General features: G+C 30.9%; 64 protein-coding genes and 1 pseudogene (1 of these 65 only partly in view). 49 read left to right on the forward strand and 16 right to left on the reverse strand.

The genetic code is table 11. From position 1 onward, the window contains the following. Positions 1–186 precede the first annotated feature (186 nt). The 6 genes from OB7_RS04280 (at position 187) to OB7_RS04305 (ending at position 5,990) form a co-directional block, all read left to right on the forward strand. On the forward strand, positions 187–1,827 hold the full coding sequence (locus OB7_RS04280; protein WP_282956779.1) for a phosphoenolpyruvate carboxykinase (ATP): 1,641 nt from the start codon (positions 187–189) through the stop codon (positions 1,825–1,827). A 63-nt stretch (positions 1,828–1,890) separates the two neighbouring features. Then, entirely contained in the window at positions 1,891–2,649 is a 759-nt protein-coding gene (locus OB7_RS04285) for a protease complex subunit PrcB family protein (protein ID WP_114702613.1), read from the forward strand. Between the two features lie 13 nt (positions 2,650–2,662). Continuing rightward, a complete protein-coding gene (locus OB7_RS04290; RefSeq protein WP_114702614.1) occupies positions 2,663–3,544 on the forward strand; it encodes a pseudouridine-5'-phosphate glycosidase in 882 nt (293 codons plus the stop codon). A gap of 100 nt (positions 3,545–3,644) precedes the next feature. Then, a complete protein-coding gene (gene yfcE / locus OB7_RS04295; RefSeq protein WP_114702615.1) occupies positions 3,645–4,199 on the forward strand; it encodes a phosphodiesterase in 555 nt (184 codons plus the stop codon). Beyond that, positions 4,196–4,798, forward strand: coding sequence for an IMPACT family protein (locus OB7_RS04300; protein ID WP_114702616.1), 603 nt, complete (start codon positions 4,196–4,198; stop codon positions 4,796–4,798). The genes yfcE and OB7_RS04300 overlap by 4 nt, the downstream gene beginning before the upstream one ends. A 1-nt stretch (position 4,799) precedes the next feature. Next, positions 4,800–5,990, forward strand: a complete 1,191-nt coding sequence (locus OB7_RS04305; RefSeq protein ID WP_012580241.1) for a pyridoxal phosphate-dependent aminotransferase — start codon at positions 4,800–4,802, stop codon at positions 5,988–5,990. A gap of 38 nt (positions 5,991–6,028) precedes the next feature. On the opposite strand, the gene rny is transcribed toward OB7_RS04305, so the two are convergent. The 10 genes from rny to OB7_RS04355 are packed head-to-tail and all read right to left on the reverse strand — an operon-like array spanning position 6,029 to position 15,496. After that, entirely contained in the window at positions 6,029–7,561 is a 1,533-nt protein-coding gene (gene rny, locus OB7_RS04310; protein WP_114702617.1) for a ribonuclease Y, read from the reverse strand. Position 7,562: 1 nt separating this feature from the next. After that, on the reverse strand, positions 7,563–7,955 hold the full coding sequence (locus OB7_RS04315) for a regulatory protein RecX (protein WP_114702618.1): 393 nt from the start codon (positions 7,953–7,955) through the stop codon (positions 7,563–7,565). After that, on the reverse strand, positions 7,930–8,991 hold the full coding sequence (gene recA, locus OB7_RS04320; protein ID WP_004101931.1) for a recombinase RecA: 1,062 nt from the start codon (positions 8,989–8,991) through the stop codon (positions 7,930–7,932). Before recA ends, OB7_RS04315 begins: the two co-directional genes overlap by 26 nt. Then, positions 8,981–9,553, reverse strand: a complete 573-nt coding sequence (thpR, locus tag OB7_RS04325) for an RNA 2',3'-cyclic phosphodiesterase (RefSeq protein ID WP_004101929.1) — start codon at positions 9,551–9,553, stop codon at positions 8,981–8,983. Before thpR ends, recA begins: the two co-directional genes overlap by 11 nt. A 7-nt stretch (positions 9,554–9,560) precedes the next feature. Beyond that, on the reverse strand, positions 9,561–10,085 hold the full coding sequence (gene pgsA / locus OB7_RS04330; RefSeq protein ID WP_004101927.1) for a CDP-diacylglycerol--glycerol-3-phosphate 3-phosphatidyltransferase: 525 nt from the start codon (positions 10,083–10,085) through the stop codon (positions 9,561–9,563). A 4-nt stretch (positions 10,086–10,089) separates the two neighbouring features. After that, on the reverse strand, positions 10,090–11,373 hold the full coding sequence (gene rimO, locus OB7_RS04335) for a 30S ribosomal protein S12 methylthiotransferase RimO (RefSeq protein WP_012580238.1): 1,284 nt from the start codon (positions 11,371–11,373) through the stop codon (positions 10,090–10,092). Positions 11,374–11,380: 7 nt separating this feature from the next. Next, on the reverse strand, positions 11,381–11,920 hold the full coding sequence (locus tag OB7_RS04340; RefSeq protein WP_012580237.1) for a DUF4416 family protein: 540 nt from the start codon (positions 11,918–11,920) through the stop codon (positions 11,381–11,383). Next, a complete protein-coding gene (locus tag OB7_RS04345) occupies positions 11,908–12,432 on the reverse strand; it encodes a hypothetical protein (protein ID WP_012580236.1) in 525 nt (174 codons plus the stop codon). The genes OB7_RS04340 and OB7_RS04345 overlap by 13 nt, the downstream gene beginning before the upstream one ends. An 11-nt stretch (positions 12,433–12,443) precedes the next feature. Further along, positions 12,444–14,555 (reverse strand): efflux RND transporter permease subunit, encoded by a 2,112-nt coding sequence (locus tag OB7_RS04350; protein WP_114702619.1) that lies wholly within the window; start codon positions 14,553–14,555, stop codon positions 12,444–12,446. 2 nt (positions 14,556–14,557) lie between these two features. After that, complete coding sequence (locus tag OB7_RS04355) at positions 14,558–15,496, reverse strand: DNA polymerase III subunit delta (protein WP_012580234.1); 939 nt, start codon at positions 15,494–15,496, stop codon at positions 14,558–14,560. Positions 15,497–15,564: 68 nt separating this feature from the next. On the opposite strand from OB7_RS04355, the gene OB7_RS04360 reads away from it, so the two are divergent. From OB7_RS04360 to OB7_RS04465, 22 genes and pseudogenes are all read left to right on the forward strand, one after another. Further along, positions 15,565–16,578, forward strand: coding sequence for a CheR family methyltransferase (locus OB7_RS04360; protein ID WP_012580233.1), 1,014 nt, complete (start codon positions 15,565–15,567; stop codon positions 16,576–16,578). Between the two features lie 14 nt (positions 16,579–16,592). After that, complete coding sequence (locus tag OB7_RS04365) at positions 16,593–17,276, forward strand: hypothetical protein (RefSeq protein WP_114702620.1); 684 nt, start codon at positions 16,593–16,595, stop codon at positions 17,274–17,276. Positions 17,277–17,281: 5 nt separating this feature from the next. Then, on the forward strand, positions 17,282–19,045 hold the full coding sequence (locus OB7_RS04370) for an ATP-binding response regulator (protein ID WP_114702621.1): 1,764 nt from the start codon (positions 17,282–17,284) through the stop codon (positions 19,043–19,045). A gap of 10 nt (positions 19,046–19,055) precedes the next feature. Further along, positions 19,056–19,607 carry a chemotaxis protein CheB gene (locus tag OB7_RS04375; protein ID WP_114702622.1) on the forward strand — a complete coding sequence of 184 codons (552 nt, stop codon included), beginning with the start codon at positions 19,056–19,058 and terminating at the stop codon, positions 19,605–19,607. 4 nt (positions 19,608–19,611) lie between these two features. Further along, complete coding sequence (locus tag OB7_RS04380) at positions 19,612–20,889, forward strand: response regulator (protein WP_114702666.1); 1,278 nt, start codon at positions 19,612–19,614, stop codon at positions 20,887–20,889. Then, positions 20,890–22,146 carry a methyl-accepting chemotaxis protein gene (locus tag OB7_RS04385; RefSeq protein WP_114702623.1) on the forward strand — a complete coding sequence of 419 codons (1,257 nt, stop codon included), beginning with the start codon at positions 20,890–20,892 and terminating at the stop codon, positions 22,144–22,146. It begins immediately after the preceding gene. Between the two features lie 10 nt (positions 22,147–22,156). Further along, entirely contained in the window at positions 22,157–23,020 is an 864-nt protein-coding gene (locus OB7_RS04390) for a radical SAM protein (RefSeq protein ID WP_114702624.1), read from the forward strand. Next, on the forward strand, positions 23,014–23,754 hold the full coding sequence (locus OB7_RS04395) for a radical SAM protein (protein ID WP_114702625.1): 741 nt from the start codon (positions 23,014–23,016) through the stop codon (positions 23,752–23,754). The genes OB7_RS04390 and OB7_RS04395 overlap by 7 nt, the downstream gene beginning before the upstream one ends. A 23-nt stretch (positions 23,755–23,777) precedes the next feature. Then, a complete protein-coding gene (locus OB7_RS04400) occupies positions 23,778–24,710 on the forward strand; it encodes an ROK family protein (protein WP_114702626.1) in 933 nt (310 codons plus the stop codon). Continuing rightward, positions 24,688–25,512, forward strand: coding sequence for a carbohydrate kinase family protein (locus tag OB7_RS04405; protein WP_114702627.1), 825 nt, complete (start codon positions 24,688–24,690; stop codon positions 25,510–25,512). Before OB7_RS04400 ends, OB7_RS04405 begins: the two co-directional genes overlap by 23 nt. Before the next feature lie 11 nt (positions 25,513–25,523). Continuing rightward, the gene (locus OB7_RS04410) at positions 25,524–26,360 is read left to right on the forward strand and encodes a sulfide/dihydroorotate dehydrogenase-like FAD/NAD-binding protein (protein WP_114702628.1); all 837 of its coding nucleotides are present in this window, start codon (positions 25,524–25,526) and stop codon (positions 26,358–26,360) included. Beyond that, positions 26,351–27,725 (forward strand): annotated as a pseudogene (gene gltA / locus OB7_RS04415) (NADPH-dependent glutamate synthase). Before OB7_RS04410 ends, gltA begins: the two are co-directional and overlap by 10 nt. Before the next feature lie 304 nt (positions 27,726–28,029). Beyond that, complete coding sequence (gene atoD / locus OB7_RS04420) at positions 28,030–28,680, forward strand: acetate CoA-transferase subunit alpha (RefSeq protein WP_004101873.1); 651 nt, start codon at positions 28,030–28,032, stop codon at positions 28,678–28,680. Further along, positions 28,677–29,321, forward strand: coding sequence for a 3-oxoacid CoA-transferase subunit B (locus tag OB7_RS04425; RefSeq protein WP_004101871.1), 645 nt, complete (start codon positions 28,677–28,679; stop codon positions 29,319–29,321). Before atoD ends, OB7_RS04425 begins: the two co-directional genes overlap by 4 nt. Before the next feature lie 23 nt (positions 29,322–29,344). Then, positions 29,345–30,547, forward strand: coding sequence for an acetyl-CoA C-acetyltransferase (locus OB7_RS04430; RefSeq protein ID WP_114702629.1), 1,203 nt, complete (start codon positions 29,345–29,347; stop codon positions 30,545–30,547). A 108-nt stretch (positions 30,548–30,655) separates the two neighbouring features. Beyond that, positions 30,656–31,042, forward strand: coding sequence for a GntR family transcriptional regulator (locus OB7_RS04435; RefSeq protein WP_012580224.1), 387 nt, complete (start codon positions 30,656–30,658; stop codon positions 31,040–31,042). Further along, the gene (locus OB7_RS04440; RefSeq protein ID WP_114702630.1) at positions 31,017–31,799 is read left to right on the forward strand and encodes an ABC transporter ATP-binding protein; all 783 of its coding nucleotides are present in this window, start codon (positions 31,017–31,019) and stop codon (positions 31,797–31,799) included. Before OB7_RS04435 ends, OB7_RS04440 begins: the two co-directional genes overlap by 26 nt. After that, positions 31,796–32,539 carry an ABC transporter permease subunit gene (locus OB7_RS04445; RefSeq protein WP_004101868.1) on the forward strand — a complete coding sequence of 248 codons (744 nt, stop codon included), beginning with the start codon at positions 31,796–31,798 and terminating at the stop codon, positions 32,537–32,539. Before OB7_RS04440 ends, OB7_RS04445 begins: the two co-directional genes overlap by 4 nt. Before the next feature lie 2 nt (positions 32,540–32,541). Further along, on the forward strand, positions 32,542–33,795 hold the full coding sequence (gene estD, locus OB7_RS04450; RefSeq protein WP_004101862.1) for an esterase EstD: 1,254 nt from the start codon (positions 32,542–32,544) through the stop codon (positions 33,793–33,795). A gap of 1 nt (position 33,796) precedes the next feature. Then, on the forward strand, positions 33,797–34,123 hold the full coding sequence (locus OB7_RS04455; protein WP_004101860.1) for a YbjQ family protein: 327 nt from the start codon (positions 33,797–33,799) through the stop codon (positions 34,121–34,123). A 155-nt stretch (positions 34,124–34,278) separates the two neighbouring features. Beyond that, complete coding sequence (gene dnaK / locus OB7_RS04460; protein WP_004101858.1) at positions 34,279–36,075, forward strand: molecular chaperone DnaK; 1,797 nt, start codon at positions 34,279–34,281, stop codon at positions 36,073–36,075. A 26-nt stretch (positions 36,076–36,101) separates the two neighbouring features. Then, positions 36,102–36,530 carry an Hsp20/alpha crystallin family protein gene (locus tag OB7_RS04465; protein ID WP_114702631.1) on the forward strand — a complete coding sequence of 143 codons (429 nt, stop codon included), beginning with the start codon at positions 36,102–36,104 and terminating at the stop codon, positions 36,528–36,530. Between the two features lie 51 nt (positions 36,531–36,581). Here OB7_RS04465 and fliE read toward each other — a convergent pair whose 3' ends face one another. From fliE to OB7_RS04490, 5 genes are read right to left on the reverse strand one after another with little or no spacing between them, the layout of a single operon-like run. Continuing rightward, on the reverse strand, positions 36,582–36,869 hold the full coding sequence (gene fliE / locus OB7_RS04470; protein WP_004101854.1) for a flagellar hook-basal body complex protein FliE: 288 nt from the start codon (positions 36,867–36,869) through the stop codon (positions 36,582–36,584). A 5-nt stretch (positions 36,870–36,874) separates the two neighbouring features. Then, positions 36,875–37,288, reverse strand: a complete 414-nt coding sequence (gene flgC / locus OB7_RS04475) for a flagellar basal body rod protein FlgC (protein WP_004101852.1) — start codon at positions 37,286–37,288, stop codon at positions 36,875–36,877. An 11-nt stretch (positions 37,289–37,299) separates the two neighbouring features. Beyond that, positions 37,300–37,683 (reverse strand): flagellar basal body rod protein FlgB, encoded by a 384-nt coding sequence (flgB, locus tag OB7_RS04480; protein ID WP_004101850.1) that lies wholly within the window; start codon positions 37,681–37,683, stop codon positions 37,300–37,302. A gap of 21 nt (positions 37,684–37,704) precedes the next feature. Continuing rightward, on the reverse strand, positions 37,705–38,547 hold the full coding sequence (locus OB7_RS04485; protein ID WP_004101847.1) for a DMT family transporter: 843 nt from the start codon (positions 38,545–38,547) through the stop codon (positions 37,705–37,707). Beyond that, positions 38,544–39,305, reverse strand: a complete 762-nt coding sequence (locus OB7_RS04490; protein ID WP_004101845.1) for a metallophosphoesterase — start codon at positions 39,303–39,305, stop codon at positions 38,544–38,546. The genes OB7_RS04485 and OB7_RS04490 overlap by 4 nt, the downstream gene beginning before the upstream one ends. 61 nt (positions 39,306–39,366) lie before the next feature. On the opposite strand from OB7_RS04490, the gene OB7_RS04500 reads away from it, so the two are divergent. Genes OB7_RS04500 through OB7_RS04590 form a run of 19 tightly spaced genes read left to right on the forward strand, consistent with a single transcriptional unit; the run spans position 39,367 to position 55,400 of the window. Next, positions 39,367–40,308, forward strand: coding sequence for a ThiF family adenylyltransferase (locus OB7_RS04500; protein ID WP_249031015.1), 942 nt, complete (start codon positions 39,367–39,369; stop codon positions 40,306–40,308). Positions 40,309–40,348: 40 nt separating this feature from the next. Continuing rightward, a complete protein-coding gene (locus OB7_RS04505) occupies positions 40,349–41,398 on the forward strand; it encodes a YfbR-like 5'-deoxynucleotidase (RefSeq protein WP_114702632.1) in 1,050 nt (349 codons plus the stop codon). Between the two features lie 16 nt (positions 41,399–41,414). Next, positions 41,415–42,023: a septum site-determining protein MinC gene (gene minC / locus OB7_RS04510; RefSeq protein WP_114702633.1), complete on the forward strand. Its 609-nt coding sequence runs from the start codon at positions 41,415–41,417 to the stop codon at positions 42,021–42,023. Continuing rightward, a complete protein-coding gene (secA, locus tag OB7_RS04515; protein WP_114702634.1) occupies positions 42,020–44,590 on the forward strand; it encodes a preprotein translocase subunit SecA in 2,571 nt (856 codons plus the stop codon). The genes minC and secA overlap by 4 nt, the downstream gene beginning before the upstream one ends. A gap of 4 nt (positions 44,591–44,594) precedes the next feature. Next, positions 44,595–45,314, forward strand: coding sequence for a hypothetical protein (locus tag OB7_RS04520; RefSeq protein WP_114702635.1), 720 nt, complete (start codon positions 44,595–44,597; stop codon positions 45,312–45,314). Continuing rightward, on the forward strand, positions 45,301–45,618 hold the full coding sequence (locus OB7_RS04525) for a Crp/Fnr family transcriptional regulator (RefSeq protein WP_012580216.1): 318 nt from the start codon (positions 45,301–45,303) through the stop codon (positions 45,616–45,618). Before OB7_RS04520 ends, OB7_RS04525 begins: the two co-directional genes overlap by 14 nt. Before the next feature lie 58 nt (positions 45,619–45,676). Next, positions 45,677–46,090 carry a methylmalonyl-CoA epimerase gene (gene mce, locus OB7_RS04530; RefSeq protein ID WP_249031016.1) on the forward strand — a complete coding sequence of 138 codons (414 nt, stop codon included), beginning with the start codon at positions 45,677–45,679 and terminating at the stop codon, positions 46,088–46,090. Positions 46,091–46,104: 14 nt separating this feature from the next. Then, the gene (locus OB7_RS04535) at positions 46,105–47,646 is read left to right on the forward strand and encodes an acyl-CoA carboxylase subunit beta (RefSeq protein WP_114702637.1); all 1,542 of its coding nucleotides are present in this window, start codon (positions 46,105–46,107) and stop codon (positions 47,644–47,646) included. Positions 47,647–47,656: 10 nt separating this feature from the next. Beyond that, positions 47,657–48,004 carry an OadG family protein gene (locus tag OB7_RS04540; protein ID WP_114702638.1) on the forward strand — a complete coding sequence of 116 codons (348 nt, stop codon included), beginning with the start codon at positions 47,657–47,659 and terminating at the stop codon, positions 48,002–48,004. Continuing rightward, positions 47,977–48,384 carry a biotin/lipoyl-containing protein gene (locus OB7_RS04545; protein ID WP_114702639.1) on the forward strand — a complete coding sequence of 136 codons (408 nt, stop codon included), beginning with the start codon at positions 47,977–47,979 and terminating at the stop codon, positions 48,382–48,384. Before OB7_RS04540 ends, OB7_RS04545 begins: the two co-directional genes overlap by 28 nt. An 11-nt stretch (positions 48,385–48,395) precedes the next feature. After that, a complete protein-coding gene (locus tag OB7_RS04550) occupies positions 48,396–48,794 on the forward strand; it encodes a cobalamin B12-binding domain-containing protein (RefSeq protein WP_012580211.1) in 399 nt (132 codons plus the stop codon). Between the two features lie 2 nt (positions 48,795–48,796). Further along, positions 48,797–49,672 (forward strand): methylmalonyl Co-A mutase-associated GTPase MeaB, encoded by an 876-nt coding sequence (gene meaB, locus OB7_RS04555; protein WP_004101821.1) that lies wholly within the window; start codon positions 48,797–48,799, stop codon positions 49,670–49,672. Between the two features lie 32 nt (positions 49,673–49,704). Continuing rightward, positions 49,705–50,397, forward strand: coding sequence for a tetratricopeptide repeat protein (locus OB7_RS04560; protein ID WP_004101820.1), 693 nt, complete (start codon positions 49,705–49,707; stop codon positions 50,395–50,397). A 9-nt stretch (positions 50,398–50,406) separates the two neighbouring features. Then, positions 50,407–51,354 (forward strand): PhoH family protein, encoded by a 948-nt coding sequence (locus OB7_RS04565; protein ID WP_004101818.1) that lies wholly within the window; start codon positions 50,407–50,409, stop codon positions 51,352–51,354. After that, entirely contained in the window at positions 51,351–52,730 is a 1,380-nt protein-coding gene (locus tag OB7_RS04570; RefSeq protein ID WP_004101816.1) for an HDIG domain-containing metalloprotein, read from the forward strand. The genes OB7_RS04565 and OB7_RS04570 overlap by 4 nt, the downstream gene beginning before the upstream one ends. Then, positions 52,705–53,109 carry an rRNA maturation RNase YbeY gene (ybeY, locus tag OB7_RS04575; RefSeq protein WP_004101813.1) on the forward strand — a complete coding sequence of 135 codons (405 nt, stop codon included), beginning with the start codon at positions 52,705–52,707 and terminating at the stop codon, positions 53,107–53,109. Before OB7_RS04570 ends, ybeY begins: the two co-directional genes overlap by 26 nt. Then, positions 53,090–53,923 carry a DMT family transporter gene (locus tag OB7_RS04580; protein WP_114702640.1) on the forward strand — a complete coding sequence of 278 codons (834 nt, stop codon included), beginning with the start codon at positions 53,090–53,092 and terminating at the stop codon, positions 53,921–53,923. The genes ybeY and OB7_RS04580 overlap by 20 nt, the downstream gene beginning before the upstream one ends. Before the next feature lie 3 nt (positions 53,924–53,926). Then, positions 53,927–54,601 (forward strand): DUF554 domain-containing protein, encoded by a 675-nt coding sequence (locus tag OB7_RS04585; RefSeq protein ID WP_114702641.1) that lies wholly within the window; start codon positions 53,927–53,929, stop codon positions 54,599–54,601. A gap of 10 nt (positions 54,602–54,611) precedes the next feature. After that, entirely contained in the window at positions 54,612–55,400 is a 789-nt protein-coding gene (locus OB7_RS04590; protein WP_012580209.1) for a Rossmann-like and DUF2520 domain-containing protein, read from the forward strand. Here OB7_RS04590 and OB7_RS04595 read toward each other — a convergent pair. Beyond that, positions 55,352–56,782 carry a phospho-sugar mutase gene (locus OB7_RS04595; RefSeq protein ID WP_114702642.1) on the reverse strand — a complete coding sequence of 477 codons (1,431 nt, stop codon included), beginning with the start codon at positions 56,780–56,782 and terminating at the stop codon, positions 55,352–55,354. The two genes, OB7_RS04590 and OB7_RS04595, sit on opposite strands and share 49 nt — an antisense overlap. Before the next feature lie 214 nt (positions 56,783–56,996). Here OB7_RS04595 and OB7_RS04600 point away from each other — a divergent pair, with 214 nt between their 5' ends. Both OB7_RS04600 and speD read left to right on the forward strand, forming a co-directional pair. Then, positions 56,997–57,530, forward strand: a complete 534-nt coding sequence (locus OB7_RS04600) for a cupin domain-containing protein (protein ID WP_004101799.1) — start codon at positions 56,997–56,999, stop codon at positions 57,528–57,530. 27 nt (positions 57,531–57,557) lie between these two features. Then, a protein-coding gene (gene speD, locus OB7_RS04605) for an adenosylmethionine decarboxylase (RefSeq protein WP_004101797.1) crosses the window boundary here: on the forward strand, positions 57,558–57,671 show its beginning. Its footprint extends 279 nt past the window's final position; only the first 114 of its 393 coding nucleotides appear in the window; it begins with the start codon at positions 57,558–57,560; its stop codon lies beyond the right edge, outside the window.

The following is a 57,671-nucleotide window of genomic DNA, read 5'->3' on the forward strand; positions in this document are numbered from 1 at the left end:
TCTTAAATCTCCCTGATTTAACTTTTTCAAAATCTTAAGTTTTTTAAAATTAGTTATATTCTTTCATTTTCAGACAAAATTTCTCCAAATAATTTTTATTCTTTCATTTTCTAATTTATAATATTCGATTATGTATTTTTATACTCTCCACTTTACTGTTATAATTTCCCTTGTCAGAGGGGAGGGATGGTGTTGGCAACAAAGCAATATTTCAAAATCAATGAAATATCAAAGGAAAATTCACTCTTTTCTAGAATGAGAGTTACAATTGAAACAGCATTCTATGGCAACAACGTCGAAATCATTACAAGCCCAAAAGAAGCATACAAGCTTGCTAAAAATTCTCCTGGTACAATAGTTACAAGCTGGAAAGTTTACCAACCAGAACTTTTAGGTCTTGACAAAGATACAAAAGTTCTTCTCTTCAATGATGGTACTGTCACTGGAAGGTATGCAGCAGGTAGAAGGATCATAGGAGATCCAAATATAGACAATAAAAAATACGAAGAAATTGTAAGAGAAGCAGTTTACAACTCTAGACACAAAAAAATGTATCATGGAATATCTTTTACTGGACTTTCTAAAGAGTTCATGGTTAAAAATCACTTACTAATTCCAGAAGGACATGAAAATTTGTTATATAACTGGTTGCTGAATTTTCAATATCTTTCCTTGGAATACGAAAAAATGTATAATGAGTCCCATATTTTTAATGAAGGTGATATCTACGTTTTTGCAGATCCTGATTGGAAACATCCAGATTATCCATTAGGACTCGCTATTTTTGATCCTCAACATAACTGTGCTGCTATACTTGGAATGAGATATTTTGGGGAATTAAAAAAAGGAACTTTAACCCTTGCATGGAGCATTGCAAATAGAAATGGATATGCTTCCTGCCATGGTGGATTAAAAAGATTAAAAAATGAAAAAACTGATTTTGTTGCTGCATTTTTTGGATTATCTGGTTCAGGAAAATCGACACTTACACACGCAAAACATAAAAATTATGATGTAACTATTTTACACGATGATGCCTTCATTATATCAACCAAAGATTTATCTTCAATAGCACTTGAACCATCTTATTTTGATAAAACTGCAGATTATCCAACATCCAAGGAAGATAATAAATACCTTCTTACCATTCAAAATTGTGGGGCAACAATGGATGAAAATGGAAACATAGTACCTATAATGGAGGATATTAGAAACGGAAATGGACGTGCAATAAAATCAAAGCTCTGGTCACCAAATAGGGTTAATAAAATAGATTCTAAGATTAATGCTATATTCTGGCTTATGAAAGATCCAACACTTCCACCTATAGTTAAAATAGAAAATCCAGTACTCTCTTCAACCATGGGCGCATTACTTACTACAAAAAGAACATCTGCTGAAAAATTGGATGATGGTGTTGACCCAAATGCATTGGTATTTGAACCATACGCAAATCCATTTAGAACTTATCCACTTTCCGAGGATTACCAAAAATTCAAATTACTCTTTGAAAAAGGGGTAGAAGGATACATCTTAAATACCGGTTACTTTTTAGATAAGAAAATCCCAAAAGAACTGACAATATCGCTTGTAGAAAAAGTAGTAGAAGGTTCTTTAAAATGGTATAAATGGTTTGGAGATTTCTACATAACACGTATAGAAGGCTTTGAATCTGAGATGAATGACATTAAATATATTCAATCATTAAAAGAAAGTTTCAAAAGAAGAATAGAATTTGTTAAAACAAAAGAAGTAGAAAATTCCGGTAAAGATAAATTACCAGATGAAGTGTTAAAAATATTAGAAGAATTAATACCAAACATTTAGAGTAAATTCCCCGCATTGTGGGGAATTTACTTTATGATATAATCAACATAGGAGGTGAAATCCATGAAAAAATTCCTTTCATTATTTTTAACTATTTTTAGTATAATTATTCTCTCAAACTCTGTTTTTATCTACCCTGTAGATAAAGAACTACCGGATAATCTATTTCAATATGAAGGAACAAAAAACAACATGGTTTACTATTTAAAACTTTTTGAAAATAACCAAGAAAAGGGATATATAATAAAAGGTTGGTACTTTACACCGAAAAGTGCTATTGAAACTACTAAAATTTTAATTAGATTCAACAATGAAGAACATAACTACACTATTAAAACATTAAGAAAAGGAAACTATTCTATTATTCCTTCTTTTTTAATAATTTGTCCAAAAAATGCTACCGTTATAATTGGAAATTATGAAATTGACAAAAAGCAAGTAACAAAAAATGTAGAAATAGGTGAAATTATGACACCAGAATTTAGAGAAATGGGAATTTACGTCTTTACTATAGAAAATAAGATAGTCTTAAAAGACACATTTTCAACTAACGACGATATTTTTATTGTCGTATCAATGGGGCTCAAAAAAACTGGAGGATATTCACTTGAACTTGAAAATTATGAAATAAAAGAAAACCAGATCTTAATCAACCTTGTATTAAATGAACCCAAAAAGGGTGAAATGGTCACCCAAGCATTTACAATCCCAACATACAGACTCAATATTGGAAAACTTGAAAAAGGAAATTACGTGATAAAGGTGAATGTAAAGAGTGGAAATAACGTTTTAAAGTTTTCAAAAGAAATAGAGGTAAAATAACGGAGGTGTAATTTTGATCATTTCAGAAAAAGTCCAAAAGGCTCTTGAAGAAAACAAGCCAATTGTTGCACTAGAAAGTACAGTAATAGCTCACGGTCTTCCATATCCAGAAAATCTCAAAGTAGCACAAGAATTTGAAGATATCGTTTACGAAAATGGTTGTGTTCCTGCAACAATCGGTATATTAAAAGGTGAAGTTATTGTAGGTCTTTCAAAAGAACAACTAATTGAACTTGTCGATGATAATCCAATAAAAGTAGGAACAAGGGAAATTTCCTACGCCATTGCAATGAAAAAATCTGCTGCAACTACTGTTAGCTCCACTGCAAAGATTGCTAGTCTTGCAGGAATAAAAGTATTTGCAACAGGTGGCATCGGTGGAGTACATAGAGGGGAATGGGACGTTTCACAAGATATTATAGAACTTTCAAAAACAAATATAATTGTGGTTTCGGCAGGTTGTAAATCAATACTTGATATAAAGAAAACACTTGAATTTTTAGAAACTTTTCAGGTCTTAACTGTGGGCTACAAAACTGAATATTTCCCAATATTTTACAACGGACTTTCAAAAGAAAAAATATATAAGGTAGAAAGTGCAGATGAAATTGCTAATATTTTTAATGAAAAAAATAAACTTAAATTAGAAAGTGCACTTTTGGTTGCAAATCCAATTCCAGAAGACTATGTTTTAGATAATAATGAAATAGAAGGTTATATAAAAATAATAGAAAAAGAGATAGCAGAAAAAGAAATTCACGGAAAAGAAGTTACCCCCTATATGTTAAAAAGACTTGTAGAGCTTTCAAATGGTAAAACTCTTGAATCAAATATAGCTCTCTTAAAGAACAACGTTGAACTGGCATGTAAAATTGCGCAAAGCTTAAAAAAATAGAGTTCTATATATTTTTGCCCTATTTTTTACAAAAATAAAGAATTTTACAAAAGTGCCTATTAAAAAAATATTTGTTATATTCTTATTAAGGGGTGAAATAGTGAAAGTACTAGTTATTTCAGATACTCACGGTTCAGTATATTATTGGAATAAAATCAAAAAAATTGCAGAACAAGTTAATGAAATATTCCATCTTGGAGATGTTTTATACCATGGTCCAAGAAATCCTCTCCCAGAAGGCTATAATCCAAAAGAACTTGTAGAAGAACTTAAAAATTTTAACATCAACTACATAAGGGGCAACTGTGATGCAGATGTTGATGTTAAGGTATTAGGATTGCAGGAAATGCCAAAGCAAACTATGGAATTTTTTAAAGATATTCCAATCTATCTTTTTCATGGTGAAAGCATTGAAAATGATAATTTTGATGTTACAAGCTTTGCAAAAAATCATAATGTTAGAATAATTCTACATGGGCATACCCATATTCCTAAAATTGAAGAAAAAGAAGGAATAATAATTGCAAATCCGGGTAGTCTTTCTTTGCCTAAAGGAGGTTACCCTCAAACATATATGATTATTGATCTTTCAAATACTCCTAAAATTACAATATATGATTTGGATAATAAAGAGGTGTTAAGCAAGACAATATGAATTATATAAAATATAAAACAATATTTGGAGTACATGAACACAAAAAAAATATAGAACGCTCTATATTTATTGCCACTCTTTCGCACATTGAAAGCCAAGAAGAAGCTAAAGAGTTTATAAGAGAGATTTCTAAAAAATATAACGATGCAACTCACAATTGCCCTGCATATAGAGTAATTGAAAATAACCAAATAATAGAATTTTCTTCTGATAATGGTGAGCCTTCTGGAACTGCCGGAAGGCCGATTTTAGGTGTTTTAAAAAAATATGATCTTTTAAATGTTGCGGTTGTCGTAACTAGGTATTTTGGTGGAGTAAAACTCGGCGTTAGAGGCCTTATTGATGCCTATTCTTCAACCGTCGATGAATTAATTTCTAATTTAAAAGTAACAACACTTGTACCCGTACCAGTTTACATAATTAAAGTTGGGTACTATGAGTATGGAAAAGCAATGCAAGATTTGCACTATAAAGGATACGAAATAATAAACACTGAATTTTTTGAAACCTTTGCCCATATTAAAATTAGAGGAACTAAAAAACCTGAAGAATACAATGTTTTAGATGAAAGCATAACATACATTAAGGAGGAGGAGTAAAATGATATCCAAAAGGGCTCAAAATGTCCCAGCAAGTCCTATAAGAAGGCTTGTACCTTATGCAGACGCAGCAAAAGCTAAGGGAATACATGTATATCATCTTAATATAGGCCAACCTGATATTAAAACTCCAAAACAGTGGCATGAATATATTCAAAAATTCAAAACAGAGGTAGTTGCATATACTCACTCTCAAGGTATAAAACCACTTAGAGAAAAATTCGCAGAATACTATCATAAATGGAATATAAATGTTGAACCTGACGAGATCATGGTTACAAACGGAGGAAGTGAAGCAATATTATTTGCATTAGGTGTTGTATGTGATCCAGGTGATGAAGTAATTGTTATTGAACCATTCTATGCAAATTATGCTGGCTTTGCCGCATACCTTAATGTTAAACTTGTACCAGTAACTGCAAAACCAGAAAACGGCTATAGAATGCCAACAATGGATGACTTTGAAAAAGTAATTTCACCTAAGACTAAAGCAATATTATTCTCCAACCCGTCAAACCCTACAGGTGTTGTTTATACTAAAGAAGAACTAGAAATAATTGCAAATATTGCAAAAAAATTCAATTTAGTAGTTATATCCGATGAAGTATATAGAGAATTTACTTTTGATAACACAAAAGCAATTTCAATGTTTGAATTTGAAGAACTAAGAGAAAATAACTTGATTATTGTAGATAGTTTATCAAAAAGATACAGCGCATGTGGCGCAAGAATAGGAACATTTGTAACCAAAAATAAAGATTTTTATGCTGCTGCATTAAAACTTGCCCAAGCAAGGCTTTGTCCACCGGAAATTACTCAATACGGCGCAATTGGTTTGTTAAACACCGATGAAGAATACATGAAGAATGCTATGAATGAATACAGATTAAGAAGAGATGTGGCATACGATGAAATTAGTAAAATTCCAGGAATTATTGCTCATAAACCTCAAGGTGCATTTTATCTATCCGCCAAACTTCCTGTAGATGATTCAGAAGAATTTATCAAATGGATGCTCTCAGAATTTAATGTAGATGGAAAAACTACAATGGTAGCACCTCTTTCTGGATTTTACGCAACTAAAGGACTTGGAAAGAGTGAAATTAGAATCGCATATGTACTTGAATCTGAAAAACTAAAAGATGCAATTAATATAATGGCAAAGGCAATTGAAGCATATAATAACAGATAAGAAAAAATCCCCCTTCTTTTCATGAAGGGGGATTTTCATTACTTTGCGTAAGCTACACTTCGTTTTTCTCTAATTACCACAACTTTTAAAACTCCTGGATATTGCAGCTCTTCTTCGATCTTCATAGCAATGTCGTGGGACAATTTATCAGCCAAAACATCATCAACTTTATCTGGTTGTACTATAACCCTTACTTCTCTACCAGCTTGAATTGCATATGCATTTTCAACATATTTAAAGCTTTTTGCAATTTCTTCAAGTTTAATAAGCCTTTTAATATAATTCTCAACGTCTTCTCTTCTCGCACCCGGTCTTGCAGCAGATAATGCATCTGCAGCTGCAACAATTACAGCTTCTGGGGTCATCGGCTCTTCTTCACCATGGTGAGCCATTATCATATTAATAACTTCTTTCTTTTCACCATATCTCTTTAATATTTCAGCACCAATAATAGTATGTGAGCCTTCAACTTCATGATCAAGTGCTTTGCCTATATCATGCAACAATCCTCCACGTTTGGCCATTTCTACATTCAACCCAAGTTCTGAGGCTAACAAACCAGCAATAAGTGCAACTTCTATAGAGTGATTCAACACATTCTGGCCATAACTTGTTCTAAATTTCAATCTACCTAAAAGTTTTACTATTTCTGGATGTAATCCTCCAACACCTGTTACAAATGTTGCTTCCTGACCTGCCTCTTTAATTATTCTTTCAACCTCGTCTTTTGCTTTCTCGTACATTTCTTCAATTCTTGTAGGATGTATTCTTCCATCTGCAACCAACTTTTCAATTGTTCTTCTTGCAATTTCCCTTCTCAATGGATTAAAACAACTTACTGTAACCATTTCTGGTGTATCATCTATAATTAAATCTACGCCTGTAACCTTTTCGAATGCTCTTATATTTCTACCTTCTCTACCAATAAGTCTTCCCTTCATATCATCATTTGGAAGCATCACAGTACTTACTGTTACTTCTCCAGAATACTCAGGTGCATACCTTTGAATCGCATCTGCTATAACCTTTTTTGCATATTTCTCAGCATCTTCTTCATACCTTGTCTTAATTTGAGAATAAACCTTTGCAATTTCATACTCATACTTTTCACGCGCTTCATTTAAGACAATTTCTCTTGCCTGCTCTGGAGTAATACCTGCAAGTTTTTCAAAACTTTCTTCAATTTCTTTTTCTTTCTCAATTAACTCTCTTTGTTTTTCTTCCAATTCTTTTCTCAGCTCTTCTATATAATTTTCTTTTTTATCTAAAAGTTCTTCACGCTTTGAAACCATTTCTTCTCTTTTAATAAGTCTTTCTTCAGCATACTTTAATTCCTCTTCACGAGCCTTTTTCTCTTTTTCCCAATCTTCCCTAAGCTTGTGAAGTTCCTCTCTTGATTCAATAACAGCCTTTTTCTTGATCTCACTTGCTTCTTTTTCAGCCTCTTTGATAATATGTTCTGCGTCTTTTTTTGCTAATAACAAATCTTTTTCAATTTTTCTTTTAGCTACTACATAACCAACTAAAGCTCCAACAAAAACACCAACAAATGCTAATATATATATCAACATTTTATTCACCTCCAAATCCTCTTCTATATAAGTATTCTTTAGCTTTTCTTGCATCCATATCTTTTACCAATTCTCTTTTTATCTGCTCAATATCAACTTCAGATAAAACTTTTGAAATTGCATCATCAATTATGTATTCATCAACTCCAAGGTTTAAAAGCTCCCTTTTAATCAAAAATGGTCCCTTTTTTTTCAAAGTCAAAGAATCATAAGCATAAAGGTATGCAAATTTTTCATCATCTAAAAAACCTTTTGATTTTAGTTCCTCAATTGTTTTTTTTATTTCTTCATCACCATAACCTTTATCTTTTAATCTCAAATATATCTCTTTTTCTGAACGTATTCTAAACTTTAAAAGCCTTAACGCATCATTTATCAGATTCTTTTTTCTCATCGGCTTTTTCTTCACCCTTCTTAATTAAACCATGCTTTTCTCTTATTATTCCTTCTATTTCGTCCAACAATTCAGGATGTTCTAAAAGATATGCAATTGAATTATTTTTACCTTGTCCAAGTGAATGCTCTACGCCCTTCAAATCAACATATGAGAACCAACTTCCACGTCTTGTTATAAGCTGCTCATCGACTGCAATATTAAATAATTCATTTTCTCTTACTATACCTTTTCCGTAAATAATATCAACAATTGCTTCTTTAAATGGTGGAGCAACTTTATTCTTTACAAATTTTACCCTTACCTGATTTCCAACACTTTCGCTCCCCTCTGTAATTTTTCCAATTCCTCTAACTTCAAGTCTCATAGTAGCATAGAATTTCAATGCAACCCCACCAGTTGTAGTTTCCGGATTTCCATACATTACTCCTATTTTCATACGAGTCTGGTTTATAAATATCACAACTGTTTTTGATTTATTTATATTTCCTGCAAGTTTTCTCAAAGCTTGAGACATCAACCTAGCCTGAAGACCAACCTGTACATCGCCCATAGAACCTTCTATTTCTGCACGTGGAACAAGCGCTGCCACAGAATCAATCACAACAATATCAACGGCATTACTTCTCACAAGTTCATCAACAATTTCAAGTGCCTGCTCACCATAATCGGGTTGAGCTATCAATAAATCATTTACATTAACTCCAAGATTTTGGGCATATACAGGATCAAGTGCATGCTCTGCATCAATAAATGCTGCAACTCCCCCATTTTTTTGAGCCGAAGCTATAGCATGCAAAGCAATCGTAGTTTTTCCACTTGACTCTGGACCATATATTTCAATTATCCTCCCACGTGGATATCCACCAACACCAGATGCTATATCGATTGCAACAGAACCACTTGGAATAGTCTCAATATTTTGTATACTTGATTCTTCACCCAAAAACATTATTGAACCCTTACCGTAAGTTTTTTCAATCTTTCCTATAGCTTTTTTCAAAACCTCTCTTTTTTTTGCATTATCATTGCTCATTCTTTTCCAAACCTCCTTCAAATTTTACCTTGTAAAGCCACTTATAAATAGGACCAGCTGGAGTTAAAGTTGACGAATATATCGTCACCTTGTCAACTGAAACTATTGTTTTAGGAACAGTAATACCTTTTATTAACTCTTCCCAATTTTCTGGACTAAATTTTAACCTGCCAAGTGTAATATGTGGAACAAAATTACCCTTATCGTCAAAAGACAACCTGAGCTTTTTCAGCTCAGACCTCATTTCAAGATAAAGTGTTTGCAAAATTTTATCTTGGGTAACCTTCAAAAAGAATACCCGCGGTAAATGTTTAAATCTAAAAAACCCAAAATCAGAAACTTCATACGAAAAACTAGGAAAACCTGCCAACCTTTTATGCAAACGTTGGGCAAGTAAATCAACCTTTTCTTCGCTTAAATCACCCATAAAAAATAATGTCAGATGCAAATTTTCAGGACTTGTCCATGAAGCTTTAAAGCCCATTTTTTTAAGTTTTTCAATAACTTCCTCTGCTATGCTTCTTACCTCTGAATTTATATCGATAGCAATAAAGGTACGCAAATTAAAATCACCCCTTTAATATCTCTTTATTTTGTACCATATAAACCAAGCCCGATACCACGGTTAAAAACACAACTAAATAAGAAAGCAATACATTGAAAATTACCAAACTTTCAAAGCCTACAAGTTGTAAAAAAATACCAATAGTCCAAACCATCTGTGAAACAGTCTTTAGCTTTCCAAAATAATTTGCAGCAATAACCTTGTTTCCATATGCAGCTGCCATTCTTACTGTGCTTACAAGTGTATCTCTGAAAACTATAACAACTAAAATCCATGATGGAACTAATCCAAGTTGGACAAAAACAATTAAAATGCTAGTAATAAGAATTTTGTCACTCATTTGGTCAAATATCTTTCCAAAGTTAGTAACCTGATTTAGTTTTCTTGCAAAATAACCGTCAAAGTAATCACTAATAGAAGCTATTAAAAATAAAACAAAAGCACTTAAATAAAAACCATTTAATAAAAGAAAAACAATAATAGCCGTTAAAACTACTCTCACCCAGGTTATAAAATTTGGTACGTTCATAAACTCACTCCTCAACAATTTTACCTTCTAAATCGTATACATCAGCAGAGGTCACTTTTACCTTGAAAAATCCTTCTTCAAACTTTCCTGGAACAAAAATATTACCATCAATTTCTGGGGCATCCATATAGCTTCTTGCAATTAAAACACCTTCTTCTTCCTCATCAAAAAGCACTTTAAAAGTTTTTCCAACCATCTTTTCATTTATTTCGAAAGAAATCTTAGACTGTTCTTCCATCAAAATATCAAGCCTTTCTTGAGCTACTATCTCTGGAACTTTTCCTTCAAAATGATAAGATGGTGCTTCTTCTTCATCTGAATAAATAAATGCTCCAAGCCTCTCAAATCTAACCATTTTTATAAAATCTAATAACTCTTCAAAATCTTCATCAGTTTCTCCAGGAAAGCCAACGATAATACTAGTTCTCAAAACCGCATCTTCATACCTTTTCCTTATTTTTTCAACCAGCTTTAATATATGCTCAGATTTTTTTGTTCTGTTCATAAGTTTTAATACCTTGTCACTCCCATGTTGAACTGGTATATCAAAATATTTCAAAACCTTGTCATATGAAAAGGCTTCAATAATCTCATCTGTTATATGATCAGGATGCATGTACATTACTCTTATCCAAAAATCTCCAGGTATATCATTAATTCTCTTCAAAAGTTCAGGAAGCATTTGCTTTCCATACAAATCGATCCCATATCCTGTTGTATCTTGAGCAACAAGAATAATTTCCTTCTTACCAGATAAAATGAGATATTCTACTTCTTTTACAATATCATCTATCTTTCTACTCTTAAAGCTTCCTTTAAAAAGTGGAATTGTACAAAAGCTACAAGCTCTATCACATCCATCGGAAATTTTAACATATGCATACTGCTTTTCATCAACCCTGCCACCAAATTCATACACAGGCTCCGGGTTTTTAGGTATTATACTTTCTTTACCAATATTTTCAGCTATCTTTTCAGGTGGCAATATTCCAAACCATCCATCAACCTCAGGTATCTCCTTTTTTAATTCCTCTCCATATCGTTGAACCAAACATCCTGTTACGTATACTTTTAGATCTCTTTCTTTTTTTAATTCTAGATAAGTAAGTATTTCTTCAATAGATTCTTTTTTTGCTTCTAAAATAAAGCCACAGGTATCAATAACCACTGCATCTGCATCTTCAATGGTATTAACAATATTGTTGCCTTTCTTTTCTAAATAAGCCTTTAAAAGTGCACAATCTGCTTCATTTTTTGGACATCCTAAAACATCAACATAAAAATTCATATAATTTTCACCTCAAAAATTTTTTTCTTTTTTCCAAATATTTCAGTCTAATTTTTTCCAATTCTCTTTTATATTCTTCTTCTTTATAATTTGGATAAGTAAAATCATAATCCTTCCATCTTCCATTTATATACATTAACGTAGTTTCTGCATAAATCCCTTTTCCTATATATATCCTATGAGGCCACATTTTTGTAGTTGCAAGAACAAATTGCATATGATGAATATATCCCGGATCAATGTTAAATCTTCTATTACCTTTTACTGCATATCTCTGTTCAATTTCGTTTGTCATATTTTTAATATCTGCAAGCTGATAAGGATGTATAAGTCTTTCAAAACTCAATAATATTCCTTTTACTCCTTCCCCCATCTCCTTGTTGTAATATAAAGTATATTTTTCAAAATCTAATATATCAGATTTGTAATCTATCGGTCCAAATTTCTCTATTAACTCATTCTCTACCTCAGACAGCCAATATTCAACTTGCGAAGAGAAAAAAAACATTACCAAATTTACTAAATCCACACGCCTTACTTTTCCCATCCAACCACCACCTTGTATTTTTCCATAACCACCTTTTTCGTCTCTTTATTAATCTTTTTCAAAAGTGAAGGACCTTCCACTATATATTCTCCTTCATCCATAAAAAAAGTTTTTACCACTTTACCATTTACTTTTACCTCATCTCCTATCGAATTTAATCTTACTAAGGGAGTTTCATATACATTTAAAAATAAAATAACCGAACCTATAAATAAAAAAACAGTAAAGATTAGAAATATGTACAAATTAGACTTAGAAATTTTGGAATCTTTTATTCTTTTACTACTTCCCAGCTCATATAACATTATCAAATCTTCTTTTAAATTAAAAACCTCTTTTATCTTTCTAAGATGCTCTTCTACAATAGAAGGTTCCCCAGAAAAGTTCCCTTCATAATATTTCCTGAAGGTATTTATATCTATTCCAACCCTTTTAGAAAACTCCAATAACGAAAGATTAGAGGATATTACCTCTTTTTTTAAAATCTCTGATATTTCCTTCCATCCATCCATACCTTTTTATATTATACTCTATTTTTTTCTACTTTTGCAAGAAATAATAAACTTGGTAAAAGCGTCAAGCTAAATAAAGAGCTTGAAATCATTGAAACCCACATAATTCCAATTAAATATTCATGAATTTTAAATGGTGACACCAATAAAACACTCAATCCTATTGCAAGCCCCAATGCATTAGCAAGAATAGGCTTTGAAGTTACTCTAAATGCTTCATCTAATGCTTGTTTTTTATTCTTAAATTTCTTGTAGTTATAGTTGTAACTTTCTATAAAATGGATCGCATAATCGATCCCGACTCCAACAACAATGCTTCCCATAGTTGCGGTAATTATACTCAACTTAACATTGAAATATCCCATAAAACCGAATAATACTATTAACGTCAAAGATATTGGCAATATTGAAATAAGCGCCTCCTTAAGATTTTTTATCCTTATCAAAACAATTATAAAGACAAATATTACTGCCAAAATTAATGAAACTATCTGCTGAGGAACTATTATTTCGTTCATCTCCTTCATTATATATGGTATCCCGGTAATTTTTACAAAGCTCGGTGCACTCTTTTCTATGTAGTTTAATGTTTGCTTTGAAATCTCCTTTGGAAATATCAAAATTCTTCCAGAAGATGTTTTAATATTCAAAAAGTTTGAATAAACGTCCGGCATTAAATTCAATAAAAGACCAGCCTGGACAATATTTGGTGGATAGCCTTCTCTTCCAAGAATTTTTTCGTTGATATTTTTCATTAAATCATAAACCGAAACTGCTTTTATGTCTTTTTCTCTTATTTTTTCTTCAAATTGCAAAACTTGATTTGCGATTTCTGGTGATACTATTTTTTCTGCTTTAAAGTATCCAAAAACAGGTACAGAAATCCCTGCAATTTCACTTACTTTATCAATATTTTTCTTTACCTGAGTCGTGTTCTTATACATATCTATCATATAAAATTCTGAATTTAAGAAAAATGCCCCTGGAGCAAAAATTAATGCCAGCAAAATTGAAACTAAAATTGATTTTTTTCCAATTAAATTTTCAAGGAACATACCTATTTTACTTTTATCCTCTTTTATTTTTAATTTTGCATTTAATAAAATAATTGGTAAAAATAACCATGTTGCAACTGCTGCAAAGGAAATACCCAGAGAACTAAAAAAAGCAACCTCTGCAAGAGAATCTGAATTTACATATATCAACGATAAAAATCCCACTACAGTCGTTATTGTTGTCAAAATCATTGCTATTCCGGTGCTTTCCAGTGCTTTTGAAAGTGCTTTTTTATTATCACTTTCAACTTTTTTTATGTCCATAAAATGAGAAACGAAATGAAGACCATCTGCACTTCCCATAACAATTGTAAAAATAGGTGCTAGTATGCTTAACACCGATATTTCACCTTTGTACCATCCTATAAATCCCATTGTCCATAAAGCACCCATACCAGCTGGAAAGACAGAAAAAAATGTAGCTTTTCTACTTCCAAGTCTCCATTTAAAAACAAAAAAGATTGTCAATATTGCAAGTGGTGGTATCGTCAAAACTATAAAAAGCAAGTAATCAAATATTTTTTCCTGCAAATATGAAGTTCCTGCAAAATAGTGTGGAACATCAATTACTTTGTTGATTTCAGAAACAACTCTTTTGTTGGGAAAAATATAAAACATTAAATAATATTTACCATCTTTTTCTATTATATTTTCCGAAGAAATCTTTTTTAAAAAGTTTAGTACATAGTCTATATTACTTTCATTTATCTGACTTACATCAACTTTTCTAAAGCCGACAGGGATCTGAGTTGGTAATGGAGATACAATCTCTACAACTCCATCAATTTTCTTTAATCTATTTTCATATTCTCTTATCTTTTTAATTCCTTCTAAAGAATATGGACTAACATTAAATTCAATCAGTAAATTAAGCTGATCTTTTGATGAAAAATCCTTTTCAATTTCGTTTAATATATCTTCATACTTTGAATTTTTAGGCATAAATAAAGTAAAGTCAGTATTAAAACGAATTCTAAATACACCAATAAGTGATATAATATTAATTAAAATCAAAAGAACTAGTAGCTTTTTTCTATGTTTTTCATAAAAATCTACTATCTTATCCATGTTTAACACTCCTTGATAAATTTTATTAAATTTAAAATTTCAACTTCGGTAGTTCCTCCCGATTTTACACTTCTATCAATAAAGTATAGTCTTTTAATTATATCTTTTAATTTCTCTTCTGAATAAATTAAAAGATGATTTACTGGTTCAAATTTCTGACCTTTAAATTTAAATCCTAAAAATCTTGCAACTTTTGGAGAAGGAATTTTTAATTCTTTTGACAGTTTTGAAATCTCTGGCCAGGAAAATGAGGTTTTCTTTTTTGTGTATGCAAAAATTCTGAATAAAGAAATAAAATGAGATGAAAGTGTGTAAACAATTATAATTGGCTCATAGTCGTTTACCACGTCTTTTAACAATCTAAATGATTCTTCTTTCATCTCAGAAATTGCAAAGCAAAAATCATCCAACTTTGAAAGTGTATATTTATGAATCACATCTTTTAAAATATCTAAATTTAAATTTTTTTCAAAAACTTTTAATTTTTTTATTTCATTGTAAAGTGCAAACTCATCAGGCCCAACATTTTCAAATAAAAAGTCAATTATTTCTCCTTTTACTTCAAGACCATGTTCTTTTAACATTTCAGAAATTAAATTTTTCCATTTTTCTTCTTCCCAAACATTGGGAAGTTTAAACTCTTCTCCTGAAATACCTTTTATTTTTTTCTGTGTCCTTAGAATAAGATAAACATCATCTAAAATAAGTAATGATAAAATTTCTTTTTTCTCTGATGCCTTAAATTTTTCAAAATCCACAACATCAACTACCGTTTTTTTAGAAAACAAACCTATATTCGATACTTTTTCTTTTATAATCTCTAATCTATCTGTGTAATCTGAATATACCCTCACATATTCTGCATTAAGCTTACTTACCAGTTCCTTTACATATTCTTCTTTTTTTAACTCGGAATTCCCCGATAAATTGATAATTGGCATTCTAATCACCTCAAAGTGTATTATAACATCAATTTTATATTATAATATTAACCAAGAGGAGGAAAAATATGAAAGGTAAAATTATTCAAATTTTAAACAAGCATAACTTAAAAGCAAACCCAAAACAAATTGAAAACTTCTACAAAATTATTGATAAAGAAGATATAGATGATAAAACATTAGAAAATCTTGTTCTAATGAACTTAACTATTGGTGAATCTTACTTTTTTAGAGATAAAGAAATACTGGAAAAACTCAAAAATATTTTAAAAACAAAAAAATTCTGGAAAATACTAAGTGTCGGATGCTCCAGAGGGGAAGAAGTTTATACACTTTCGTTTATTGCACAAGAATTAGACATAAATATGGAAATTACAGGAATTGATATAAATAAAGAAAGAATTAAGCAAGCAAGAGAAGGAAAATACAAAAACTGGAGTGTAAGATTTTTAAACAAGGAGCAAATTGAAAAATATTTTGAAATAAAAGATGGATATTTTTACGTAAAAGAACAATATAGAAAAAATGTAAATTTTGAAAATTTAAATATATTAGATTTAAATAATACAGATAAAAAATTTGATATAATATTTTTAAGAAGGGTGTTGATTTACATTTCAAACCCAGAAAAAATTATAGAAAAAATATACTCATTATTAAAAGATGATGGATATTTAGTAATAGGACTTGGTGAATATTTTCCGGACTTGTTTAAGTATTTTTCTCCGCTTCTTCCAATATCAAGTTCTATACTAGTTAAAAATCCTAAAAAGATCGAAAACAAACAGATTCACAAAAAAGTTTTGTCTGAAATAAAAAAACAAAAAATAGAACTAAATCTTGAAGAAAGTATAGTAATTTTGGAAAAATATATAGAAAAAAAAGAATTTGATTCCGCATACAAAATGGTAAAACAGCTTTCAAAGAAATTCCCTCTCGCATTTATAGTATGGAAATATAAAGCGTATATAGAATTAGAGCTCAATCTTAAAAATGACGCAAAAAAATCATTAAAAAGAGCTTTAATTTTAAACAATAAAGACGAGGAAATTTGGCAATTAAAATATGCTATTGAAGAGTGATAGGGAGTGATAATATGTATTATCTTTGTGAAATTGAAGATGATAATGATCTAATTAAAATAGCTCTACCAAAAGAAAAAGTAATAGGTATAAGTGACAAAGTGGTAAAATCTACTAAAACTTGCGATTTTGCACTTCATAAAAATAAGTTATACCCGATTTTAACTCACGCAGATCTTAAAAATCCAAAACTTAAATTCTTTCTTATATTCAAAGATTTTGCTTTTGGAATAACAAGATTAGTTAAAGAAACAAAAAGCACTCCAATTGAGATAATTAAAAATGAACTATATACAGGTTTGATAAAAGATATAGAAGAGTACTTTATATATAATATTGAAAAATTAAAACCAGCTCAAAAAGTAAGATATTTAGATAGAAATGATAATAATAAATTTGATGAGGGAAAATTCAATTATGTAATTGTTGATAGAAAATATGCTATTTCAATAAACAATATCTTAACGATATTACTAAGTAAAGAAATCGTTAAATATCCAATGGAAAAGTTTATAGGATTTGTAGAGTATAAAAAAATAATTCCAGTAAAACAAGTAAAAGAAGGAAAATACGTTATAATTACAAAAGATATAGCCTATCAATGTAGTGATATAGAAACTGCAAACGGAAAAGTATTAGAGGGTGAAGATGAAAAAGTATTAGAAAGTAATATTGGTAAATTTCCAATTTTGGAGTGATATGTATGGATTTTTCTGAAATTTTTTTCTCAGAATTAAAAGATAAAGTTTCTGAAACAATGAATATTATTGAAGAGTTAAAAAAATCAAAAGATAAAAAATACATAAAAGATCTCTATAGGATATTTCATACGCTTAAAGGATCTGCAAGCCTTGTAAACCTTGAGAATTTCAGAGATTTTTCACACAAAGTAGAACAATACTTTAAAGAAAGCCTTGAATCGGAAAAACTTCCCGATGAATCTTTTCTAGATAATTTAATAGCAGTAATAAGTAATTTTTCTAAAAAAAATACAGACCTAACAGAAACTGAAGTCAAAGATTTTCTAGAAATACTTGAAGGTAAAAAGAATGCAAGTGAAAATATAGTAATAACCGAAAAAGAAATTTTTAAAATTTCTGAAATTAGCGAGTACATTTCCAAAGTACTAGAAATTGAAAACAGTATCTTAAGAAATGATTTAAAAAGTGCTTTAAATGAAATCAGAAATTTGAAAAAATCTCTTTTAAATACTTTGGATGAAATAGTTTTTGTAAAACTAGAAAATATATTAAAAGACCTAAAAAAATTAGTATCAAGAGAAGCAAGTAGATACGGGAAAAAAGTTGAACTTTTACTAGAAATAGAAAACGTAAAAATCGAAAAAGAAGACTCAAAAGATATTATTGATATTCTTGTCCACCTTGTAAGAAACTCAATAGCCCATGGAATAGAAAATCCTGATGAAAGAAAAAGTTTAGGAAAAGATGAAGTTGGAAAAATATGGATAAGATCGTACGTAGACCAAGGGAACATATTTATAGAGGTAGAAGATGATGGAAAAGGCTTAGATATTGAACAGATAGAAAAAAAGGTAAAAGAAAAAAATTTGAATGTAACTCCACTTGAAGCCATTTTTCTTCCTGGGTTTAGTTCTAAGGACAAAGCTGATGAACTCTCTGGAAGAGGTATTGGTCTTGACATGGTTAAAAACTTTGCTACTTTGCGTGGCGGAGATGTAAAAGTAGAAACTCAAAAAGGAAAAGGAACAAAATTTATTGTATTTTTCAAAACTAAAAGCTTTATTACAAAAGTCTTAGTAGTCGAAGATAGTGAAAGAATTTTTGCAATAGAAACTTCTCATATATTAAAAATTGTAAACTACAACGAAAAAGAAATGCAAATAGATAATAAAATTGCTTCTGAAGGAAAATTATATGAGATTTACTATAAGTCAAAAAAACCAAAGTTTGTTATAATCACCAAAAATGAAAAGGCAATAGTTGTAAGTAATATTATTGGTACCTTTGACGGTCAATTAGTAGTTCAAGAAATTAGAGAATTAAAGGGCTTTATTAAAAACATTTTTTCAAGTCCTATTCCATTGTTAGACACCGATACTTTAAAAAAGAAAGAAGCGTCTAAAAATGAGAAAAAAAAGCAAATACTCCTTATTGATGACTCGATAGTTACAAGAAATGTAGTCTCAAAGTTTTTAGAAAATCGCGGATATCAAGTTGTAACAGCAAAAGACGGATATGATGGTATAGAAAAATTCAAAAAGCAAGAGTTTGATCTAGTAATTTCAGATGTTGAAATGCCAGGAATTGATGGATTTGAAACTACAAAAAAGATAAAAGAAATTAATGATAACGTTCCTGTTATAATTTTTAGCACGCTTTCACAAGAGAATTTTGATAAAGCTATTGAATCTGGAGCCGATTCATTTATCTCAAAAGATGAACCACCAGAAAACTTATTAAGATTAATTGAAAAATTTTCAAAGTGAGGAAAATATAATGGAAAAGGTTATTATTGCAGGTTCTGCTGGAAGCCCCAATAATGTTATTAAAATACTCAAAATAAATCAAAAATTAAATATTCCAATATTATTGTGCATTCACTTTTCAAAAAACGCAATAGAAAATTTTGCACATAATATTAAAAATGAAACTGGTCATGAGGTTATAATAGTAAAAAATCCAATAAAATTAAAACCAGTTGTCTATTTAGCTGAAGGCGGTAAAGATTTAGTGCTGAAAACAACCAAAATTGTTACTTCTGGAATATATAAAGAAACAAAAACTCATCCATCAATAGAAGTATTGCTCAATTCAATTGCAAAACTGAACGATAAAAACTCTCACATTTTTATCCTTGGTGGGCTTGGAGATGACGGTGCCAAAATAGCTAAAATCCTTGAGGAAAAAGGTATAAAATTTTATATAGAAAAAAATCCCTCTTTTGAATACCTAACAAATAATTTTTTAAAAAACTTAAAGTATCACAAAATATTAGGCTTAGAAGAAATGAAAAATGAGATCATTAAAATTAACGAAAAAAGAAGGTGATAACTTGCCTTACAAAATCCTAATCGTAGATGATTCTGATGTTTGGCGTAGTTTTTTATCTAAACATCTAACAAACCATGGTTATACTGTAGAAGAAGCTTCTGATGGAATTGACGGAATAAACAAATTTTTTGAATTTCTTCCTGATGTTGTAATAGTAGATTATATTATGCCAAATTTAAATGGCATACAATTTTCAAGGTTTATAAGAAGTTTTTCATCCTGTAAAAATGTAGGAATAATTTTACTTACTGCATCCAATGAAAGCATAAATGAATTTTGGGCTAAAAAAAGCGGAGCAAATCTATTCTTAAACAAAAGTATAGGTCAAGAAGAACTTCTTAAAGAAATCGACAAATTTCTTAAAGGAACTTTCTCAATTGATTGGAGCAGAGAAGTATACAAAATTCATTCTCAACCATTTGGAGAGTTAATAGATATATTAGATGAGTCCTTAAAATACTCAACCATTTTATCAGAAATTACAAATCTTCTTGTCTATCTTAACGACGAAGAACTTTTATTTTCAAAACTCCATGAATTTTTTGCCGAGTTATTTTACTTTTCAAACCTTTATTTTCTTATTCTTACACCATCACGTCTAAGAATATATAATTTTTCTGATAATGAAAAAGCAACAATTAAAAGTATTACAGAATTCTTATACAGTAAAATACCATTTCTACTTCCATTTACAAAAATTTCTTCAAATTATGAAGGGGAAAAACAGCTAGATGAAAATAACCTTTTACTACCACTTGATTTAAATGATAATCTGCTGGGATTCTTAATATTTGAAAATCCTAAAAACGAAGAACAAATAATTTACAATTTTAATCTCTTAAAAGATGCACTATCAAATCTTTTTGTTATTTTAAACGACTATTATTATCTTTTCAATAATATTACATACGATGATAATACTAAAACCCTAGTTTTTCCAATATTCAGGTCAAAAATTCAGCAATCAATAAAATTTGCAAAAAGAAATAATATAAATTTTAAAGTTTTTACAGTAGAAATAAAAAATATTCCTCATTTATTAAAGAATAAAGGAACAAAATATGTCATAAATCTCTTAAAAAAAATAGCAGAAAAATTAAATTCAACTTTTCCAGATGCTACTTCAAGAATTACACAAACAAAATTTGCATGTATCTCATTTGAAGGAATAAATCTAGACAAAATGCTAAACTTTGAAGAAATTAAAATTAACGAATTTTACTGGGATAATAAAGATATTTTGGAAATTTTAGATTTAATCTATCGGGGAGGGATTTAAATGAAAAAAGATATTAAACCTGCGCTTATTATTTCTGGAGTGTTCTTAATAGTTATTTTGCTACTTGCTAATTTTTTTGTTTTCCCTCAAATAAAAACTACTTTTAAAAAGGACATTCTAGGCTCTTTTCTTTCAGAAATTAAAATTATTGCAAAAACAAAATCATATGATGTCTTATTTGACAATTATCAAAGCAAAGGATACTATTTTATAATCTCAAAAAATGGAACGACATTAAATCATTCCGATCCCTCAAAAATTGGGAAAAATATCGCAGATTATGTACCAAAATTGTTTGAAGCAATGAAAGAAAAACAAGAAGGAATAGTTGAATATGAATTTGAAAATGAAAAAAGATTAGCTGCCTTTGCATTTGATGGAAACGCATATGTAGTTCATTCTGTGACTGAGAGTGAATTATTTAAAGATTATAAAACTCTTATACGCAATATTCTTACAATAGGCCTTCCTATCGTAATTGTAGCAATACTTGTACTTGGAATTTTACTATCTAAATTACTCTCAAAAGATAACTTAAAGCAATTTGATTACATAAAAAATTTGTTTCAAAATATATCTGAAAATGTTCTTTCAACTTCATCTTCTACCTCAGAAATAAAATCAATGGCTGAAAATACAGAAAATGCCATTAATGAACTTGATAGATCAATAGATGAATTTGCAGCATATATGCAAGAAAATTCTACAGAAATTGAAACTGCAATAAATAAAGTAAAAGATTTTACAAATACAATTCAAGAGATAATCACTTCTAGTTCAAAATTAAATGAACTAACAGATATATTAACAAACATAACTGAGAAAATCACGGATGTATCAGACACAATTACAGTTCTTGCAATAAATGCTTCAATTGAAACTAGTAAAGAAACAATTGATAGAGAAGGGCTTTCAAGGATTGCCGAAATGATAATGGAGCTTTCTAATACAACTAGAAAACTTGCAAAAGATTCAAAAAATTCACTTATGGATATTGAAAAAATAATTACTTCAAATATCCTTATCTCTGAAAAAGCTTCAAAAGAAACTGTAAATGTTGATGAATCTTTAAAAGCAATAGATACGGTTAACAGAGCAAGTGTTGAGAATATTGACAAATTGATTAGAATTTCAAAGAGCACTCATGATGCAGTTGAAGAGTTATACGAAGGTCTTGAACAAGTTGAAACAGCTATCAACAATATAAGTGAACAAGTAAACGAATTTGAAAAAGCTATGAAAAACTTAAAGATTTGAGGAGGAAGATATGCTAGAAAGATGTACTCTTTGTCCTAGAAAGTGTAAAGTCAATAGGTATGAACAAAAGGGAATATGTGGTGCTGATTATAAGGTAAGAGTTTCAAATATTTTACTACACAAAGGTGAAGAACCTCCAATCTCTGGAGAAAATGGAGCAGGAATTATATTTTTTTCAGGCTGTCCCATGAAATGTATTTATTGTCAAAATATGGGATTTTCTCAAAAAGGAATTGGAAAGGAAATTTCCATTGAAAAGCTTGCTGAGGCATTTTTAACATTACAAGAAAATGGTGCAGAAACTCTAGATCTTGTAACAGCAACACAATACGTTCCCCAAGTAATTGAAGCATTAAAAATTGCGAAAAATAAAGGGTTTAATTTACCTGTCGTATATAATACCTCCAGTTATGAAAATGTCGAAACTTTAAAAATGCTTGAAGGATATGTAGATATTTACCTTGCCGATATAAGGTATACCAATTCTATGTATGGTGAAAAATATTCCAAAGTTCAAAATTATTGGGAAATTGCTCAAGCAGCTATAAAAGAAATGTATAGACAAGTTGGAGCATTTAGTCAAGAAAACAAAAAAGGCGTAATAATTAGAATCCTTGTTCTTCCAAATAATGTGTCAGGACATTTTAAAGCTTTAAGATTTATAGCAGAACTTGATCCAAAAATTCCTGTCTCGCTAATGTCGCAATATCTTCCCCATTTTGGTGCAAAGAATGATCCACTGATAGGTAGAAAAATTACAAAAGCTGAATATATTGAAGCAGTTGAATATATGGAACTTCTTGGTTTAAATGGATGGATCCAACTTGATGAAAAAGATAGACTAACCACTAAGGCGGTGAATTTTAAATGGTAGTTGTTAACCCCTCCGGAACTCTGCCAATATCTGTTACCAAAGGATGTCCAATGAATTGTAAGCATTGTGGTGGTGTTTATGTAAAAAGTATGACACATATCGACAATATTGAAAGATATGTAAATAAATATAAATCTTTTTTGATAAGCGGCGGAATGTCTAAAGATGGCATTATACCTTTCTCACCATATCTAAACAAATTAAAAGAATTAAAAAGAACTTACAATTTACAATACAATTTCCACATAGGATTTCCAAAAGAACCTCCATTTGAAATAATCGATGTTGCTGATGTAGTAAGTTTTGATTTTTTCTCAGATGAAAATGTAATGAAAGAAGTTTATACAATTAGAAGAACAAAAGATGAAATACTTTTTTCAGTTTTACCACTCCCTGTAAAAAAGGTGCCACACATAACTATTGGTATTTTGTGTGGTAAAATTACGCATGAGGAAAAAAGCATAGAAATATTAAAAGATTACTTTGATTCAATCGTTCTAAATATTCTTATTCCAACAAAAAACACGGCATACAAAGATTGTAATCCGCCATCTGTTGATGAAGTTGCTAAGGTATTTAACTTTGCAAAAAAACATTTTAAAAGTGTAATACTTGGTTGTATGCATCCTCATGGAAGTTATAGAAAACAACTTTTAGAAAAAATTAGCCCCGATGTATTTGTAAATTCTGCAAGCAAGAATTACGATTTTAAAGGCTGTTGCTCATTTTTGTAAAAATAAACAAAGGAGGATACAAAATGAATATAGTAGGAGTAGACCTTGGGGGAACATACGTAAAAATTGGGTTAGTTGATTCCAAAAACGGGAAAATATTAAAAAAATCATCAATTGAAACAAAAGTTGAACTTGGTGGAGAAGAAGTAGTTAAAAGAATAGCAAATGCAATAGTAGAACTTACTGAAGGAAATGATTACCACGCAGTAGGCATCGGCTCTCCAGGTTCAATAGACAAGGAAAATGGAATTGTTAGATTCTCTCCTAATTTTCCAGATTGGCATAATTTTCCTTTAGGTTCACTTCTATCAGAACTTTTGGGTAAAAACGTATACGTTGAAAACGATGCAAATTCATTTGCGTTAGGAGAAAAATGGTTCGGTGCAGGAATAGGAAAAAATCATATTGTTGCATTAACACTTGGAACCGGTGTTGGTGGTGGAGTAATTTCGCATGGAACTTTGATTACAGGTTCTACCGGAATAGGTGCAGAATTAGGCCACGTTATTATAAATCCAAATGGGCCGCTTTGTGGTTGTGGAAACTATGGATGTCTCGAGTCATACGCTTCTGCAACAGCAATTGTAAGGATGGCGACAGAAAGGAAGAAAAAATTTCCAGATTCAATAATATTTAAAAATGAAAAAGTTACAGCTAAAGCAGTTTTTGACGCAGCACGAGACGGTGATAGACTTGCTTTAATGCTAAGAGATGAAGTTGTTGAAGCACTTGCTATTGGTATAACAGGATTTGTTCATATTTTTAACCCTGAAGTAGTCATTATTGGTGGTGGTGTTTCAAGGGCTGGAGATATCTTGTTTGAACCACTTAGAAAAAGAGTTAATGAACTTGTAATGCCTACCTTTAAAGATACATTTGAAATAATTCAAAGCCCATTGGTTGAAAACGCTGGCATATTGGGGGCTGCTTCTATTGTTCTCCAAAGAGAAAACTGACGTTTTTTGTATTGGAAAAACTAATCTCGACATCTTTTATTACATTGACAAAATTCAAATAGAAGAAAATCATGTAGCAAATAACTTTGCGTATTTTCCTGGTGGAAAAGCCACAAATGTCGCAATTAATCTTGCAAATTTAGGTCTTAAAGTTACTTTGATTTCTGCAATTGCTGATGATATTTTTGGAAGATATATAAAAGAAAAATTAGAAAACATGTTAATATTCAAACCACAAATAGTCAAAAATGAAAATACCGCTTTAACCAGCATCGTTGTAGAAGGTTCTGGAACAAATACTATGTTTCACAATCTTGGTGCAAACCAGTTTTTATCATCTCAAGCAATACCTGATAATATTAATTTTGCATTTATACAAACTGGTATTCCTAAAGAAACTTTAATTAAATCTCTACAATCATCAAAAACAGCTTTTGTTGAACTTTCTGAAACTTCACAATTTGAAATATTAAAAAATTTTTCTGTTGAATATGTATCTTTGAATAAAGATGAACTAATAAAAATCTTCAAGGATGAAAATATCGAAAAAAATCTTGCAAAACTATCACATTTTGCAAAACACATAGTACTAAAAATGGGAAAAGAAGGAATAATTTATGCAGGCGATACAATAATAAGGAAAAAGGCAAAAAGCGTAAAAGTTGTAAATACGACAGGAGCTGGTGATGCAGTATCGGCTGCATTTATATATGGTACTATAAATGATTGGGAAATTGAAAAAACTTTGGATTTTTGTATCGAATTTGCAAGTAAAATAATTCAGAGTATTTACTCGACATAGGGGGTGTATCTTTGAAAAACAAGATCTTAGAAAAGAGAAAACTTGCATATGGTGTCCACGAATTTTGGATAGAAAATTCCATAGTTTCAAAAAACGCAAAAGCTGGGCAATTTGTTATATTCAGATTATATGAAAATGGTGAAAGAATCCCTTTAACAATTTCTGCTATAAATAAAGATTCATTTAGAGTAATAGTTAAAGCAATTGGAAAAAGCACATATGAACTTTGTCAATTAAATAAAGGGGACTTTATTTTAGATGTTGTAGGACCCCTTGGAATGCCAAGTGAAGTTAAATATTACGGTAATGTTTTAGTAGTTGGAGGAGGAGTTGGAATTGCAGCAATTGCTCCTATTGTCAAAGAACTTTTAAAAGAAAAAAACAATGTTGATGTAATTCTTGGTGGTCGTAGTAAAGAATACATTATTCTCGAAGATGAATTTAAGAATGCAAATAATATATATATAGTAACGGATGACGGTAGTCTCGGAGAAAAAGCATATCCACATCAATTCATGGAAAAACTAATGCAAGAAAAAAAATATGATATTATCTGGGCTATAGGTCCTTCAAAGATGATGAAAGCTTGTTCAGAAGTTGCAAAAAAGCATGACATAAAAATTTGGGTTTCATTAAATTCAATAATGGTAGATGGTACAGGCATGTGTGGTGGTTGCAGGGTAAGAATTGGAAATGAATTAAAATACACCTGCGTCGATGGTCCAGAATTTGACGGGAGACTCGTTGATTGGGAAAGTTTTGAAAAAAGACTTAATCAATACAGAGAAGAAGAAAAGATAGCACTTTCAAGATACTTACAGGAAGTTGGTGAACCAACATGGCTGTAAAACAAAGAATAGAGACAATTGAAAGGAAACCAAATGAAAGAAATAAAGATTTTAATGAAGTTAATCTTGGCTATACTCAAGAACTCGCAATTGAAGAAGCAAAAAGATGTATTCAATGTCCAAATCCTACCTGTGTACAAGGTTGTCCTGTAGGAATCGACATTCCAGGCTTTATCAAAAAAATTGCCGAAAAAGATTTTGAAGGTTCCTACAAAGTACTAAAAAAGTACAATAGTCTCCCGGCAATATGTGGCAGAGTTTGCCCTCAAGAAATTCAATGCGAGGGAAACTGTGTTTTAAATAAAGTTGATCAGCCAATATCAATAGGTGCATTGGAACGTTTTATTGCCGATTGGGCTATTAATAACAATATCGAAGAAGATATACTTCCTGAAAAAAGAATTAATAAAAAAATTGCAATAATAGGTGCTGGGCCCGCTGGTTTAACAACAGCCTCAGAACTTTCAAAAGCTGGTTTTTCAGTAGACATGTATGAAGTTTTTCATGACGTTGGCGGTGTTTTAATTTACGGAATCCCAGAATTTAGGCTTCCAAAAAGTATTGTAAAAAAAGAAGCTCAGCTTTTAAAAAAAAATTGGTGTAAATATATTTACAAATATTCCTGTTGGACTTGCAATTCACCCAAAAGAATTGCTAGAAAAATACGATGCAATATTTATAGGCGTAGGTGCCGGAACTCCAAAATTTATGAATATTGAAGGAACAGAACTCAATGGAGTGTATTCAGCAAACGAATTTTTAACAAGAATAAATTTAATGAAAGCATATAAATTCCCACAAAGTGATACTCCGGTAAAAATCGGAGAAAAAATAGTAGTAATTGGTGGTGGAAACACAGCAATGGATGCAGCAAGAAGTGCATTGAGATTGGGAGCAGACGTTACAGTAGTATATAGAAGAAGTGAAAACGAAATGCCCGCAAGAAAAGAAGAAATTAAACATGCAAAAGAAGAAGGCGTGAAATTTCAAACTTTAACTCAACCTGTAAGATACATTGGAGATGAAAATGGGAATTTAATTGGTATTGAATGTATAAAAATGGAACTTGGCGAGCCTGATGAAAGTGGTAGAAGAAAACCTACTCCTATTCCAAACAGCAATTTCATCATAGAAGCAACTGTTGCCATAGAAGCAATTGGTACGAATCCTAACAAACTTTTGTTGTCTCAATTCAAGGGACTTGAGCTAAATAAATGGGGATATATTAAAGCAGATGAGTTTGGAAGAACCTCTATTGAAAAAGTATTTGCAGGAGGAGATATAGTAACTGGTTCTGCAACAGTAATTCTCGCTATGGGGGCTGGGAAAAAAGCTGCAAGTGCAATAAAACTAGCTCTATCTTAAACTTTAAAAAGTTTTTTAACAGTTATATATCAAATATATAAAAACCCGTTTCTAGTTAATTCTAGAAACGGGTTTTACTTTTATTCAAACAACATTTAAACGAAGTTCTTTAAAATAGTCTATATTAAGCTTTTTTTCTTTTTTTAAAACAAAAATAAGTAAGAATCAAAATATTTCTCGGCTTAACATTTTAGTAACAAAAAGGTATAATAATTATTGTGAATTTATACACATCTTTTTATATTAAAGTTATAAACTTAATAAATTTGTATATTATTAATTATATAAAAAGGAGGGAAAAGCATTGAAAATCATTGATATTTCAGAGATAAAAAATTTGATTAAAGAAGGATCAACAATAATGATTGGTGGATTTTTGGGGGTTGGAACACCTGAAAAGATCATTGATGAAATCATTAAAAACAAAATTAAAAACCTAACGGTAATCGCAAACGATACGGCTTTTGAAGATAAGGGAATAGGAAAACTTGTAAAAAATAAACTCTGTAAAAAAGTAATAGTCTCACACATAGGAACAAATCCAGAAACACAAAGACAAATGATCGAAGGAACATTACAAGTAGAACTTGTACCTCAAGGAACCCTTGCTGAAAGAATTCGTGCAGGTGGTGTTGGTCTAGGAGGAATTTTAACACCAACAGGAGTTGGAACAATTGTTGAAGAAGGAAAACAAATTATAGAAATTGAAGGAAAAAAGTACTTATTAGAACTGCCACTTAGGGCTGACGTAGCATTAATAAAGGCAAAAAAAGCTGATTATATTGGAAACCTTGTTTTCAATTTAACCGCGGAAAATTTTAACCCCTTGATGGCACTTTCAGCCAACACAGTAATTGTAGAAGTAGAAGAAATTGTACCAACAGGAAGTCTTTCGCCAAATGAAATCAAAATTCCCGGAGTTGTAGTTGATTATATTGTGGGGGTGGAAAAATGAACCCAAAAGAAAAAATTGCAATAAGAGTTGCTAAAGAGTTAAAAGAAGGACAGCTTGTAAATTTAGGAATAGGTCTTCCAACATTAGTTGCAAATTACATACCAGAAAACGTACATGTATTTTTTCAAAGTGAAAACGGTATTGTAGGAATGGGACCTGCGCCTGAATCTGGTTTTGAAAACAAAGATCTTACAAATGCTGGGGGACAATTTGTTACTGCACTCCCTGGTGCAATGACTTTTGACAGTGCATTTTCTTTTGCTCTAATTAGAGGAGGACACCTAGATGTAACTGTACTTGGTGGATTACAAGTTGACGAAGAAGGTCATCTTGCAAATTGGATGATTCCTGGAAAGATGATCCCAGGCATGGGTGGTGCTATGGACCTTGTAACTGGAGCAAAAAAAGTAATCGTTGCCATGACACATACTGCAAAAGGAACACCTAAAATAGTTAAAAAATGCTCTTTGCCATTAACATCAATACGCAGAGTTGATTTAATAGTTACTGAACTAGCAGTTATACAACCAACGGATAATGGTTTATTACTAAAAGAAATAGCAAAGGAAACAACTTTAGATGAAGTTTTGAGTCTAACTGAAGCAAAATTAATAATCTCTGATGAGTTAAAAACATTTTAAATAAAGAGAAGGGGTGGAGGGATATGGTATACATAATAGGAGCAAAAAGAACGGCAATAGGGACATTTGCAGGGAGTTTAAAAGACATACCAGCTCCAAGACTTGGTGCAATTGCTGCAAAGGCAGCAATAAAACAAGCTGGGATTGAGCCATCTGATATTGATGAAACTATAATTGGCTCTATTCTTACAGCTGGACAAGGCATGGGACCTGGAAGACAAGTTGGAATTTATTCAGGTGTTCCAGTTGAAAAACCTGGATTTACTGTAAATATGCTTTGTGGCAGTGGAATGAAAGCAACAATGTTAGGTGCTGTTGACATTATGCAAAAGGAAGCAGAAGTCGTTTTGACAGGTGGTATAGAAAACATGTCAGCATCACCTTATCTTCTACCAGCAAGAGCAAGATATGGTCTTAAATTTGGAAATTTTGAAATGATTGATCACATGATATTAGATGGTTTAACAGATGTATTTAATAACGTACACATGGGAATAACAGCAGAAAATCTTGCAGAAAAATACAATATAAGTAGAGAAGAACAAGACAAATTTGCATATGAAAGCCAAATGAAAGCAAAAGCAGCAATAGAAAGTGGAAAGTTTAAAGATGAAATAGAAAAAGTAGAAATTGAGACAAAAAAAGGAACAATAATATTTGATACAGATGAGCATCCAAGATTCGATGTGACATTAGAAAAGCTTGCCAAACTAAAACCAGCATTCAAAAAAGATGGAACGGTAACGGCCGGAAATGCAAGTGGAATAAACGATGGAGGAAGTGCAATACTGCTTGCAAGCGAAAAATACATAGAAAAGAAAGGATTAAAACCTATGGCAAGGATAGTAGCATGGGCACAAGCAGGAGTAGATCCAATGGAAATGGGCCTTGGTCCGGTACCAGCAACAGAGAAGGTATTACAAAAGGCAGGAATGAAAATGGAAGACATAGAACTAATAGAACTAAACGAAGCATTTGCAGCACAAAGTTTGGCAGTAATAAAGGAATGGAGTAAAAGATTTGGAGTAAGTGAAGAATGGATAAAAGAAAGGACTAACGTAAATGGAGGAGCAATAGCACTAGGACATCCAATAGGAACAAGTGGAAATAGAATAATAGTGACTCTTCTCTATGAGATGAAGAAAAGAAATCTAAAATATGGACTTGCAACATTATGCATCGGTGGAGGTATGGGTACCGCTGTTATTATTGAAAATATTCAATAATAATTCAACTTGAATCTTTATCCCCAAGCAAAATTTGCTTGGGGATTTTTTATTATTTGACAATTTTCTACTGTAATATTATAATATTACAGTAGAAGGAGGTAAAATATGTGGTTTACTATAAATTTTTCTTCACACAAACCTGTATATAAGCAGATTATAGAAAACATAAAACTACAAATCATGAATAAAAAATTAAAAAAAGGAGATTTTTTACCATCTATTAGAAAAATGGCTGAAATGTTAGATGTAAATTTAAACACAGTTTCAAGAGCATACAGAGAGCTTGTAAGTGAAGGGATAATAGAGCCAATTAGAGGAGAAGGATACATAGTAAAAAAAGACATATTAGATAATTTTAATGAAGAACTTATCAATGAATTAACAATCATAGTAAAAAAGTGTATTAATGCAGGGATGAAAGTTGATGATATTTGTAACATAATAAAATCAGCGGGAGGGATAACAAATGCTACTAAAAGTAGAAAATCTTAAAAAGTATTATAAATCAAAAAAAGCAGTAGATGGAATTTCTTTCAAAGTGGACAAGGGAGAAATTTTTGCACTTCTTGGCCCCAATGGTGCAGGAAAAACTACAACTCTAAAATGCATAATCGGTTTAAGAAAAAAAGACGATGGCAAAGTAGAACTAAACGGAAGTTATACATATCTTCCTGAAAAAAAAGAATTGTATAAATCTTTAACAATAAAAAAGATGTTTGAAGTAACTCAAGAATTGTCAAAACATTTTAACATTGAAAAGGCATTTAATTATTTAAAAGAATTCAATATTGAAAAAGATGAAAAAATAGCAAATCTTTCACATGGAATGACAACACTGGTATATCTTTCAATAATTCTTTCTGAAGACGTTGATATATACTTTTTAGATGAGCCAACATGGGGCCTTGATCCTTTAATGCAAAAAAAGGTAATTGAATCCATAAGAAGATTAGCTTTTGATGGAAAAACAGTATTTTACACAAGTCATATACTTTCTGAAGTAGAAAAAATTGCCGATAAAGTTGCAATCATGAGCAAAGGACATATAGTAGAAATGGGATATTTGGATGAAATAAAAGAAAAATACGTTCTCTGTTCAACAAAAGAACACATCCAAGGATATTTGTACAAAAAAACAAACGATGAAAATATTTATCTATGTAAAAAAGAAGAAGCAAAGGGCGATATTCAACCTGCAAATTTTGAAACTATCTTTGAAGCTCTTGTCAAAGGAGGAGATAAAATATGAAAAGAGAATGGCTACAAATGAAAGTTAGAGTTATTAGCCTTTTTATTTTATTCACAATTCTTTTCTTTTCACTTGCACCATTTCAAAACTTTACAATAAACATATTAAATGAAAACTCAGAAGCTATTAAAAAATTCGTTGGAGAAAATTTTGTTGAAAAATTAAAAAACTGGGATTACTATATACTCTCTCAATGGTTTGGAAAAAACTTCGGCCAATTTATTCCAATACTAGCTATAATAATTGCGTTTCCACTTTTTTCAAGAGAATATGAAAATGAAACAATAACATTTTTATTATCAAGGCAAAATAGAAAAACTATCTTTCTTCAAAAAACTTTATTAAGTATTTTTGTACTCCTTATTTTAATTACCTACTTTTCTTACCTACCATCGATATATTCGTTGATAACCTCAAAAGAGTTATCAATTCTTACTGTTTCAAAATTTTATATCCACTCTCTCATTGGTTCATTCTTTTGGTTTTCAATAGCATTAGTATTCACAACATACTTTACCGACCAAGTAAAACCTATTCTTTCTTCTGCAGTAGTTTTAGGTTTAACAACCACACTAGGACTACTAAAACCACTTAAATTTTTTAATACATATAAATATATCCTCGGGTATTCAATCTTTGAAAAAGGAAAAGTTGATATTTCATATACAATTGCACTTACTATACTAAGTTTTATCTGTATCTACTTTTCATATCTAATCTTTAAAGAAAAGGAGGTTTAAATATGAAAAAAGTTATTTTTGCATTACTTGTTGTTTCAATAACTATTTTTCCTATAGAATACCAATTAGTAGCCCAATCATATTTTGAAGGTTTAATTTCCAAAAATTTTGAAAAGTGCTATGAGCTTTCTTCAGATATCTTGAAAAAACATCTTCCAATTGGCAAATTAAAAGAAATATGGGAAGGTATTGAACAAACCTATGGTCCATTTTCAAATATTATTAAAATCACTCCTATTGAAAAAAGTCCATATATGATTTACATATACACAGCAAAATTTCAAAAAGGAGCACTAAATATCTCAATAACTGTAAATAACCAAGGTAAAATAGATGGCTTATTTTTTAACATTGCTCAAAACCTTGAGTACAAAGCACCAAACTATGTAAAAAATGATAACTTTACTGAAAAAGATATTAAAGTAGGAGATTTACCCGGGAAACTAACGATCCCAAAAAATCCAACTGATGTTGCAGTAATTCTAATACATGGATCAGGACCAAATGATATGGATGAAACAATTGGCCCAAATAAAATTTTTAAAGATATTGCATATGGACTTTCAAGCAATAATATAGCTGTATTAAGATACGATAAAAGAACTTTGCATCCTGAGCTTCTAAAAGATCCAGAGAATATAACTGTAAAAGAGGAAGTAATAGATGATGTAGAGCGTGCTGTTAAACTTTTAAAAAAAGAAGGATATAAAAAAATATATCTGTTAGGTCACAGCCTTGGAGCATATCTTGCTCCATACATAGCCTATAAAAATCAAGATATATATGGATTAATTCTTCTTGCACCTCCTGCAAGAAATATAGAAGAAATAACACTAGATCAATTAGAATTTCTTGAAAAACTTTACTCTGGAAAAAATAAAGAAGAAATTAAAAAAGCAAAAGAAGAGGTAATAAAACTAACAAATAACAAAGCAAGCAAAAATGAAATAATTCTTGGAGCACCAGCAAGTTATTGGTACGATCTTAGAAATTACAATCCTTTAAAATATATAAAACAATTAAAAATTCCAGTACTAATGCTTTTTGGAGAAAATGATTATCAAGTTACTACAAAAGAATTTGAAATTTTCAAAAAAGAACTTTCAGAAAAGAAAAATATTAAAATTAAGATGTATTCTAATCTGACACATATTTTTACTCCAGGTGAAAAATCTCCATATTCATATTATATTGAAAACCAAGTTAGTAGAAAGGTAATCGAGGATATCGTATCATTTATAGAAGGGAGGAATTAAAATGATAATAACTACAACAGAGAATATTCATGGTTATGAAATTGTTGAAATATTAGGAATTGTAATGGGAAATATAGTTCAATCAAAACACTTAGGAAAAGATATCGCTGCCGCATTTAAAACCCTCGCCGGTGGAGAAATTAAAGCATATACAGAAATGATGACAGAAGCTAGAAACAAAGCAATAGAAAGAATGATAGACGAAGCAGAAAAAATAGGAGCAGATGCAGTGGTAAATGTAAGATTTTCAAGTTCTTCAGTAATGAGTGGTGCCGCAGAAATGCTTGCTTACGGAACAGCTGTAAAGATTAAAAAGTCAAATGAATAACAAACTTATGTAACAATTGCTATAATTTTTAGTAAATTTTCAATTACAATCAAGAATGCCTCTATTTATAGGCATTCTTGATTTTTATTATCTATATTATCACTCTTGACAAAAGACTGCTAATGTCATATAATATGTATCGGGAGGTGAAAGATATGGCAAATAAAAAAGAATATGTCGTAGGTATAGACCTGGGTACAACAAATAGTGTTATTGCATGGATGAAACCAGATTCTTCAGTTGAAGTTATACCAAATGCTGAAGGTGCAAGAACAACTCCATCAATAGTTGCATTCAGTAAAACTGGTGAAATTCTTGTAGGTGAACCTGCAAAAAGGCAGCTCATATTAAATTCTGAAAGAACTATTAAATCAATAAAAAGAAAAATGGGAACCGATTATAAAGTAAAAATCGATGACAAAGACTATACCCCACAAGAAATTAGTGCATTTATACTAAAGAAGCTAAAAAGAGACGCAGAAGAATACTTGGGCGGAGAAGTTAAAAAAGCTGTCATTACCTGTCCTGCATACTTCAATGATGCTCAAAGACAGGCAACAAAAGAAGCTGGTATAATTGCAGGTTTTGAAGTCTTAAGAATTATAAACGAACCAACTGCAGCAGCTCTTGCATATGGCCTTGATAAAAAAGGAAAAGAAGAAAAAGTTCTTGTATACGACTTGGGTGGAGGTACATTTGACGTTTCAATACTTGAAATTGGTGATGGAGTCATTCAAGTAGTTGCAACTTCCGGTAATAACCATCTTGGTGGTGACGATTTTGACCAAAGAATAATCGATTGGTTAGCAGAAGAATTTAAAAAACAACACGGTGTCGATTTAAGAGAGGACAAGCAAGCTCTTCAAAGATTGAGAGATGCTGCTGAAAAAGCTAAAATTGAGCTTTCAAGCAAACTTGAAACTGATATAAGCTTGCCATACATTACAGCTACAGCAGAAGGTCCATTACATCTTGAAATGAGACTAACACGTTCAATGTTTGAATCCTTAACAAGGGATCTTGTTGAAATGACAAGAAAACCAGTTGAACAAGCTCTTTCAGATGCTAAATTAAAACCAGAAGATATCGATGAAATAATCCTAGTAGGTGGTATGACAAGAGTTCCAATGGTTCAAAAATTCATCAAAGAAATATTTGGTAAAGATCCTAACAGAGGAGTCAATCCAGACGAAGCAGTAGCAGTTGGTGCAGCAATTCAAGCAGCAATTCTTGCAGGAGAAGAAGGAGCACAAGGAAAAGATATCGTATTAGTTGATGTTACACCATTAACACTTGGCATAGAAGTAAAAGGTGGTTTGTTTGAACCAATTATCCCAAGAAATTCAACTATACCAATTAAAAAGAGTAAAGTCTTTACAACTGCAGAAGACGGTCAAACAGAAGTAGAAGTAAGAGTATACCAAGGCGAAAGACCAATTGCAGCAGATAACATTTTACTTGGAAGCTTTAGACTTGTAGGAATTCCACCTGCACCAAGGGGCGTTCCACAAATCGAAGTAACATTCGATATTGACAGCGATGGTATTGTTCACGTTTCTGCAAAAGACCTTGGTACTGGAAAAGAACAATCAATGGTTGTATCCGGTAGACATCAATTAAGCGAAGATGATATCAACAAGATCATTGAAGATGCTAAGAAATTTGAAGAACAAGACAAGAGAAGAAAAGAAGAAGTAGAGCTTAAGAACAAAGCAGATGACCTTGCATACTACATAGAAAAATCACTAAAAGAATATGGTGACAAAATACCAGCAGATGAAAAAGACAAACTCGAAAACCTTGTTAAAGACTTAAGGGATGCAATAAATAAAAACGATATACCAAGAATAAAAATGTTGTTTGATGAACTTGACAGAGAAAAGACAAAAATCGGAGAGTATATATACAAGCAAAATCAACAAGGCGGAAATCAACAGGCTGAAAATCAATAATAAAAAATATAAAGGGAGGTGAGAGTATGTTAGCAAGAAGAAATTACTTTGACCCATTTGTAGAACTTCAAAGAGAGATTGACAGATTATTTGAAGACTTTGTAAGACCATCAAGATTTGATACCACTCACTTCCCAAAAGTAGATGTTTATGAAACGGATAAAGAAGTTGTCATTGAAGCTGAACTTCCAGGTCTTAAAAAAGATGACGTTAAAATAACAATTGAAGATAACGTTCTTACAATAAAAGGAGAAAGAAAATTCAATCGCGAGGATAAAGGAAAGAACTACAAAATAATTGAAAGGGCAGAAGGATACTTCGAAAGGTCATTTGGACTTCCAGAATATGTTGACATGGAAAAAATTAAAGCAAAATTCAATGATGGGGTATTGACAATTGAACTTCCAAAGAAAGAAACAAAAGACAAAAAAGTTATTGATATACAAGTTGAATAATAAAAGAAGGCTCCGAAAATTCGGAGCCTTCTTATTTTTTCACATAGTTATTTAAAATTGCATCCTCATAATTTCCTTATACGCGTCAACAATCTTATTTCTTACCTCGACTGTAAGCCTCAATGAGACTGATGCTTTTTCAGCTTCTACAATAACTTCGTGGATATTACTAATTTTTCCAGTTGCGAAATCATCTGCCATCTGCTCTGCTTTTTTTTGCTGATCATTTACGCTCTTTAGAGCATCATTAAGTATTTTAGTAAAATCCGTATTCTGTTTTTTTACACTTGAAGGTTTTAGATTTCCATAATTTCCTACACCGTTTATTTTATCTATCATACAAATCACCTCCCAATTTGGAGAGCACTATTTATCATAGCTTTTGTAGTGTTAAATGCAGTAACGTTTGCTTCGTATGCTCTTTGAGCATTAATCATATCCACCATTTCCCTTACAACATTTACATTTGGAAGTTTAACATAACCATTTTCATCAGCATCTGGATGTGTTGGATCGTATACTATCCTAAATGGAGATTTATCCTCGTAAATTTTTTTCACAACTACTCCACCATTTTCCAATCTACCATTAATATTTCTCAAAAGTTCCTGGAATACTGGTACCTTTCTTCTATACGGCTCGCCATTTTCAGTTCGTGTTGTTTCTGAATTTGCTAGATTATTTGATATAACATCTATTCTGAGCCTTTGAGCTGACATTCCTGTTGCAGAAATCGTCATTATATTAAATTCATTCATGTTTTACCTCCTTACCTAATATTCCTAATAACTGTATTGTATCTATCAATATTAGCGCTCATAAGCCTGGATAAAGTTTGATATCTAAGCGCATTCTTTACCATTTCTACCATTTCAATATCAATATCTACGTTATTACCATCGTTAGTTAATGAAGTATTTTTTTGAGCCTTAATAATAGGATTTACAACCTTTGGAGTTCTTTCTATATGTTTTCCTGAAGTCGTTTTTAAACTCAACTTCATTTTTGATTCATTTAACAATTCTTCAAAAACAATATATTTTCTTTTGTAATTTGGAGTTTCAGCATTAGCGATATTCTGTGAATGTATTTCCTGCCTTTTAAGTGCAACATCCATTGCCGCTTTCAATGTTGAAAAATTTGAATTGAACATGTCTTTACCCCCTTTTCATAGTTATTTTTCTACGTGTCTAAAAAAATTCCTAAAATATTTTTCGGGAATTATTGATAATATCAAAGCAAACATTGTTAAAACCACACCAAAAATCTGTAACATATCAAGCCTTTCAGAAAGCAAAATAATTGAAAAAATAGTTGCAAATACAGGCTCGCCTACAAAAATAAGTGCAGAAGTATTACTTCCAACCACTTTTTGGTACTTTGCCTGTGCTATTAACGCATAAATCGTAGCAAAAATCGCCGTGAATAAAGCTACACTAAATATTTTAACATCTATTTTCCACGATTGATTCAAACCAAAGAGTGAATTTAATAGTGCAACCATTAAAAATTGAGAGGTAAGCAAATCTTTTTCGGGGCTTTTTTTAGAAAATTCTGTAACCAAAACAACATGTAACGCGTAAAGAATTGCACAAAAAAACGTTAAAATATCCCCAAAATTTATACTATCAATACCTCCAGAAAGGAGATACTCACCTATCATAGCAATTAAAAATGAAAATATTTGTACCTTAGTGGGCTTTTCTTTTTCAATAAAATAGGAAAAAATAGGAATTAATACTATATAAAAAGCTGTAATAAAACCACTTTTAGAAGATGTTGTTAGTGTAAGACCCCACGTTTGAGCAGCGTATGATATTCCAAGTACTACACCTAATATTAAACCATATTTATTACCTTTTCCAAAAACAAAAAAAGATAGGACTGTTGCAATCCAAAATCTTATAGCATTGTAAGCAAAAGGAGAAATATCAACTAAAACCATCTTTTGGATGGGAAAGGTTAATCCCCAAATTAATGTAACTAACAACAGATTTACGATAGCAACTATCTTCATAAATCTCCTCCTAGTTCAAAAATTGATATTTTTTCCTCATCAATTTTTTCATTAATGGCAATTAAATTATAACTTGTTTCTTTCAATTCCTGCTCGTTTTCAGGAATAAGCAAAGTAGTTAAATGGCCACCAAAAACACAACCAGTATCTATATTTATATCTACTATTTTGTCATTTATCTTTAAAAAAGAAATTTTGCCATCATATGTTGGTGTATGCCCATGAACCAGCACATAACCTTCAATTGGCTCAGCTATTCTATACCAAATATTGCTTTCAGAAAGAGGAATTTCATTTTCCATTAAAAACGAACTATAGTCACCTTTCCATCTAATTGCCTCATCTAAGGGATAATTTGAAGGTAAATTTGCATGGGAAAATAAGAATCTAACCTTTCCAAATAAAGTTTCAACATGTAAAAATTTTAGGTTCTCAAAAAAGAAAAAGTAATCTTTAATCTTTTCTATGCTCGAAAATGATTTTAAAGTATAAATGCCTCCGTTATTTTCAGACAACCAACTAGATCTACCTGTTTTTATATACCTAATCATCATATCCTCATGATTTCCCAGCAAACAAACTTTAGGCCCAATTTCAATAATTTTATCAACAACCTCTTTTGAACTAGGACCTCTATCAATATAGTCTCCCAAAAATATATACCTTATTTTAAATTTTCCAAATTTTTTATTAATATAATCCAATAACAAATGAAATTCATAGAAACAACCGTGTATATCAGAAAAAACAGCTATCATAATTTATCACCAAAAAAATTATATAATAGATATATAAAATAATCAAAAGGTGGTGAGAAAGATGTTGGTAAAATTTGTCGGAAGCATAAAATATTTACTTGGTAAAAGTAGCATAGAAATTGATTTTAAAGGCGAAAATGATTTATTCAAGCAAATAAGTAAAAAGCTTAACAAAGAAGTTCTAATAAAAATAGACAAGGAAAATAAGAAAACTTTTTTGATAATAAATGACACACAACCGATAAAGTTATCTGTTGTAATACTGAATAATGGGGAAAATATATTGAGAAAAAGCAAAATAGAAGACGGCGAATTAGCAATTATATTACCGGTAGGTGGGGGGATAATGCTTGACATTTCAAGGCATAAAAAATTAATAAGCGGGTTAAATCTTAAAAATATAAAAATATTAGTGGCAGGGGCTGGAGGTTTAGGATCTACCGTCCTAAATAATCTTGTAAGATTAGGCTTTGAAAACATAATTATTTACGATCCTAAAATGATAGATCCTCCAGACCTAAACAGACAAATTCTTTATAACCAAGAAGATCTATATCAAAACAAAGCATTCACAGCATTGAAAAAACTTAAAAAAATAAACCCAAATTGCAATATTAAAGCAATAGATAAAGCTCTTCCTTCCCACTTTAATGAAAAAGTAGATATTGCTTTTGATTGTATGGACAATATTGAGGGCCGATTAGTTTTGGAAAAAATCTGCAAAAAACTACAAATACCAATGATACATGGAGCCGTCCAAGAATTTTCTGGACAGGTTACGGTAATAGTACCTGGAATTACAAAATCTCTTTTAGATATATACGAAGGATTTGACATTCAAAAAACTCCAGAGGTATTTCCTCCAACAGTTCTTGTAACTGCATCAATTCAAGTTTCTGAAGCTATCAAAATTCTTAAAGATGATTTTAAAAATGCATTGGTTAATAAAATTCTCTTTTTTAATCTGTTATATAACGACTTTGAAATTCTACAACTAAATTAAAAGTGTGTTAGAATAGATAATATAAAGGAGGTTGTTAACTTTGGGATATGGAAAACTAATCTTCATGCTTGGTAATTTATTTACAATTCAAAGGTGGAATAACAAACCTGCAATTGTTAAATTTTCCGAAGCTGATAATGCATACACTACCTTGCTAATATCATTTGCGTTAAGAGACTACTACAAATTAGATATTGAACCTTCTTTAAAATGGCGATTGAATAGAATACTTCCTAAGCTCGTACTCTCAGACGTTTCACTTGAATTAAAAGAAAGAATAGAAAGATTATCACCAGATGTCTGGGAAAAAGTGAGAGAAAAAGCTTTCTTAGAGCTATATAATATAGTTGACCAAAGCTCTATTACAAATATAACTTCAGAAGAATTTGACCCAATCGACAAATTTTCTGATATCTCAACAAGTCTTTTTGAAGCAAAGGTCAACGGAAAAGTTTTCGATTTTAACAAGCCAATAAAGGAACTTGAAGAAAAGCTCCAACCATATTTAAAAAATTTCTCTGAAGTTTCCGATATACCTAAATTAATATTTTCAATAGCCTTAAACATGATTTCAATGACAAGATGGAATAGAATGTACAGAAACATAAAGTCCACAGTTGCAGGTCATTCTTTTGTGGTTACAACAATTGCATATATTATCTCTGTACAACTTGGTCTTAGTAAAGATAAAAAAGAAGAGGTGATAAAAAAGGCACTTCTTCATGACCTTCCTGAAGCTTTTACAGGAGATGTAATAACTCCAACAAAAAAGAAAACCCCAGAACTTGATTCTCTTGTCTCTTTAGTTGAAAAACAAATGTTTAATGAATGGGTTAAAGAAAATAAATCACTTAGTCACTTAGAAAAATATGAAGATTTTGCAGCTGAACCATTTTCAGGAGATACTGGAAAAATAGTAAGGACAGCCGATCTTTTTGCTGCTTTACTTGAATGTGCTCTTGAAATTTTTTCTGGAAATAAGGAAAAATTATTCCAAAGTGTATTTTTCGACTTAAAAAAGACTTTGAAAAAATTTAATGAAATTGATCTCGGCCAATGGATTGACGAAATCGAAGAAATTGTTTTTTAGTTAGGGGGGAGCTCTCTTGTTTAACTTAAAAATCTTTAAATCTGGAATTGTTTTTTACATTGATAAATATGAAAAATTAGACACATTATTTAAAGAGATCGACAATAAAATGCATGATATAAGGCAGTTTTTTGATGATAGTGAAAAAATAATGATCAAAATTGAAAATTTTAAGGAAAAGATTAATGATATTCCTAAGATAATTGAAAAATTTGAAAGTTATAATCTAAAAGTTAAAGGAATATTGACTGAATATTATGATGAAAAAGAAACTCCAATAAAAAGAGAAGAAGATAAAGAAACAACGTTAATTATAATTAAAAATATAAGATCGGGTCAAAAACTAAATCACACAGGCCATTTAATAATTGTAGGTAATGTACATTCGGGTTCTGAAATAACTGCAAATGGTTCTATCGTAATTTTTGGCCAATGTAGTGGAGTTGTACGTGCAGGTATTAAGATTAAGCCTTCATATGTTCTTGCACTTTCAATGAACACTCCTCTAGTTCAAATTGGAGAAGTAAAACATCAGGTAAACAATAATTATAAAAATCCAGTCTTTATTTATGAAAAAGGCGGAAAATTATTTTTTGATGAGTTTAAAAAGGAGGAAGAATTGTGAAATTATTCGACAAAAATGAAAGGGTTATAAAAAAATATTGGAAAAAAGTAAATAAAATAAACAAGATAAACCTTGAAAGTAAAAATTTAACCGAATTAATTAATTCCTTGAAAACAATTAAAGAAAATATTACTCCTGAAAATATTGACGAATATATTCCAGAAGTTTTTGCAATAGTAAGAGAAGTATCCAAACGAGTAATTGGATTAAGACCATTTGATGTACAACTTATAGGTGCAATGGTTCTTCATGAGGGAAAAGTTGCAGAAATGAAAACAGGTGAAGGAAAAACTCTAGTTGCAACTATGCCAGTTGTATTAAATGCACTACTTGGAAAAGGCGTTCACCTTGTAACTGTAAACGATTATCTTGCAAAAAGAGACGCCATGTGGATGGGACCTATATATCTTGCTTTGGGACTTAGAGTAGGTGTTATAAATACACAAAACAAGTCATATGAAGTTATTTGGAAAAATGAAGAACTTGCAAAAAAGGCGTTAAATGAAAATTTGAGTGTTTGGCCTCAAGGTTTTAATGGAGAATTTCTTGAAGATGAAGCCAAAAATAAAGAAGCAGTAGAAGCTTATCAGGTTGAATTGAAGGAAATCAGCAGAAAAGAAGCATATGAGTGTGATATAACATACGGAACAAATACAGAGTTTGGGTTTGACTACTTAAGAGACAATCTTGTAATAGACCTGGAAGATAGAGTTCAAAGAGGACATTTTTATGCAATAGTGGACGAAGTAGATAGCATCCTTATAGACGAGGCAAGAACTCCTTTAATAATAAGTGGTCCATCAAAAACAAAAGCTTCAGATTATATTCGCTTCAATCAAATTGCTAAAAAACTCGTAAAAGACAAGCATTTTACTATAGACGAGCAGAAAAAATCTGTAATATTAACAGACGAAGGTATAGAATATATAGAAAAACTTTTAAATATAGAAAATCTCTATGATCCTGAACACGTGAATAAAATGTATTTCTTATTAAATGCTTTAAAAGCACATTACCTGTTTAAAAAAGATGTAGATTATATTATTCATAACGGTGAGATTGTAATAGTAGACGAATTCACAGGTAGACTTCTTCCAGGAAGAAGATACAGTGGAGGACTTCACCAAGCTATTGAAGCAAAAGAAGGAGTTAAAATCAAAGAAGAGTCGGTTACTTATGCAACTATAACATACCAGAATTACTTTAGAATGTATGAAAAACTTTCCGGTATGACAGGAACTGCTAAAACAGAGGAAGAAGAATTTAAACAAATATACGGTATGGAAGTAGTTGTTATCCCAACTCACAAACCAATGATCAGAATAGATAGAGACGATTTAATTTACAGAACAGAAGACGAAAAATTTGAGGCAGTAGTAAAAGAAATAAAAAAACGCTATGAAAAAGGGCAACCTGTTTTAGTAGGTACAACATCCATTGAAAAAAGCGAAAGATTGAGTAAAATGCTAAGCAAAGAAAAAATACCTCACAACGTTTTAAATGCAAAACATCATGAAAAGGAAGCTCAAATCGTTGCATTAGCTGGTCAAAAAGGTTCAGTTACAATTGCAACTAATATGGCTGGTAGGGGGACAGACATTAAATTAGGCCCCGGTGTAAAGGAATTAGGCGGGTTACTTATAATTGGAACTGAAAGACATGAAAGTAGAAGGATAGACAACCAACTTAGAGGTAGAGCTGGAAGACAAGGTGACCCAGGTGAATCTATATTCTTCTTGTCCTTAGAAGATGATATTATAAGAATATTTGGTGGAGAAAAACTTGAAAAAATAATGAATCTAGTAAAAATTGAAAAAGGTGAGCCAATATATCATCCTATGCTTACAAAATTAATAGAAAGGGTCCAAAAAAAGGTTGAAAGTATAAATTTTGGAATAAGAAAAAATTTACTTCAAATGGATACTGTTTTGGATACACAAAGACGAGCAATATATAGCTATAGAGAATATCTACTTTCAGGAAATATCGATGAACACTTCAACGATGCAATAGATGATTTTATTGAAAGAAGGCTCGAAGAATTTTGTGAAAAAGGCGTTTGTAATGTAGAAGAAATAAAAGAATCTTTAAAAATATTAAATATTAGCCTTGATAAACTGCCTGATACTAGAAATGAACTTAAAGAATATCTAAAAAATCTTTTAATGGAAAAATTTGAAAATAAAAAGAAAGAATTGGGAGAAGATTTCCCAAAAATTGGAAAGTTCATAGCATTGCGTGTAATAGATGAGAATTGGAGGCAGTACCTTGAAGAAGTTGAACACGTAAAAGAAGCAGTAAGCCTTAGAGCGTATGGACAAAAAGATCCAATCTTGGAATTTAAAAAGGAAACATTTAGAATGTTTGATGAGATGATGGCTAAAATATTTGAGCAAACTATAATTTATACTTTAAACATTAGAAAAATCACTGATGAAGCCGAAAAAGAGTCAGAAAACGAGCTGAAAAAAATAAATACCCAACACGATGAATTTACACTTGTAAACAGAAAAGAGAGAAGAGTTGCAGAAAAGAAAGGAAAAAAGAAATTAAAGGTCAAGAGGTGAAATAATGAAAATCCAGGGAATTATTTTTACAACTAATGAAGTACCTAGAAAACTTTATAAGCTAAAAAGTGGAAAAGTACGTGAGTTAAAAAAATCTGGACCTGTAATATTGAACCCTGGTGATTATATAGCAATTGCCGAATATTTACTGGAAATTCCTCTTTTTGGCGATGTCTCTGCTATCGAAGAATCGGAAATTGAAGAGGTAGAATTATCAGATGAATTTGAAAATATTTTAAAAAGATTAATAGAATTAAGAAAGAATAAAAATGCTGAAGAAAATTTCTCTTTAGAAGACTTCGTAATTGACGAGGAGAATATTGATAACGTAATAGAAGAAGTAGAAACGCTTTTGTCACTTACTTCAGATAATCTACCCGATGATGAAGAAGCAGCTATAAATCTAATTGAATCAATAGATGATTCAAAAATGATTACAAAAGTAAATTATATAAAAAGTTTTTTCAAAAAATTCCCAGACTCAAAACTTGGCGGAGAGCTTATATTGGATACTGCAAAGAAAGTTTATTCCACACTTGGAGATAGATATATAGCAAAACTACTTTGCAAGAAAATAATTTTACATTATTCAGATGATTTAAATTTATGCCTCAATGCACTAAATTTATTAGCACTTGTTTACAAAGAAGAAGGAAATGTAATGTGGCTTACTTATTCGGAAATTGCCAAGCATGTTGAGGTGATGTTAAATGAAAACAAATGAGATAAAAAAAGGAGAAAAAATATTTGAGGAAGGTCAAGAGGCAAATTCAGTTTATTTAATAAAGTCTGGTGAAGTAGTAGTAAAATTTGGTCAATTAGAAGAAAAACTCGAAAAAAATGACGTTATTGGAATTGAGTCACTAATTAATGAAAATTATACAGAGAGTGCAATTGCTCATACAGATGTAAAATTAACCGAATTAACTCCCGAAGAGTTTAAAGAATTATATAGTGGCACAGATGTTGAAAAAAAAGCTATTAAATCATTTACTAAAAGGACTATGAAGCTGCTTGGCTGGCTTTAATCGTAATTTTCTATATTTGATTAACCACCTTGGCAATGTTAAAATTTTAGCGGAGGTGATGATTTTGAAATCAAATAAAATAGATCATATTGGCATAGCAGTAAAAAATGCCAAAGAAAGATTAAAACTTTACAAAGATTTTCTTGGGCTTGAAGTTAGTGGAGAAGAAGAACTACCAGAAAGAGGATTAAAAGTATACTTTGTAAAAATTGGTGAAACAAGATTTGAACTGCTCGAACCTCTTAATGAAAATTCTGAAATTTCATCATTTTTAGAGAAAAAAGCTGAAGGAATTCACCATGTAGCTATTAATGTAACAGGCATTGATGAAGCTGTAGAACTTGCCAAAAATCTTGGTTTTAAACCACTTTCAGATGAGCCAAAAAAAGGTGCTGGAGGAACCAAAGTACTGTTCTTACATCCAAAAACAACTGGTGGCGTGTTGTTAGAATTAGTTGAAGGAAATCACTAAAAGGAGGAAAAACGATGGAAGAATTAATAAAAAAACTTAAAGAATTAGAAGAAAACATTGAACTTGGCGGAGGAGAAAAACAAATTGAAAAGCAACATAAAGCAGGAAAATTAACTGCAAGAGAAAGGATTGCTCTTCTATTTGACGAAGGAACTTTTGAAGAAATTGATAAATTTGTAAAACATAGAAACACTAACTTTGGACTTGATAAAAAAGAATTACCAGCAGATGGAGTAATTGTTGGAATTGGAAAAATTAATGGAAGACCTGTTGCAGCATTTTCTCAGGATTTCACAGTAATGGGTGGCTCTTTAGGAGAAATGCATGCAAAAAAAATCGTTAAAATAATGGATCTTGCAATGAAACTTGGCATACCAATTATAGGAATTAACGATTCAGGTGGCGCAAGAATACAAGAAGGCGTTGATGCCTTGTACGGTTATGGTGAAATATTCTTTAGAAATACCCTTGCTTCAGGTGTAATACCTCAAATTACAATTATTGCCGGTCCCTGCGCTGGAGGTGCAGTCTATTCACCAGCAATTACTGATTTTGTAATAATGGTTGACAAAACTGCTCAAATGTTCATCACAGGCCCAAATGTAATTAAAGCAGTTACAGGCGAAGAAATAAGTAAAGAAGATCTTGGAGGAGCTTTCATTCACAATTCAAAAAGTGGAAATGCACACTTTGTAGCACAAAGCGATGAAGATGCAATCAATATTGCAAAAAAATTACTTTCATATATTCCTCAAAATAACATGGAAGAACCGTTATTAACATCTTCTACACAAGATTTAGATATTGATGACTCAATACTCAATATTGTTTCACCAGATTCTAAAAAAGGATACGATGTTAAAAATGTAATTAAAAAAATTGTGGATAATGGCGAATTCTTAGAAGTTCACGAACATTTTGCAAAGAATATAGTAGTAGGTTTTGCAAGGATAAATGGTTATCCAGTAGGTATAATTGCAAATCAACCAAATGTATTTGCAGGTGTTCTTGACATTGATTCTTCAGACAAAGCTGCAAGATTTATAAGATTCTTAGATGCATTTAATATTCCTATTGTCACATTTGTAGACACTCCAGGATATCTTCCTGGCACAAAACAAGAACACGGTGGAATAATACGTCACGGAGCTAAATTACTTTATGCCTATAGTGAAGCAACTGTTCCAAAAATAACAATAATATTAAGGAAAGCCTTCGGTGGAGCATATATAGCAATGGGAAGTAAACACCTTGGTGCAGACTTTGTTGCAGCTTGGCCAACAGCCGAAATTGCAGTTATGGGACCTGAAGGTGCTGCAAATATTATTTTTAAACGCGACATCGAAATTTCTGAAAATCCTGAAGAAACCAGAAAACAAAAGATTGAAGAATATAAAAATGCATTTTCAAACCCATATGTGGCTGCTTCAAGAGGTTATATTGACGCAGTAATTGATCCAAGACAAACTAGAAGATTTATTGCTCAATCTCTAGAATACGGAAAAACAAAAGTTGAACCAAGGCCAAAGAAAAAGCATGGAAATATACCATTATGAGGTGAAATAAATGCAAATGTTTATAATTACCTTCATAGGTCTAGTAACGGTATTTTTAATATTTTTTATCCTATATTTCGTTTTCTTGCTTTTTGGATTTTTTTCAAAAAAAGCTTCCATGAAACTACCTAAAAAAATTCACTCTCAAGAAGTAACAAACGAAAAAAATATTCTACTTGAGAGTGAAGAAAGTGAAGAAGAAATCGCAGCTGTCATGGCTGCTATATACGCGTTAATGGGGAGTAATATAAGAATAATATCTGTATCAAAGAAAAACAGAAAAAGAGAATGGACCTTCTGGAAAAAAACTGGATGGAGAGGTGTAAAAGGATGGTCAGAAAGTTCAAGGTTAGAGTAAACGGAAAAGAATACACAGTAGAAGTTGAAGAATTAGGTGGCGCTCAATCGATACAGAGTGTTCCAACCCCTGAGCCAGTTGTCGAAAATGAAACAAAGTCAATACAAACTCAATCAACTGTTGAAGAAAAAACTGCTCCAAAACAAGAAGTAGCAAGCCCATCTTCTGGAGCAAAAATTGTTGCTCCAATGTCAGGAATAGTATTAAAAGTTTTAGTTTCAGCCGGGCAAAAAATTAATTCAGGTGATAAAGTAGCCATTTTAGAAGCTATGAAAATGGAAAATGAAATTATTTCTGAATTTTCAGGAACTGTTAAAAATGTATTGGTTAAAGAAGGAGACAACGTAGATACAGGTCAAGTATTAATTGAACTTGAATAGGGGGAGAAAAAATGGAAAAAAAGATAAGAGTATTAATTGCTAAACCAGGGCTTGATGGTCATGATAGAGGAGCTAAAGTTGTCTCAAAAGCTTTGAGAGATGCTGGTATGGAAGTAATATATACAGGTCTTAGACAAACTCCCGAACAAATAGTCAAAGCTGCAATCCAAGAAGATGTTGATGTTATAGGACTTTCAATACTTTCTGGGGCACATATGAGTATTTGCAAAAAAGTATTAGATCTTATGAAAGAAAATGATATAGAAAATATTCCTGTATTTGTCGGTGGAATAATTCCAGAAGATGATGCAAGAGAACTAAAAAAAATGGGAATAAAAGAGGTTTTTGGACCTGGAACACCTCTTTCAACAATTGTTGAAAAAATAAAAGGACTTTTTGCGGAGGTATAGAATTGAAAGAATTAATTGAAAAATTAAAACAAAAAGATCAAAAAGCACTGGCAAAACTTATAACGTATGTTGAAAACAATGAAGATACATCTTTTATAGAAGAATTGCCATCTTCAGGGTCAAAAATTATTGGAATTACTGGAAGTCCTGGCGCAGGAAAAAGCTCACTTGTCGATGCTATTATTACAAAGCTAAGAGAGACTGGTAAAACTGTAGGTATTATTGCAATCGACCCTTCCAGCCCTTTCACGGGCGGTGCATTCTTAGGTGATAGAATAAGAATGAAAAAGCATTTTCTGGACGATGGAGTTTTTATCAGAAGCATGGGTAGTGGTAATAGTCTTGGCGGGCTTAATGAGAGTATATTTGATGTAATAAAATTAATGGATGCATTTGGTTTTGATTATATACTTATAGAAACTGTTGGGGCAGGGCAAAGCGAAATTGACATTGTATTTGCATCGGATGTGGTAATATTGGTTTTATCTCCAGGAAATGGTGATGAAATTCAACTATTAAAGGCTGGTATAATGGAAATCGGTGATATTTATGTTATAAATAAAGCAGATTTAGATGGTGCAAATTCTCTAAAAGTACAATTGGAATATACATTATCATTTTCCAATGTTAAAAAACCTATCATAGAAACTATTGCAACTTCTGGAGTAGGAGTAGAAAAATTAGTTGAGAGTATAAACGATTGTTTTAATAATTTTTCAAAAAATGGAGAATTAAAAAAACGTCTAAATAGAAGGATAAAAAAACATGCTGAAACAATTGTTTTAAAGAAAGTCAAACATATTATCAATAGCAAAGAAACCAAGAGTGTATCATCATTAGTAGAAGAAACAATAAAAAGTTTGTGTAATATGGTATAATTGCTTAAAAACGGGGGATAGGGGGAGTTTCTATGAAAAAAGTTGCTCTTATTTTTTTGATTCTTTTATCTAGTGTATTTTTCTCAAATAGTCTTGAAGAAAATTTTATAAAAGCAAGGAATTTTCATGACATTGACCTAATAAAAGATGTTATATCAACTGCAAAAAAAGAACAAAATAATGTTATTTACGCAGAAGCCTTGATGGAATACGCTCTATGGGGAGATTCTGAAGATAAAGAAAAGTTGTATACTGAAGCACTTGAAGTGATTAAAAAAGAAATTGAAAAAGATCCAAATAACGGTAGAGCATATTATGTTGCAGGCGCTATAGTTGGAAGGTTGGCTCAGTATAAAGGAATCGTTCAAAGTCTTTTTATGTTAAATGATTTTGACAACTACATTGAAAAGGCTATTGAAATTCTTGATGATAACTTTTATAAAGGACTTGCATTAATTGCAATGGGAATGAGGTTTAGAGATGTTCCATGGCCTTTGAGAAGCTATAAAAAAGCAGAAAAATATTTGCTTGATGCCTTGGAAATTCTTCCAAATTACCCAAATATACATCTAGAACTTGGGAAGTTATACGAAAAAATGGGAAAGGTTGAAGAGGCAAAAAAAGAGTATGAAATAGTTATAAATTCAAATGCTCATCCACTGTTAAATGCTACACATGAAGAAGCAAAAGAAGAAGCAAGGCAACTTTTGCAAAATTTAAAGTGAGGTGCTTACGTGTTAAAAAAGATATCTATTCCAAAAGACGTATTTGTCGTTGAAGTGTTTGGGCAATACGATAATAGACTGAGATACTTGAAAAAGAAATTCGGACTTGAAATTAGTTTAAGAGGAAATGATATTTTCATTCGAGGTGATGACGAAAAGAAAATTGAAATTGTAGAAAGTATAATAAAAGAGATGATTAATATTACACGTGATGGTCATTTGTTAGATAAGCATGAATTTGAATACCTTGTTTCTGAAAAAGAAGAGGAAACTCAAGAAGAAGCTCTTTCAAATGTTGTTACAAAAACTATTGCTCGAGGCAGGGTAAAACCAAAAACAAAGGGGCAAAAGGCCTATATTGATGCGGTAGAAAAAAATGATATAGTATTTGTAATTGGACCTGCTGGGACTGGAAAGACGTACCTCGCCTCTGCACTTGCTGTAGATTATTTAAGAAGTGGAAAAGTTAGTAGAATAATATTAACACGTCCTGCAGTTGAAGCAGGGGAAAAGCTTGGTTTTTTACCAGGTGATCTTTCTGAAAAAGTTGATCCTTATCTAAGGCCACTATTTGATTCATTAATGGATATGTTGCCACTCGAAAAGTTTATATCTTATAGAGAAAAAAATATAATAGAAATCGCACCTCTTGCATATATGAGAGGCAGAACTTTAAATAATGCATTTATAATACTTGATGAAGCTCAGAATACAACTTATGAACAAATGAAAATGTTTCTAACAAGAATTGGCTTTAATTCAAAGGCGATTATAACGGGAGACATAACACAGATTGATATTAAAGAAAATTCAGGACTTGTAATGGCAGAAAAAATTCTTAAAGGAATTGAAGGTATTGGTTTTGTCTATCTTAGCGAAGCAGACGTTGTTAGACATCCTCTTGTAAAAAAAATAATAAAAGCTTATGAAGTTTATGAAAAAGGGGTAAAAGAGTGAAAAAAATACCGTTAAAAAACTTTGATGGTGTAATTGTTTCTTTTATTACTGTTGCTTTATTAAATTTTTTTGATTTTAATATTATAAAAGCAATTTACGAACTTATTTTTTTAATTATTATTTGGTATTTAGTAATAGAAAAAGTGTTTGAAGAAGTCTTTTATTTTAAATTACACAAAATATACAAAAATACTTTTTATTTCCTTTTTATTTTTGGAGTATTTATAACTTATATTTCAATTAAGCGCTTTGATTTAACACTTTCTCCTTTTCTAATATCTTCTTTGCTTCTAACGCTATTAACTTCTTATATAGTTGGGTTTTCAGCAGGAATACTGCAAAGTATTTTAATAGCTTTCCATATAAATGATTTTTATAGCGCTATATACATGATATCTCAAATATTATTAATGAACTATTTGATAAGGAATATAAACAGAAGAATAGAGATTGCTAAATCTGCCGTTTTCACCTCTTTGCTATCGTTTGCATTACTTCTTGATCAAATCCCTCTAAAACCTTTATATTTAAATATCTACGACATTTCCTATGGAGTTCTAAATCCTTTCATTTCAACTATAATAATACTTGGTACACTACCATATATAGAATATTTTACAAGAATATACTCGAATATCGGGCTTTCAGAACTTGCAAACATGAATCATCCACTTTTAAAAAGACTGTCTCTTCAAGCACCTGGAACATATTATCACAGTATTATGGTAGCAACCCTTGCTGAAGCAGCAGCAGAAAGGATTGGTGCTAATTCAACTTTTGCACGTGTTGCCTCATATTTTCATGACATAGGTAAAATGATAAGGCCTTATTTCTTTGTAGAAAATATTCCAGACAATCAAGAAAATCCTCATGATAGCATAAGTCCTTTCTTAAGTCATCTTATTCTAGAAGACCATGTTAAATCAGGTATAGAATTAGCAAGAAAATATAGACTTCCTCTAACGATAGAATTTATAATACCGCAGCATCACGGTACAAGAGTACAAAAATATTTTTATCATAAAGCAAAAGAACTTGAAGAAAATGTATCTGAAGATTCATTTAGATATCCTGGTCCAAAACCTCAATTCAAAGAAGCTGGAATAATAATGCTTGCCGATAGTGTTGAAGCTGCATTAAAGAGTTTAAATTCTTCAAATTATCAGAGAATAAAAGACTTGGTAGAAAATATTGTTTCATCTATTTACAACGAAAGGCAATTAGATGAATCTGGGTTAAATCTAAAAGAATTGGAATTGATAATAGATGAATTTATAAAAGTTATTGTAAACATAACAAAAGCAAGAATAGAGTATCCTAAAGAAGAGATAAAAAAGGTGGTGCAGGCAAATGGTGACAACAAACAAACAAATTGAAGAAGGATACTTAAAATATATGGATGAAATTCTAAAAACCGAGATTGGCAAAGATGTTAATGTAAATTTAGTCTTTATTGATAAAGGAGAAATTGAAAGATTAAACAACCAGTATAGAAATATAAATGCTCCAACGGATGTACTAACTTTTGTATACGGAGATGATGATTTATATGCAGAAATATTCGTATGTGAAGATGTTATAAAAGAAAATGCCGAGAAATTTTATAATACCTTTGAAAAGGAATTACTTACAGTTTTAATACACGCAGCATTGCATGTAGCAGGCTATGACCATGAATATGATACAACCAATGCAAAAGAAATGTTTCAAAAACAAGAAGAGTACTTAAAAAAATATGATGTGGATAACAATTAGAATTATTTTGCTAGGTTTTGAAAGAATATTTGGAAAAATCTTAACTAAAAATTCTTCCCCAATTATATCTGCATGGGGATTTTTCGGTTTTTCAACTTTAATGTTTTTGCCTTTTATAAACTATCTCAGTTTTGATATAATAAAAGTATCTTTAATAAGTGGAACGATCTATTCTTTTTCTTTTTTCTTATATATGTATGCACTATCAAAAGAAGATGTTTCAGTTGTTGCACCACTTTATAATATTAACGCTATATTTTTAATTTTCATTAGCTTTTTGTTTTTAAGTGAAAAAATTACCATACAAAAAATTGTTGGTAGCATTTTAATGATATACGGTGTTTCATATCTAAAAAAAGAAAAATCAATCTCAAGTTCATACAAAAATATATTAAAAAGTAAAGGCGCACTTGCTATGATTATTTCTTCCCTACTCATGGCCATAGGTAGAGTCGTCGATGGGTTTCTTACCACATCATTTAACAAACTTGGCTATTCCCTTGGAGTTTATTTAATAATTACGATATACTTTTTTACTGTAAGCCTTTTATCACATAAAAATGTAAAGGTACATATAGACTATACAAAGAAAAATATAATATATCTATTATTAGGTGGTTTTTGTAATGCATATGCATATTTTGCGCTGCTCATGGCCTTCAAATACATGGATGTTAGCATTGCAGAACCTGTATCAATGATTTCAGCATTAGTTTCTGTACTATTTTCTTACATTTTCTTTAAAGAAAAAATTAAAGTGAGAATATTTGGAACAATTTTATTAATCTCAGGGGCATTTGTAATATACCTTTAGGAGGTGAAAAATATACTTACTCCTGTTGTAAATGCAATAGCAGTTGTCATAGGAAGTTTAATTGGAATGATCCTAAAAAAAGGATTTCCGGAAAATATTAGAAAAATTCTATTTTTGGCAGTCGGGCTAAGCACAATTGGTATGGCTATAAATATGATAATAAAGGCCAATAACTTTTTAATAGTGTTAGGATCTATGGTTATTGGTGGAATAATAGGAGAATTAATAAATATAGAAGATAAATTAAAAAAAATTGGCGATAGTATTAAAGAAGGGGATTTTTCAACAGGTTTTGTAGCATCTTCAATTCTTTTTTTAGTAGGACCGCTAACAATTGTAGGATCAATTACCGCAGGTCTTACCAAAGATGGTTCTTTGATTTATATGAAATCACTACTTGATGGAATTTCTTCAATAGTTCTCTCATCAATATACGGACTTGGGGTTATGTTATCTGCTATTTCGGTATTATTGGTTCAAGGTACTATAGTGCTTCTTTCTTCAAAACTTTCTTTTTTGACAAATCCTTTGTATTTAAATGATTTAGTTGCAGTAGGTGGAGTAATGGTACTTGGTATAGGATTAAAGATACTTGATATAAAGGATACAAAAGTTGGAAATTTTCTTCCAGCACTTTTTATATCACCAATATTAAGTTTTTTAACTAGCTTATTTTAGGGGGGAAATTATGAAAATAAACATAGTTGGAATTGGAAAGGTAACTACTGCTATTTTATTCAATTTAAAAGATAAAGTAGATATTGGGTACATAGTTTCAAGGGACTTAAACAAGGCAAAAAAACTTTCTGATGAACTTGGAAAAGGCATTCCAGTAACATACAATGACAATTTTAAATTTGAAGATATAGTACTTGTAGGTTTAAACGACTCAACTTTACCAGATTCTGTTGACCTAATTAAAAATTTTGTTTCTGAAGGTAACACTGTAATCCATTTTAGCGGATTCCATCCCTCAACAATATTTCCAAAAGAGTGGAATCCAGCATCGATGCATCCTAATTGCCCTGTTTTAGGTAAAGAAACAAGTTTTAAAGATATTGTATTTGGAATTGAGGGAAATACAAAAATTACAAAAGAAATAGTAAACTTACTTGGTGGAAAATATTTTGAAATACCTTCTGAGTCAAAAGTTCTCTATCATCTTTCTGCTGTTTTAATGAGCAACTTTCCACTTGCACTTGTATATCTTGCAGAAAAATTTTATAAAAACGCAAATTTACCACATGAAATGTTCCTTGAAGTTATGGAAAGTCTTCTAAAAACAACAATTGAAAATGTTAAAAAAAATGGGACCTTAAACTCTATAACTGGTCCCATTTACAGAGAGGATGTTGATATTGTAAACGTTGAAATGGAAATATTTTGTAGTACTTTTCCTGAGTTATGCAATCTTTTTGATGGATTTATTCAGATCATACTCTCAATGAAAGAAGAAAAGGAATCTGAAAGTTCTTGAAGTCTTTTTTCAGCATATTCTCTATTATCTGAGTGAACCATAACATAAGCTTTTAGTTTTGGTTCAGTTCCAGATGGTCTAACAAAAATAGATGCATCTTCAAATTCTAACTTTATAGTTTCATTAGGTTCAATATCTTTGTATCCCTTTGAATAATCTACTATATTAGCATCAAATGGGATATTCCCTGCTTTAATTTTTTCATAAAGTTTTTTTGCAATTGAAAGTTCTTTGAATTTAAAATTCAACAATTTTTCAAAATAATATCCATATTTTTCATACAAATGATTCAATCTTTCAATTAAATCATAGTGTTTTGCAACAGATGCAATCAAAGCAGAACCTATTACTGCATCTTTGTCTCGTGCTATATCACCTGTAAGATATCCACAACTTTCCTCAAAACCAAATAAAAATTTATATCTACTTTTTTCTGCAAGATCTCCAATAAATTTAAACCCTGTCGGAGTCTCAAATAGCTTTACTCCTTTTTCATCACATATTGGCTTTACCATATTAGTAGTAACAATAGTTTTTACAATCATCGATGATTCATCTGCATCTTTTAATAAATAATCTGCTATTAAAACTCCTACTTGATTTCCAGTAAGTCTTTTACCTTTCCAAACAACCCCCACTCTATCACAATCTGGATCAGTAGCTATTGCTAAATCTGCACCGTACTGTTTTTGATATTTATATAACAACACCAACGCTTCATCATCCTCAGGATTTGGTGTAGTAACCGTTGGAAAATTACCATCTGGAACCATTTGTTCTTCTACTTTAATAACTTCTGCTCCCAATTTTTCTAAAACTTTAACTACAGGGAATGCACCTGTACCATGAAGAGGAGTATAAAGTACCTTAAGACCACTCAAATCTGTAGAAATTAATTCTACTACTTTATCAATATAAACATTTAAAATATTATCTCCAACAAATTCATAATTTTCTGATAAATTTATTGGTAAATTCCAAGCGTTTTCTACATACCTTGATAATACATTAGTTACACTTGGTACTGCCTGAACTCCGTTTGAAGTATAAACTTTGTAACCATTATATTCTGGTGGATTATGACTTGCTGTAATTACAACTCCCATGTCATATTTTAGATATCTAACTGCAAACGATAAAACAGGTGTTGGTACAGGTCTATCAAAAATTTTAACTTCGTGATTATCCGCAGAAAAAACTTGAGCTGCTAATTCTGCAAATTTTCTTGAATTGTTTCGAGTATCGTATGCTATTATAACTTTGTTAAGATTATTATCTTTCATGTAATTTGAAACACCCTTACTTGCAACCATAACAGTTTTCTCATCAAATTCTCCCTCTCTCATAACTCCACGTATTCCACCAGTACCAAACAATATCACTATCTTCTCCCCCTTTCGTTATTCTATTTATTTATTATACATTATACATGACTACTTTCAAATAACAACTTTCCATACGTACGGTATCAATATCAAATTTGTTACATTAAAGTTACCCTTTTTTCACACAAAAAATAGCAAAATGGTTATATAATATGTTCTGTATCATAGACATATTTTGTTCAGTATTATAGACATCACATGGGGTGGGATATTGAAATTAGGTAAGAAAATAAAGACTTTACGCATTGCAAGGGGGTACACGCAAGAAGAGCTAGCAGACAGATGTGATCTTTCAAGGAGCTTTATTTCTCAACTCGAAAATGATCAAGTATCACCTTCAATAGACACTTTAGAAAGGATTTTAAGAGTTTTAGGTAGCGATTTAAAAACTTTCTTTTCTACAGATAAAAGACAAGAAAAGATAGTTTTTAAAGCAAGCGAAAGAGTTCCAATGTACCTGGATGAATACGGAATAAAAGGATATATACTCATGGACAATATCGAAGATAAATCGATTGACCCGAAACTTATTGAATTAGCACCAGGTGCTGAGACAGAAGAAGAAGATCCACATGAAGGCGATGAATTTGGATACGTAATAAGTGGGAAGTTGGAATTAATTTTAGATGGAAAAGTATATAAAGTAAATCAAGGCGACTGTTTTTACTACTGTTCAGATAGGAAACATAAAATAAGAAATCCATATGAAAAGAGCGTAAAATTTCTCTGGATAGATATTGAATAAAAAATCTTTAAAAGGGGAGGGATTGTTATGAAAAGCTTAGGAAGACATATCATAGCAGAATTTTATGACTGTGACAAGGAAATTCTTGACAATGTTGAAAAAATTGAGCAATCAATGAAAAATGCAGCGTATGAAACTGGT

Source organism: Thermosipho africanus Ob7, assembly GCF_003351105.1.
Classification (GTDB): Bacteria; Thermotogota; Thermotogae; order Thermotogales; family Fervidobacteriaceae; genus Thermosipho; species Thermosipho africanus.

Excerpts from the sequence above, each read along its gene's own strand:
- OB7_RS04550 (WP_012580211.1), top strand. The coding sequence starts at position 48,396 with ATGGAAAAAAAGATAAGAGTATTAATTGCTAAACCAGGGCTTGATGGT.
- OB7_RS04445 (WP_004101868.1), top strand. The coding sequence starts at position 31,796 with ATGAAAAGAGAATGGCTACAAATGAAAGTTAGAGTTATTAGCCTTTTT.
- recA (WP_004101931.1), bottom strand. The coding sequence starts at position 8,991 with ATGAGCAATGATAATGCAAAAAAAAGAGAGGTTTTGAAAAAAGCTATA.
- OB7_RS04370 (WP_114702621.1), top strand. The coding sequence starts at position 17,282 with ATGGATTTTTCTGAAATTTTTTTCTCAGAATTAAAAGATAAAGTTTCT.
- OB7_RS04385 (WP_114702623.1), top strand. The coding sequence starts at position 20,890 with ATGAAAAAAGATATTAAACCTGCGCTTATTATTTCTGGAGTGTTCTTA.
- OB7_RS04280 (WP_282956779.1), top strand. The coding sequence starts at position 187 with ATGGTGTTGGCAACAAAGCAATATTTCAAAATCAATGAAATATCAAAG.
- OB7_RS04390 (WP_114702624.1), top strand. The coding sequence starts at position 22,157 with ATGCTAGAAAGATGTACTCTTTGTCCTAGAAAGTGTAAAGTCAATAGG.
- OB7_RS04430 (WP_114702629.1), top strand. The coding sequence starts at position 29,345 with ATGGTATACATAATAGGAGCAAAAAGAACGGCAATAGGGACATTTGCA.
- OB7_RS04485 (WP_004101847.1), bottom strand. The coding sequence starts at position 38,547 with ATGAAGATAGTTGCTATCGTAAATCTGTTGTTAGTTACATTAATTTGG.
- OB7_RS04300 (WP_114702616.1), top strand. The coding sequence starts at position 4,196 with ATGAATTATATAAAATATAAAACAATATTTGGAGTACATGAACACAAA.
- pgsA (WP_004101927.1), bottom strand. The coding sequence starts at position 10,085 with ATGAACGTACCAAATTTTATAACCTGGGTGAGAGTAGTTTTAACGGCT.
- OB7_RS04375 (WP_114702622.1), top strand. The coding sequence starts at position 19,056 with ATGGAAAAGGTTATTATTGCAGGTTCTGCTGGAAGCCCCAATAATGTT.
- OB7_RS04465 (WP_114702631.1), top strand. The coding sequence starts at position 36,102 with ATGTTAGCAAGAAGAAATTACTTTGACCCATTTGTAGAACTTCAAAGA.
- flgC (WP_004101852.1), bottom strand. The coding sequence starts at position 37,288 with ATGAATGAATTTAATATAATGACGATTTCTGCAACAGGAATGTCAGCT.
- OB7_RS04590 (WP_012580209.1), top strand. The coding sequence starts at position 54,612 with ATGAAAATAAACATAGTTGGAATTGGAAAGGTAACTACTGCTATTTTA.
- OB7_RS04525 (WP_012580216.1), top strand. The coding sequence starts at position 45,301 with ATGAAAACAAATGAGATAAAAAAAGGAGAAAAAATATTTGAGGAAGGT.
- mce (WP_249031016.1), top strand. The coding sequence starts at position 45,677 with ATGATTTTGAAATCAAATAAAATAGATCATATTGGCATAGCAGTAAAA.
- estD (WP_004101862.1), top strand. The coding sequence starts at position 32,542 with ATGAAAAAAGTTATTTTTGCATTACTTGTTGTTTCAATAACTATTTTT.
- OB7_RS04355 (WP_012580234.1), bottom strand. The coding sequence starts at position 15,496 with ATGCCAATTATCAATTTATCGGGGAATTCCGAGTTAAAAAAAGAAGAA.
- OB7_RS04305 (WP_012580241.1), top strand. The coding sequence starts at position 4,800 with ATGATATCCAAAAGGGCTCAAAATGTCCCAGCAAGTCCTATAAGAAGG.
- OB7_RS04425 (WP_004101871.1), top strand. The coding sequence starts at position 28,677 with ATGAACCCAAAAGAAAAAATTGCAATAAGAGTTGCTAAAGAGTTAAAA.
- OB7_RS04435 (WP_012580224.1), top strand. The coding sequence starts at position 30,656 with ATGTGGTTTACTATAAATTTTTCTTCACACAAACCTGTATATAAGCAG.
- ybeY (WP_004101813.1), top strand. The coding sequence starts at position 52,705 with ATGGTGACAACAAACAAACAAATTGAAGAAGGATACTTAAAATATATG.
- dnaK (WP_004101858.1), top strand. The coding sequence starts at position 34,279 with ATGGCAAATAAAAAAGAATATGTCGTAGGTATAGACCTGGGTACAACA.
- OB7_RS04540 (WP_114702638.1), top strand. The coding sequence starts at position 47,657 with ATGCAAATGTTTATAATTACCTTCATAGGTCTAGTAACGGTATTTTTA.
- OB7_RS04365 (WP_114702620.1), top strand. The coding sequence starts at position 16,593 with ATGTATTATCTTTGTGAAATTGAAGATGATAATGATCTAATTAAAATA.
- OB7_RS04340 (WP_012580237.1), bottom strand. The coding sequence starts at position 11,920 with ATGGGAAAAGTAAGGCGTGTGGATTTAGTAAATTTGGTAATGTTTTTT.
- OB7_RS04345 (WP_012580236.1), bottom strand. The coding sequence starts at position 12,432 with ATGGATGGATGGAAGGAAATATCAGAGATTTTAAAAAAAGAGGTAATA.
- OB7_RS04580 (WP_114702640.1), top strand. The coding sequence starts at position 53,090 with ATGATGTGGATAACAATTAGAATTATTTTGCTAGGTTTTGAAAGAATA.
- OB7_RS04350 (WP_114702619.1), bottom strand. The coding sequence starts at position 14,555 with ATGGATAAGATAGTAGATTTTTATGAAAAACATAGAAAAAAGCTACTA.
- OB7_RS04455 (WP_004101860.1), top strand. The coding sequence starts at position 33,797 with ATGATAATAACTACAACAGAGAATATTCATGGTTATGAAATTGTTGAA.
- OB7_RS04520 (WP_114702635.1), top strand. The coding sequence starts at position 44,595 with ATGAAAATCCAGGGAATTATTTTTACAACTAATGAAGTACCTAGAAAA.
- OB7_RS04440 (WP_114702630.1), top strand. The coding sequence starts at position 31,017 with ATGCTACTAAAAGTAGAAAATCTTAAAAAGTATTATAAATCAAAAAAA.
- OB7_RS04560 (WP_004101820.1), top strand. The coding sequence starts at position 49,705 with ATGAAAAAAGTTGCTCTTATTTTTTTGATTCTTTTATCTAGTGTATTT.
- fliE (WP_004101854.1), bottom strand. The coding sequence starts at position 36,869 with ATGATAGATAAAATAAACGGTGTAGGAAATTATGGAAATCTAAAACCT.
- OB7_RS04360 (WP_012580233.1), top strand. The coding sequence starts at position 15,565 with ATGAAAGGTAAAATTATTCAAATTTTAAACAAGCATAACTTAAAAGCA.
- OB7_RS04535 (WP_114702637.1), top strand. The coding sequence starts at position 46,105 with ATGGAAGAATTAATAAAAAAACTTAAAGAATTAGAAGAAAACATTGAA.
- rimO (WP_012580238.1), bottom strand. The coding sequence starts at position 11,373 with ATGAATTTTTATGTTGATGTTTTAGGATGTCCAAAAAATGAAGCAGAT.
- OB7_RS04395 (WP_114702625.1), top strand. The coding sequence starts at position 23,014 with ATGGTAGTTGTTAACCCCTCCGGAACTCTGCCAATATCTGTTACCAAA.
- rny (WP_114702617.1), bottom strand. The coding sequence starts at position 7,561 with ATGTTGATATATATATTAGCATTTGTTGGTGTTTTTGTTGGAGCTTTA.
- OB7_RS04490 (WP_004101845.1), bottom strand. The coding sequence starts at position 39,305 with ATGATAGCTGTTTTTTCTGATATACACGGTTGTTTCTATGAATTTCAT.
- OB7_RS04400 (WP_114702626.1), top strand. The coding sequence starts at position 23,778 with ATGAATATAGTAGGAGTAGACCTTGGGGGAACATACGTAAAAATTGGG.
- flgB (WP_004101850.1), bottom strand. The coding sequence starts at position 37,683 with ATGTTCAATTCAAATTTTTCAACATTGAAAGCGGCAATGGATGTTGCA.
- OB7_RS04545 (WP_114702639.1), top strand. The coding sequence starts at position 47,977 with ATGGTCAGAAAGTTCAAGGTTAGAGTAAACGGAAAAGAATACACAGTA.
- OB7_RS04285 (WP_114702613.1), top strand. The coding sequence starts at position 1,891 with ATGAAAAAATTCCTTTCATTATTTTTAACTATTTTTAGTATAATTATT.
- OB7_RS04315 (WP_114702618.1), bottom strand. The coding sequence starts at position 7,955 with ATGAGAAAAAAGAATCTGATAAATGATGCGTTAAGGCTTTTAAAGTTT.
- OB7_RS04500 (WP_249031015.1), top strand. The coding sequence starts at position 39,367 with ATGTTGGTAAAATTTGTCGGAAGCATAAAATATTTACTTGGTAAAAGT.